The organism is Kitasatospora sp. NPDC058190 (genome assembly GCF_042883685.1).
Classification (GTDB): Bacteria; Actinomycetota; Actinomycetes; order Streptomycetales; family Streptomycetaceae; genus Kitasatospora.
Window position 1 is genome coordinate 1 of sequence record NZ_JBHVVI010000034.1, and the last position, 57671, is coordinate 57671.

47 protein-coding genes (1 of these 47 running past the window's edge) are annotated in these 57671 nt (G+C 72.6%); 23 read left to right on the forward strand and 24 right to left on the reverse strand.

Going from position 1 to position 57671, the window contains the following annotated elements; all coding sequences use genetic code 11:
* The 3 genes from ACFVWU_RS17655 to ACFVWU_RS17665 form a co-directional block, all read right to left on the reverse strand.
* Positions 1 to 303 (reverse strand): hypothetical protein (locus tag ACFVWU_RS17655; protein ID WP_387621356.1); only part of this gene is annotated, 303 nt, incomplete at its 3' end.
* A gap of 281 nt (positions 304 to 584) precedes the next feature.
* A complete protein-coding gene (locus ACFVWU_RS17660; protein WP_387621359.1) occupies positions 585 to 2117 on the reverse strand; it encodes a PTS transporter subunit EIIC in 1533 nt (510 codons plus the stop codon).
* Between the two features lie 93 nt (positions 2118 to 2210).
* Complete coding sequence (locus ACFVWU_RS17665) at positions 2211 to 2738, reverse strand: MarR family winged helix-turn-helix transcriptional regulator (RefSeq protein WP_387621362.1); 528 nt, start codon at positions 2736 to 2738, stop codon at positions 2211 to 2213.
* Positions 2739 to 2975: 237 nt separating this feature from the next.
* Between ACFVWU_RS17665 and ACFVWU_RS17670 the strand changes: the two genes are divergently transcribed.
* The 4 genes from ACFVWU_RS17670 to ACFVWU_RS17685 all read left to right on the forward strand — a co-directional run bounded on the left by ACFVWU_RS17670 (position 2976) and on the right by ACFVWU_RS17685 (position 6297).
* On the forward strand, positions 2976 to 4175 hold the full coding sequence (locus tag ACFVWU_RS17670; protein ID WP_387621365.1) for a cytochrome P450: 1200 nt from the start codon (positions 2976 to 2978) through the stop codon (positions 4173 to 4175).
* A gap of 187 nt (positions 4176 to 4362) precedes the next feature.
* Positions 4363 to 4560, forward strand: coding sequence for a ferredoxin (locus ACFVWU_RS17675; protein WP_380614001.1), 198 nt, complete (start codon positions 4363 to 4365; stop codon positions 4558 to 4560).
* The gene (locus tag ACFVWU_RS17680) at positions 4557 to 5756 is read left to right on the forward strand and encodes an NAD(P)/FAD-dependent oxidoreductase (RefSeq protein ID WP_387621367.1); all 1200 of its coding nucleotides are present in this window, start codon (positions 4557 to 4559) and stop codon (positions 5754 to 5756) included. The genes ACFVWU_RS17675 and ACFVWU_RS17680 overlap by 4 nt, the downstream gene beginning before the upstream one ends.
* Before the next feature lie 133 nt (positions 5757 to 5889).
* Positions 5890 to 6297 carry a nuclear transport factor 2 family protein gene (locus ACFVWU_RS17685; RefSeq protein ID WP_387621370.1) on the forward strand — a complete coding sequence of 136 codons (408 nt, stop codon included), beginning with the start codon at positions 5890 to 5892 and terminating at the stop codon, positions 6295 to 6297.
* Between the two features lie 44 nt (positions 6298 to 6341).
* Here the strand turns inward: ACFVWU_RS17685 and ACFVWU_RS17690 are convergent, their stop codons facing one another.
* The gene (locus ACFVWU_RS17690) at positions 6342 to 7385 is read right to left on the reverse strand and encodes a homoserine dehydrogenase (protein ID WP_387621373.1); all 1044 of its coding nucleotides are present in this window, start codon (positions 7383 to 7385) and stop codon (positions 6342 to 6344) included.
* A gap of 213 nt (positions 7386 to 7598) precedes the next feature.
* On the opposite strand from ACFVWU_RS17690, the gene ACFVWU_RS17695 reads away from it, so the two are divergent.
* The 8 genes from ACFVWU_RS17695 to ACFVWU_RS17730 all read left to right on the forward strand — a co-directional run bounded on the left by ACFVWU_RS17695 (position 7599) and on the right by ACFVWU_RS17730 (position 22247).
* Positions 7599 to 9089: a Dyp-type peroxidase gene (locus tag ACFVWU_RS17695; protein WP_387621376.1), complete on the forward strand. Its 1491-nt coding sequence runs from the start codon at positions 7599 to 7601 to the stop codon at positions 9087 to 9089.
* Positions 9090 to 9115: 26 nt separating this feature from the next.
* On the forward strand, positions 9116 to 11224 hold the full coding sequence (locus ACFVWU_RS17700) for a flavin monoamine oxidase family protein (protein WP_387621378.1): 2109 nt from the start codon (positions 9116 to 9118) through the stop codon (positions 11222 to 11224).
* Positions 11221 to 13053: an alpha-keto acid decarboxylase family protein gene (locus ACFVWU_RS17705; RefSeq protein WP_387621381.1), complete on the forward strand. Its 1833-nt coding sequence runs from the start codon at positions 11221 to 11223 to the stop codon at positions 13051 to 13053. Before ACFVWU_RS17700 ends, ACFVWU_RS17705 begins: the two co-directional genes overlap by 4 nt.
* 310 nt (positions 13054 to 13363) lie before the next feature.
* The gene (locus ACFVWU_RS17710; RefSeq protein WP_387621384.1) at positions 13364 to 13891 is read left to right on the forward strand and encodes a cupredoxin family copper-binding protein; all 528 of its coding nucleotides are present in this window, start codon (positions 13364 to 13366) and stop codon (positions 13889 to 13891) included.
* Positions 13888 to 14841, forward strand: a complete 954-nt coding sequence (locus ACFVWU_RS17715; RefSeq protein ID WP_387621387.1) for a metallophosphoesterase family protein — start codon at positions 13888 to 13890, stop codon at positions 14839 to 14841. The genes ACFVWU_RS17710 and ACFVWU_RS17715 overlap by 4 nt, the downstream gene beginning before the upstream one ends.
* Positions 14838 to 16325 (forward strand): DUF6529 family protein, encoded by a 1488-nt coding sequence (locus ACFVWU_RS17720; RefSeq protein WP_387621389.1) that lies wholly within the window; start codon positions 14838 to 14840, stop codon positions 16323 to 16325. The genes ACFVWU_RS17715 and ACFVWU_RS17720 overlap by 4 nt, the downstream gene beginning before the upstream one ends.
* Before the next feature lie 194 nt (positions 16326 to 16519).
* Positions 16520 to 20086 (forward strand): DNA polymerase III subunit alpha, encoded by a 3567-nt coding sequence (gene dnaE / locus ACFVWU_RS17725; protein WP_387621392.1) that lies wholly within the window; start codon positions 16520 to 16522, stop codon positions 20084 to 20086.
* A 214-nt stretch (positions 20087 to 20300) separates the two neighbouring features.
* The gene (locus tag ACFVWU_RS17730; protein ID WP_387621395.1) at positions 20301 to 22247 is read left to right on the forward strand and encodes a potassium transporter Kup; all 1947 of its coding nucleotides are present in this window, start codon (positions 20301 to 20303) and stop codon (positions 22245 to 22247) included.
* A gap of 183 nt (positions 22248 to 22430) precedes the next feature.
* Here ACFVWU_RS17730 and ACFVWU_RS17735 read toward each other — a convergent pair whose 3' ends face one another.
* The 3 genes from ACFVWU_RS17735 to ACFVWU_RS17745 all read right to left on the reverse strand — a co-directional run bounded on the left by ACFVWU_RS17735 (position 22431) and on the right by ACFVWU_RS17745 (position 27120).
* Positions 22431 to 23798 (reverse strand): hypothetical protein, encoded by a 1368-nt coding sequence (locus tag ACFVWU_RS17735; protein ID WP_387621398.1) that lies wholly within the window; start codon positions 23796 to 23798, stop codon positions 22431 to 22433.
* A gap of 727 nt (positions 23799 to 24525) precedes the next feature.
* Complete coding sequence (locus ACFVWU_RS17740; RefSeq protein WP_387621401.1) at positions 24526 to 25347, reverse strand: SDR family NAD(P)-dependent oxidoreductase; 822 nt, start codon at positions 25345 to 25347, stop codon at positions 24526 to 24528.
* Positions 25348 to 25842: 495 nt separating this feature from the next.
* Positions 25843 to 27120 (reverse strand): aspartate aminotransferase family protein, encoded by a 1278-nt coding sequence (locus ACFVWU_RS17745; protein WP_387621403.1) that lies wholly within the window; start codon positions 27118 to 27120, stop codon positions 25843 to 25845.
* 450 nt (positions 27121 to 27570) lie between these two features.
* Here ACFVWU_RS17745 and ACFVWU_RS17750 point away from each other — a divergent pair, with 450 nt between their 5' ends.
* On the forward strand, positions 27571 to 28104 hold the full coding sequence (locus ACFVWU_RS17750; RefSeq protein WP_387621405.1) for a flavodoxin family protein: 534 nt from the start codon (positions 27571 to 27573) through the stop codon (positions 28102 to 28104).
* A 72-nt stretch (positions 28105 to 28176) separates the two neighbouring features.
* On the opposite strand, the gene ACFVWU_RS17755 is transcribed toward ACFVWU_RS17750, so the two are convergent.
* The 7 genes from ACFVWU_RS17755 to ACFVWU_RS17785 all read right to left on the reverse strand — a co-directional run bounded on the left by ACFVWU_RS17755 (position 28177) and on the right by ACFVWU_RS17785 (position 34860).
* Positions 28177 to 28701, reverse strand: a complete 525-nt coding sequence (locus ACFVWU_RS17755; protein WP_387621409.1) for a hypothetical protein — start codon at positions 28699 to 28701, stop codon at positions 28177 to 28179.
* Positions 28702 to 28772: 71 nt separating this feature from the next.
* Entirely contained in the window at positions 28773 to 29447 is a 675-nt protein-coding gene (locus ACFVWU_RS17760; protein WP_387621411.1) for a hypothetical protein, read from the reverse strand.
* A 63-nt stretch (positions 29448 to 29510) separates the two neighbouring features.
* A complete protein-coding gene (locus ACFVWU_RS17765) occupies positions 29511 to 31409 on the reverse strand; it encodes a glycoside hydrolase family 15 protein (protein WP_387621414.1) in 1899 nt (632 codons plus the stop codon).
* 189 nt (positions 31410 to 31598) lie between these two features.
* Entirely contained in the window at positions 31599 to 32831 is a 1233-nt protein-coding gene (locus ACFVWU_RS17770; RefSeq protein ID WP_387621417.1) for a cytochrome P450, read from the reverse strand.
* Positions 32832 to 32860: 29 nt separating this feature from the next.
* Positions 32861 to 34261 (reverse strand): NAD(P)/FAD-dependent oxidoreductase, encoded by a 1401-nt coding sequence (locus ACFVWU_RS17775; protein ID WP_387621419.1) that lies wholly within the window; start codon positions 34259 to 34261, stop codon positions 32861 to 32863.
* Between the two features lies 1 nt (position 34262).
* Positions 34263 to 34481 (reverse strand): ferredoxin, encoded by a 219-nt coding sequence (locus ACFVWU_RS17780; RefSeq protein WP_387621422.1) that lies wholly within the window; start codon positions 34479 to 34481, stop codon positions 34263 to 34265.
* 202 nt (positions 34482 to 34683) lie between these two features.
* Complete coding sequence (locus ACFVWU_RS17785) at positions 34684 to 34860, reverse strand: LPXTG cell wall anchor domain-containing protein (protein ID WP_387621425.1); 177 nt, start codon at positions 34858 to 34860, stop codon at positions 34684 to 34686.
* A 305-nt stretch (positions 34861 to 35165) separates the two neighbouring features.
* On the opposite strand from ACFVWU_RS17785, the gene ACFVWU_RS17790 reads away from it, so the two are divergent.
* Together ACFVWU_RS17790 and ACFVWU_RS17795 are read left to right on the forward strand one after the other, a co-directional pair.
* Positions 35166 to 37886: a LuxR C-terminal-related transcriptional regulator gene (locus ACFVWU_RS17790; protein WP_387621428.1), complete on the forward strand. Its 2721-nt coding sequence runs from the start codon at positions 35166 to 35168 to the stop codon at positions 37884 to 37886.
* A gap of 149 nt (positions 37887 to 38035) precedes the next feature.
* The gene (locus tag ACFVWU_RS17795) at positions 38036 to 39076 is read left to right on the forward strand and encodes a zinc-dependent alcohol dehydrogenase family protein (protein WP_387621431.1); all 1041 of its coding nucleotides are present in this window, start codon (positions 38036 to 38038) and stop codon (positions 39074 to 39076) included.
* A gap of 87 nt (positions 39077 to 39163) precedes the next feature.
* On the opposite strand, the gene ACFVWU_RS17800 is transcribed toward ACFVWU_RS17795, so the two are convergent.
* Positions 39164 to 39817 (reverse strand): helix-turn-helix domain-containing protein, encoded by a 654-nt coding sequence (locus tag ACFVWU_RS17800; RefSeq protein ID WP_387621434.1) that lies wholly within the window; start codon positions 39815 to 39817, stop codon positions 39164 to 39166.
* A gap of 25 nt (positions 39818 to 39842) precedes the next feature.
* Positions 39843 to 40886: a zinc-dependent alcohol dehydrogenase family protein gene (locus tag ACFVWU_RS17805; RefSeq protein WP_387621437.1), complete on the reverse strand. Its 1044-nt coding sequence runs from the start codon at positions 40884 to 40886 to the stop codon at positions 39843 to 39845.
* A gap of 239 nt (positions 40887 to 41125) precedes the next feature.
* On the opposite strand from ACFVWU_RS17805, the gene ACFVWU_RS17810 reads away from it, so the two are divergent.
* Positions 41126 to 42811 (forward strand): GAF domain-containing protein, encoded by a 1686-nt coding sequence (locus tag ACFVWU_RS17810; RefSeq protein ID WP_387621523.1) that lies wholly within the window; start codon positions 41126 to 41128, stop codon positions 42809 to 42811.
* A 220-nt stretch (positions 42812 to 43031) separates the two neighbouring features.
* Here the strand turns inward: ACFVWU_RS17810 and ACFVWU_RS17815 are convergent, their stop codons facing one another.
* The 7 genes from ACFVWU_RS17815 to ACFVWU_RS17845 form a co-directional block, all read right to left on the reverse strand.
* Positions 43032 to 44015, reverse strand: coding sequence for an Acg family FMN-binding oxidoreductase (locus ACFVWU_RS17815; protein ID WP_387621440.1), 984 nt, complete (start codon positions 44013 to 44015; stop codon positions 43032 to 43034).
* Positions 44016 to 44240: 225 nt separating this feature from the next.
* Positions 44241 to 44915: a response regulator gene (locus tag ACFVWU_RS17820; RefSeq protein WP_387621443.1), complete on the reverse strand. Its 675-nt coding sequence runs from the start codon at positions 44913 to 44915 to the stop codon at positions 44241 to 44243.
* A gap of 72 nt (positions 44916 to 44987) precedes the next feature.
* On the reverse strand, positions 44988 to 45149 hold the full coding sequence (locus ACFVWU_RS17825; RefSeq protein WP_387621446.1) for a hypothetical protein: 162 nt from the start codon (positions 45147 to 45149) through the stop codon (positions 44988 to 44990).
* A 14-nt stretch (positions 45150 to 45163) separates the two neighbouring features.
* Entirely contained in the window at positions 45164 to 45766 is a 603-nt protein-coding gene (locus tag ACFVWU_RS17830) for a CBS domain-containing protein (RefSeq protein WP_387621449.1), read from the reverse strand.
* Between the two features lie 9 nt (positions 45767 to 45775).
* On the reverse strand, positions 45776 to 46471 hold the full coding sequence (locus tag ACFVWU_RS17835; RefSeq protein ID WP_387621452.1) for a CBS domain-containing protein: 696 nt from the start codon (positions 46469 to 46471) through the stop codon (positions 45776 to 45778).
* 313 nt (positions 46472 to 46784) lie between these two features.
* Entirely contained in the window at positions 46785 to 47498 is a 714-nt protein-coding gene (locus tag ACFVWU_RS17840; protein ID WP_387621455.1) for a CBS domain-containing protein, read from the reverse strand.
* Between the two features lie 5 nt (positions 47499 to 47503).
* Entirely contained in the window at positions 47504 to 50239 is a 2736-nt protein-coding gene (locus ACFVWU_RS17845; protein WP_387621459.1) for a GNAT family N-acetyltransferase, read from the reverse strand.
* 174 nt (positions 50240 to 50413) lie between these two features.
* Between ACFVWU_RS17845 and ACFVWU_RS17850 the strand changes: the two genes are divergently transcribed.
* The 4 genes from ACFVWU_RS17850 (at position 50414) to ACFVWU_RS17865 (ending at position 54510) form a co-directional block, all read left to right on the forward strand.
* Complete coding sequence (locus ACFVWU_RS17850) at positions 50414 to 50926, forward strand: nucleoside-triphosphatase (RefSeq protein ID WP_387621462.1); 513 nt, start codon at positions 50414 to 50416, stop codon at positions 50924 to 50926.
* A 27-nt stretch (positions 50927 to 50953) separates the two neighbouring features.
* On the forward strand, positions 50954 to 51259 hold the full coding sequence (locus ACFVWU_RS17855) for a hypothetical protein (RefSeq protein ID WP_387621465.1): 306 nt from the start codon (positions 50954 to 50956) through the stop codon (positions 51257 to 51259).
* 105 nt (positions 51260 to 51364) lie between these two features.
* Positions 51365 to 53725: a glycoside hydrolase family 65 protein gene (locus ACFVWU_RS17860; RefSeq protein WP_387621468.1), complete on the forward strand. Its 2361-nt coding sequence runs from the start codon at positions 51365 to 51367 to the stop codon at positions 53723 to 53725.
* A gap of 290 nt (positions 53726 to 54015) precedes the next feature.
* Positions 54016 to 54510: a universal stress protein gene (locus ACFVWU_RS17865; protein WP_387621470.1), complete on the forward strand. Its 495-nt coding sequence runs from the start codon at positions 54016 to 54018 to the stop codon at positions 54508 to 54510.
* 197 nt (positions 54511 to 54707) lie between these two features.
* Here the strand turns inward: ACFVWU_RS17865 and ACFVWU_RS17870 are convergent, their stop codons facing one another.
* On the reverse strand, positions 54708 to 55694 hold the full coding sequence (locus ACFVWU_RS17870; protein ID WP_387621473.1) for an Acg family FMN-binding oxidoreductase: 987 nt from the start codon (positions 55692 to 55694) through the stop codon (positions 54708 to 54710).
* Between the two features lie 269 nt (positions 55695 to 55963).
* Between ACFVWU_RS17870 and ACFVWU_RS17875 the strand changes: the two genes are divergently transcribed.
* The 3 genes from ACFVWU_RS17875 to ACFVWU_RS17885 all read left to right on the forward strand — a co-directional run.
* A complete protein-coding gene (locus ACFVWU_RS17875) occupies positions 55964 to 56626 on the forward strand; it encodes an OsmC family protein (protein ID WP_387621476.1) in 663 nt (220 codons plus the stop codon).
* Positions 56623 to 57048 (forward strand): CBS domain-containing protein, encoded by a 426-nt coding sequence (locus ACFVWU_RS17880; RefSeq protein ID WP_387621479.1) that lies wholly within the window; start codon positions 56623 to 56625, stop codon positions 57046 to 57048. The genes ACFVWU_RS17875 and ACFVWU_RS17880 overlap by 4 nt, the downstream gene beginning before the upstream one ends.
* 570 nt (positions 57049 to 57618) lie before the next feature.
* Positions 57619 to 57671, forward strand: the start of a protein-coding gene (locus ACFVWU_RS17885) for an AMP-binding protein (protein ID WP_387621482.1). It continues 1534 nt past the right edge of the window; 53 of the gene's 1587 nt are visible here — the first part of the coding sequence; the start codon lies at positions 57619 to 57621; the stop codon falls past the right edge of the window.

Consider the following 57671-nt stretch of genomic DNA (forward strand, 5'->3'; position numbering starts at 1 on the left):
GCCGGCGAGGATCGCGGCGGAGGTGCGCATGCGCAGCTTGAGAGTGGGCATAGAGACCTGGACCTCAATCGGGTTGGGCCGAGTCGCTCCCCGTTTCGGACCGTGGCCGGACAGGGGCCGAACGGTCGCGGGGGGCGGCTTGGCGATGAGCCGTTCACCGGAGGGACAGGTGCCGGTGTGGCTTGATGCGGCAATTGTTGCCAGGTGGGATCGGTTTTCGACAAGACCCCCTTGTGACGATCGGCTGTCGTAGACGACGGGTTCGCCGGGGTCGTTCGCGGGACGCGCGGCGTGGTCGGCCACGGGGCTGAGCTGGGCAGTTGTGGTCGCGAAAGGCCGCGGGTGGTGTCGGTGGCGGCTACGATCGCCAGTCGTAGAGCGTTTCGGGTGTGAGCGGGCTCACGGTTTATGTCGGGGTTTGCCCGATTTGTCTGTCACTGGCCGAGTCGCCGCCCGTGCTCTGAGTACAGGTGATCTTCCCGGGCCGAGGCCCCCGTCACACCCGGATGCACGCCCCGCACACTGCGCACCCTTCACCCCTGCCGCCGGGAGGGGCGACGCCGGCGGACCCTCTGACACCATGCCTATGCGGGCGCGGCGGGCTCCGAGGCGGGCGCGGCGGGCTCCGAGGCGGGCGCGGCGGGCTCCGAGGCGGGCTCAGCGGGCGCTGCGGTCTCAGCCGGCGCGCGGTCCGCAGCGGAGGCGTTGTACTCGGCGAGCGTCTCCCGGGTGAAACCGAAGAAGTACGTCGCCAGGAAGCCCACGACGTAACCGGTCAGCAGCCCACCGGCGTAGACGGCGGCGTTCGCCGCCATCCCGTGCGGGCCGGCCAGCAGGGGGAACAGCGCCCAGCCGGAGGGGCCGATGGCCGTCGAGCCGACCGCACCGCCGAGCTGGCCGGCCACGCCGACGAAGGCGCCCCCGGCCGCGCCGCCCACGCAGGCGGTGACGAACGGACGCCCCAACGGCAGGGTGACCCCGTGGACCAGGGGCTCGCCGACCCCCAGCAGGCCCGCCGGGAGCGCGGACCTGATGACGGCCCGGATGGAGGCGTTGTGGCGCAGCCTCAGGTAGACGGCCGCGGCGCAGCCGACCTGCCCGGCGCCGGCCATGGCGAGGATCGGCAGCAGGACGGTGGAGCCCTGCTGCTGGATCAGGGTGGTGTGGATCGGGATCAGCGCCTGGTGCAGGCCGAGCATGACCAGCGGCAGGAAGAGGCCGCCGAGCACGAGCCCGGCGAGCAGCCCGCCGTGGGCGAGCAGCCAGGTGGCGGCGTGACCGATGGCGGTGGACACCTCCCCCGCGACGAACATCAGGCCGAACAGGGCGGCCAGGCCACCGAACAGGACGGTGACCGTGGGGGTGACCAGGACGTCCAGGGCGGCGGGCAGGATCCGCCGGGTCCACCGTTCGATCTGGACCGCCAGCAGTGCGGCGAGCAGCGCCCCGACCACCCCGCCCTGCCCGGGGGTGAGGTGGTGGCCGAACGCCTCCACCTTGGCGACGCCCGCGTAGACGACCACACTGGCCACGGCCCCGCCCAGCACGGGCGTGCCGCCGAACTCCTTCGCGGTGTTGTAGCCGACGAAGACGGCGAGCAGGGACATGAACCCCGAGGAGACCGGCCCCAGGGCGGCGACCAGCGAGGGCGCCCAGCCGAGGTTGGCGAGGGCGCCGGAGAGGGCGGCGACGATGCCGCAGCCGATCAGGGCGGGGATCAGTGGGACGAAGACGTCGGCGATCCGGCGCAGTGCCCGTTTCACCGGGGTCGCGTTGCGCACCCGGGCCTGCGCCCGGATCCGGGCGCCGCGCCCGGCGAGGTCCTCGGCGGTGGGGGCGTTCCCGCCTCCGGGCGGGCTGCCGGATTCCAGGAGCCGGCGCAGCTGGGCGGTGACCCCGGCGACGGCGCCGGGGCCGAGGACGATCTGGTAGGTGTCGTCCTCGACCGTGCCCAGGACGGCCGGCAGCGCCCGGAGGGCGTCGTGGTCGACCGGAGAGCTGTCCGCGAGGCCCAGTCGCAGCCGGGTCATGCAGTGGGCGACCGAGCGGATGTTGGCGGCGCCGCCGACCAGCGGGAGGATCGCCTCGGCCACGGCGCGGTTCTTCTCGTCCGACATGCCGGGTCCGTACCCGGATCGTCCCGGGGCTCAACCGGCCTGGTACGCGGCGCGCCCGGGGTTCAACCTGCCTCGGTAAGCGGCGCCCGGGGCTCAACCGGCCTCGTGGGCGGCGGGCCCGGCCGGGAGCGGGTCGTCCTCGGACAGCATCGTGGTGCGCACCCGGTGCACGTACCGGTCGACCAGATGGCGCAGCACGCCGACCGTGGCGGCGACGTCCGGCTCCGGGACGCCGTCCAGGGCACTGGCCAGTCCGGCTATGTTGGCCTGTTTCAGGCGGTCGAGCATCTCCCGCCCGTCGACGGTGATCGCCACCTGGCGGGCCCGCCGGTCCAGCTCGTCCTGGGTGCGCTCCACCAGTTGCTGGCCCTGGAGGCGATCGATCTGCCGGGTGACGTGGGAGGGCTTGACCATCAGTCGGTCGGCCAGGTCGCTCACCCGGCTGGCTCCCTCGGCCTCGGCGAGCGCGCGCAGCAGGTAGACGTCCGAGCGGGCGGCGGTGATGCCGGCCCTGGCGGTACGGCGTTCGTGCTCCTGTGAACGCGTCAGCAGGTAGGCCAGCGAGGCCAGTACGGCTTCCAGGTCGGCGGTGGTGATCCGTTCGTCGTCGGCGTCCGGCATGGAGGAACTGTAGCGATCCGGCGGGGGCTGCGGCTGCGGCGGGCACCCGTGACCGGATTTCGGACAGATTCGGCCGTCCGCCGATGTGCCCTTTCCTCACCACGGACCGCGAGTTAGCGTGACGTTCAGTTAGTTGCTTTTGGCACGTAAATGGCCCGGGCCCTGCCCCACCACACCCGCGGGCCCGCCCCACCGGCACCGCCGGCCCCACCCAGCTCCGAGAAGGGGAACCCCCTGATGGCCACTGCCGCGCACACCCCGCGCTTCACCCACCCCGCCGCCCGCGGCGCCTGCCCGTTCGCCCCGCCACCCGCCTACCGGCAGGCCCAGCAGGAGGAGCCGATCAGCCGCATCTCCCTGTGGGACGGCTCGACCAGCTGGCTGGTCACCCGCCACGAGGACATCAAGGCGGTCCTCGCCGACTCCCGCTTCAGCGCCGACGCCACCCGGCCCGGCTTCCCCTCCATCAGCGCGGGCGCCCGGCAGCTGAGCTCCGGCCAGCCCACCTTCATCCGGATGGACGACCCGGAGCACTCCCGCCTGCGCCGGATGCTCACCGGCGAATTCATGATCAAGAAGGTCGAGGCGCTGCGCCCCGAGATCCAGCGCATCGCCGACGACCTGCTGGACCGCATGACCGACGGACGCTCCAGCGCCGACCTGGTCCGCGAGTTCGCCCTGCCCCTGCCGTCCCTGGTCATCTGTCTGCTGCTCGGCGTCCCCTACCAGGACCACGCCTTCTTCCAGGAGTGCAGCCGCGTCCTGCTGCGCCGCGACTCCTCCGCCGAGGACGTCAGCGCCGCCCAGGCCCGGCTGGCCGACTACCTGATCGAGCTCACCGACAGCAAGCGCACCCAGCCCGACGACGGCATCCTCAGCCGCCTGGTGGCCCGCGGCGAACTGAGCACCGAGGAGATCGGCGCGATGGGCCGGCTGCTGCTGGTCGCCGGACACGAGACCACGGCGAACATGACCGCGCTCTCCGTTCTCGCCCTGCTGCGCAACCCCGACCAGCTCGCCCACCTGCGCGAGCACCCCGAGTCCGTCCCCGGGGCGGTCGAGGAGCTGCTGCGCTACCTGACCATCGTGCACTCCGGCCTGACCCGGGTCGCCACCGAGGACGTCGAGCTGGGCGGCGCGCGGATCCGCGCCGGCGAGGGCGTCGTCTGCATGATCAGCACCGCGAACCGGGACGAGCAGGAGTTCCCCGACGGCGACGAGCTCGACCTGGCCCGCGACGCGCGCCGCCACCTGGCCTTCGGCTTCGGCGTCCACCAGTGCCTGGGACAGCCCCTCGCCCGGCTGGAACTGCAGATCGCCCTGAACACCGTCCTGCGGCGACTGCCCGAACTGCGGCTGGCCGTACCGTTCGAGGAGATCAGCTTCCGCGGCGAGATGCTCGTCTACGGCGTCCACGAGCTGCCGATCGCCTGGTGACCCGGCCCCACCGGGCCGCGACCGGTGGCCCGGCGACCGGGCCCCGCCCGGCCTGACCGACCGCCCGGCGACCGGGCCCCACCGGGCCGCGACCGGGCACCGAGTTCCGAGCGCTCCAACGCGCCTACCATCCACCGGAGTCAGCCCCCGCAAGGGCCCTGTCCGGCCATGTCCCGAAGGGAACACGATGCTCATCCACATCGACGAGGAGAAGTGCTGCGGCGCCGGGCACTGCGTACTCGCCGCGCCCGACGTCTTCGACCAGCGCGACGAGGACGGCATCGTCCTCCTGCTCGACGCCGAGCCGCCCGCCGAACTCCACCAGGCCGTCGAGGACGCCGCCGCCGTCTGCCCGGCCGCGGCGATCCGCCTGGAGCGGGTGTGACCGCTCTGCGGGAGGTGGCCGTCGTCGGCGCCGGCGCGGCCGGGCTGCACGCCGCGGAAGCGCTGCGCCGGGCCGGCTACGACGGCCGCCTCACCCTGATCGGGGCCGAGGACGAACCCCCGTACGACCGGCCGCCGTTGTCCAAGCATCTGCTGGGCGGGGAGTGGCAGCCCGACCGGCTGGCCCTGCGCGGCCCCCAGGCGCTGGAGGAGCTCCGGCTCGACCTGCGCCTGGGGGTGCGGGCCGAACGCCTGGACCGCCGGGAGCAGACCGTGCTGCTGTCCGACGGCCACCGGGTGCGTTGCGAGGCCGTCATCGTGGCGACCGGGGTCCGCCCGCGCCGGCTCCCCGGCGCCGACGCGCCGCTGCCGGGGGCCCACGTGCTGCGCACCCTCGCCGACGCCCTCGCGCTGCGCGAGGAACTGCGCGCGGGCGTACGGCTGTTGGTGGTCGGCGGCGGGCTGCTCGGCGCCGAGGCGGCGGCCACCGCCGTCGGGCTCGGCGCCGAGGTGACCTGGCTGGCCTCCACCGCCACTCCGCTGGCCGCCGTCCTCGGCACCGAGACGGCCGCGCTGCTGACGGACCTGCACCGCGAGCACGGGGTGCGGATCCACCAGGGCGTGGCCACGGCACTGCTCGAACGGCACGACCGGGCCGCCGGGGTGCGCCTGGCCGACGGCTCCGAACTGGCCGCCGACGCCGTACTGATGGCCATCGGCTCCGAGCCGGCCACCGAGTGGCTCGCCGACAGCGGCGTCCCGCTGGACGACGGCGTGGTCTGCGACGCCTACTGCGCCGCCGGTCCCGGCGTCTGGGCGGCCGGCGACGCCGCCTCCTGGCCCGACCCGCGCACCGGCCGCCACCGCCGCCTCGAACAGCGCACCAACGCCACCGAGCAGGCGATGCACGCCGCCCGGAACCTGCTGGCCGGCCCGGACGGCGCCCGGCAGGCGTACGAGCCGGTCCCGTACCTGTGGACCGATCAGTACGGGCTGCGCGTCCAGGTGTTCGGCCGGCCCGGCGTCGCCGACCGGTTCGAGGTGGTCGACGGCAGCCTCGCCGAACACCGCTTCGCCGCCGCCTGCGTACGGGACGGCCTGGTCACCGGCGCGGTCGGCATCGCCTCCGCCCGGGCCCTGCGCCAACTGCGCGCCCAGGTCGCGGCGCACAGCCCGTGGCCGCCCGAGGCGGTCTGAGCCGGACCGCATCGAAGTCCGCCGTCCCGCCTCCGACCTGGGCGGGGCGGCGGACGCCTCCGGCCTCCACCACCCCCGGAAGCCGCCGCCGTGATGGGATGGACTTCCGCTGTCCGAACCCGGGGAGGCCGTCGTGTCCCGAACCCCGCAGGAGATCTTCCAGCGCTACCTCCACGCCGGTCCGCTGACCCGCGACGCCGACGCCCTGGCCGAGACCTTCACCGAGGACGGCGCCTTCGAGGCGCCGTTCATGCCCGTCGGCGGCGCCCTCCCCCGGCGGATCGTGGGCCGCGCGGCGATCCGCGCCGCGATGGTGGCCTCCTGCCGGCAGCAGCTGAAGGACCACCGCAAGCCGAACCTCCAGAAGTCCGGTCACGTGCTGCACACCACGTCCGACCCCGAGGTGTTCATCGCGGAGATCGACACGGTCTTCGACGGTGACGACGAGGACATCGTGGTGTCGCCGGTCCAGATCTTCCGCACCCGCGACGGGAGGATCGCCCGGCTGCGCGACTACTTCGCGCCCGCGCTCCTGAGTTGACGGTCCGGCGTCCCGAGCCCCGCCGGCGCCCCGGCGCCCCCGGCTCAGCCGAAGCCGAAGCCGCGGGGCGCCAGCACGTCGAGGGTGTCCCGCAGCATCGCGAGCGCCGCGCCGAGCGGACTGGAACGGCCGCCACTCACGGTGATGTCCCCGGCATCGGGGCAGCCGTAGACGACCGCCTTCTCCGGACCGGTCAGCGCGTACAGCGGGTCGCCGGGGGCCGTCCGCTCCAGCCGGACCTCGACCACCAGCGGGTGGTCCGCGCTCGCCGTCGCCACGGCGCGCAGGCGGCGCCCGTCGGCCGCCGCGGCCAGGGCCTCCCGGCCGGCCCGCTCGTCCACCGGTTCGGTGCTGACGCGCACGGCCGCCGGATCCCAGCCCCAGAGCAGGGCCGCGAGCAGTCGGGCCTTCGTCGCCGCGTCGGCGCCGGAGAGGTCGGCCGACGGGTCGGCCTCCGCGATGCCGCGGCGCTGGGCCTCGCGGACCGCCCCCGCCAGGGAGTCGCCGGCCGCCAGGCGGTCGAGGACGAAGGTCGCGGTCCCGTTGGGGCAGGCCCGGAGCGACCGGCAGCCGAGACCGCGCACTCCCGTCCGGGCCAGATCGGCTGCCGGCAGGGCCGCCCCGGTGGCCCCGGAGATCCTGATCAGGCTGCCGCCCGCCCGTGCGGCGTCCGCGAGCTCCCGCCAGTGGCTCAGCAGGTGACTCTTGGTCGCGGTGACGACGTGGACGCCCCGGCGCAGCGCCGAGGCGGCTTCCTCGGCGGCCTGCCGCCGCGCCTGCGGCGACGAGGGAAGTGCCTGGACCAGCACCTGCGCGCCGGTCCGGTCGAGGGTGTGCTCCAGCGGCGCCGGCGGACCCCACGCCGATCGCGGCGGTACCGGCTCGCCGCCCTGGACCAGGACCTGCGCGGATCCGACGCGGACGGCCGCGAGCCTCGGCCGCACCGCGTGGTCGCGCGCGAGCTCGTCACCCCGCGTCAGCAGCCGCTCGGCGTAGGCCTGGCCCACGGGACCGAAGCCCGACAGCACGACCGTCGGATCATCCTCCGGTGCGGGCGGCACGCTGGTCCTACCGTGCGATGAAGGCATCCCGACAGAGTACCGCCGGGGCTGTCCGGCGCTTCGGCCGCGGGCGCCCGCGCGCACCTGCGCGGGGGCGCCGCATCCGGTGACGCTGTGCGACCCCGCCGAGGGGCCGACCTCCGGTTGACAGGACTCTCGACGACGAAGCTACGTTAAGTAGTAGACCAATCGCATTTTGTGATCACTTCGGTCCATTCCCCCCGCGCGAGGAGCCCGAGCATGACCGCGACCCCCACCCGTCCCACCGCCGTACCGTCCATCGAGCAGCTCCCCCAGCCGGAGCTGCGCACGAGCACCGACATCCAGGGCAACATCCTGGCGGCGTTCAACAAGGACTTCATGGACTTCCGCTATCTGCACTTCCCGGACGCCGCCAAGGGCCGCGGCTGGCTCTCCGCGATCCTCAACACCGTCGCGACGACCAGCGAGACCGAGGACTTCAACGAGCAGTTCTCGCTGGCCCGCCGGGCCTTCGGCCGCGACCCCGCCATCACGACCGTCCGCTGCGGGGTCTCCCTCACGTTCGACGGCCTCAAGACCGTCGCCAAGAACCCCCAGCAGGTCGAGACCGACCTGACGGGCTTCACCGCCCTGCGCGAAGGCAGCGCCAAGCGGGCCGCGCAGCTCGGGGACACCGACGAGAGCGACCCCAAGCAGTGGCTGTTCGGCGCGGGGACGGGCGACAAGGTCGTGCACGCCGTCCTCATCATCGCCGCGGACACCGAGGAACTGCTGAAGGAGAAGCTGAAGAACCTCGACGCGGTCGAGAAGACGCACCAGATCACGCGCGTCCACGTGGACGAGGGCCGTACCCTGACGGGCCCGCTGAAGGGGCACGAGCACTTCGGCTACAAGGACGGCATCTCCCAGCCCGGCGTGAAGGACTTCCACCGCGAGAGCCAGGACCGCAAGGGCTTCCGCGACAACCACGCCGGGACCGAGCTGATCGAGCCCGGCGAGTTCGTCTTCGGCCACAAGAGCGAGACGGGCGACCGGCAGGCGCCCGAATGGATGAAGAACGGCTCGATCCAGGTGGTGCGCCGACTGCGCCAGGACGTCGCGGGCTGGAACAAGGCCGTGGTGGACGGCGTCAAGAACTTCACCGGAACCATGGACGCCAACCGGCTCGGCGGCTGCCTGGTCGGCCGCATGAAGGACGGCACACCGCTCGCCCCGGCGTCCAACCCCGTGACCGGGCTGGGCTCGGACCGCAACGACTTCGACTACCAGGACGACCCCATCGGGCAGCACACCCCCTGGGTCGCCCACATCCGCCGCACCAACCCGCGCGCCTTCGCCGGCATCGTCGACCACAAGCCGAAGAGCCACCGCCTGATGCGCCGGGGCATCCCGTACGGCCCGGAGTTCAAGGGTGGCGCGGACGACGGCATGGACCGCGGGCTGATGTTCGTCTGCTACGGCACCTCGCTGGAGGAGCAGTTCGAACTGGTCCAGCAGCACTGGTCCAACTCCGACAGGTTCCCCCCGGGGAAGAGCGAGCCCGACCAGATGGTCGCCAACGGCTTCGACAAGGTCATCGGCCTCGCCGGCAAGGCCGAGATCGCGCTCGCGGACGGCACCCACGGCACGGTCGACATGAAGCGCTTCGTCCGCACCACGGGCGCGCTCTACGCCTTCACGCCCTCGATCAGCACGCTGCGGCTGCTCGCCGAGGGCAAGGACCTCCCCAACAAGCCGGTCGGCTCCTGACCGCCGAGCGCCCCCGAGGAGACACCATGGAGAACCCCGTCATCGAGGGCACGGCCAACGACCGCGCCCGCTGGCGGACCTGTCAGCAGCTGGCGCGCGAGCTGCTGCTGGTCGGTCCGGACGACAAGGACCTGAGGCTGCGCTACCTCGACGTCCTGATCAAGGACGGCATCCCGGAGACGGACCGGCCCAAGGACGTGCTGATCGTCGGCGCGGGCATCGCGGGTCTGGTCGCCGGGAAGCTGCTCAAGGACGCCGGGCACAACGTCACCATCCTGGAGGCCAACGCCAACCGGGTGGGCGGCCGGATCAAGACCTTCCGCTCCACCGGCGACGAGTCCGACGGACCGTTCTACGACCCGGACCAGTACGCGGAGGCCGGGGCGATGCGGCTGCCCAGCTTCCACCCGCTCACCCTGGCACTGGCCGACAGCCTCGGCCTGAACCGGCAGCTGTTCTTCAACGTCGACGTCGATCCGGACACCGGCAACCAGAACGCGCCCGTCCCGCCGGTGGTCTACGAGTCCTTCGAACCCGGCAAGGTCTGGAAGTACGGCGCGGACAGCCCGGACTTCCGCGAACCGGTCAAGCGCTTCAACTCCTGGATCCGCACCAACCGGATCCAGGCCCGCCGCAGCGAGTACGCCGCCGACCCCAGCTGTGTCAACGAGGGCTTCCACCTCACCGGCGACGAGGTGCGGATCACCGCCGCCGACATGGTCAACCAGGCACTGGAGCCGGTCCGCGACTACTACTCGGTGATCAAGGACGGCAAGCGGGTGAACAAGCCGTTCGCCGAGTGGCTGGACGGCTGGGCCCGGGTGATCCGCGACTTCGACGGCTACTCGATGGGCCGCTTCCTGCGCGAGTACGCGGGCTTCAGCGACGAGGCCGTCGAGGCGATCGGCACCATCGAGAACATGACCTCGCGGCTGCACCTGGCCTTCTTCCACACCTTCCTGGGCCGCAGCGACATCGACCCGAAAGCCACCTACTGGGAGATCGCGGGCGGCAGCTGGAAGCTGCCCCACGCGCTCGCCGAGGAGCTCCGGGCGGAGCTGCGGATGGGCGAGCGGATGATCCGGATGGAGTACTGGGACCCACGTCGGGACGGCGGGGCCGGCCGGAACGTCGGCCCGAACGGGCCGCAGGTCGCGGTCCACACCGTCCCCGAGGACGATCCGGAGGCCGAACCCCAGGTCTGGAAGGGCGACTTCGCGATCGTCACGGTCCCGTTCTCCGCCCTGCGGTTCGTCCAGGTGACGCCCGCGTTCTCGTACAAGAAGCGCCGGGCGATCATCGAGACCCACTACGACCAGGCCACCAAGGTGCTGCTGGAGTTCTCCCGCCGCTGGTGGGAGTTCACCGAGGCGGACTGGAAGACCGAACTCGACTCCATCTCACCCGGCCTGTACGAGTACTACCAGCGGGCCGGCGAGGAGGACGCCGAGGCGGCCGTCGCCGCCGCGCACAACGGCCACCGGCTCCCGCCCAACCTGCCCGAGGTGCTGCTCGGCGCGCACGCGAGCGTCGACGAGCGCCGGATCAGCCAGGCCCAGCGGGAGGTCTACCAGCACACCCCCCTGCTCCGGGCGAGCGTGCGCCCCGCCACCAACTGCTTCGGCGGCGGCTCGACCACCGACAACCCGAACCGCTTCATGTACTACCCCTCGCACGCGGTGCCCGACAGCGACGGCGGCGGCGTGGTGCTGGCCAGCTACAGCTGGTCGGACGACGCCGTGCGCTGGGACTCCATGGAGGACGACGAGCGGTACGTGTACGCGCTGCGCAACCTCCAGTCGGTGCACGGACGGCGGATCGAGGTGTTCTACACCGGCTACGGCCAGACCCAGAGCTGGCTGCGCGACCCGTACGCCTTCGGCGAGGCGGCGGTGTACACCCCGCACCAGATGACCAGTTTCCACCTCGACGTGGTCAAGCCGGAGGGCCCGGTGCACTTCGCCGGCGAGCACGTCTCGCTCAAGCACGCCTGGATCGAGGGCGCGGTGGAAACCGCCGTCCGGGCGGCCATCGCCGTACACGAGGCGCCACCTCCGCCGCCCCCGGCGGAACCGGAGATCCGGCCCGAGGCGCGGGCCCGCCGGGAACGCCGACAGGAGGCACTGAGCAGATGAGCGGCAACCACGACTGGACAGTGGCCCGATACCTGGCCACCAGGCTGGAACAGTTGGGCATCCGGTACCTGTTCGGGGTGCCGGGCGACTTCCTCGGCCCGTTCCTGACGATCATGCAGGACACCACCAGCGTGCGCTGGATCGGCACCCCGACCGAGATGGGCGGAGGCTACGCCGCGGACGCCTACGCCCGGGTGCGGACCGCCGACGCCGACCCGGCCAAGGGCGAGCAGGCCGTCGGCGCCGTCGCGGTGACCTACGGGGTGGGCGCGTTCAGCCTGCTCAACACGATCGGCGGCGCGTACGTCGAGGACGTGCCGCTGATCGCGATCAACGCGGCGCCCTCCTACGAGCAGTGGCTCAACCAGCAGGCGGTCGGCCTGCTCACCTCGCACATGAGCCCGCGCCGGGAGAGCAACCTGGACGTCTACCGGCAGGTCACGGTGGACGCGCAGGTGCTCTCCAACCCGGGGCTCGCGCCCTGGCAGATCGACAGCGCGATCACCGCGTGCCTGACCGAGCGCAAGCCGGTCTACCTGGAGGTGATGGAGGACCTCTGGCACGCGCCGTGCGATCCTCCGCAGGGTGAACTCCGGGCTCACGAGCGGACGTTCACCAAGCGGAACGAGGAGATGCTGGCCAACGCGGTCACGGCGGCGGTGGAGCTGATCGGGAAGTTCCGCACACCGATCGTCTGGGCCGGCGAGGAACTGGTCCGCCAGCGGCTGGAGGACGAGCTACTGGACTTCGTGCAGAGCACCAGGATGCAGTTCTGCACCACGGTCGGCGCGAAGTCCGTGGTCTCCGAACGGCATCCGCTGTTCGCCGGCGTCTACAACGGCAAGGCGAGCCTGCCGGAGATCCGGAAGACCTTCAAGAACGCCGGGTGCCGGATCGGCCTGGGCACCTGGTCCACGTCCAAGAACCTCGGCGGCGAGCAGTCGATCGGCGACGACTGGATCGTGGCGGCCCGCGACGGCGTCAGCGTCGGCGCCAAGTACTTCCCCGAGGTCCAACTCGGCCGGTTCATCCCGGCGTTGCGCGACGCGCTGAAGGGACAGACCTTCCCCGCCGACCACTTCGCGCTGGCGCACGCGGCGGGCCTGGACGTCCCGGCCAGCACGGCCGACTTCCTGGGCTCGCTGAGCACCACCGAGTACCCGGCGGAGCTGACGTACGACAGCTTCTTCCAGCACATGAACCACTTCCTGGAGCACCAGGCCACCGGCGGGGACCCGCAGGCCCCCTCGCCGTTCACCGTGGTCTCGGACGCGGCGTTCGCGCTGCTCGGCTCGATGAACCTGAGGATCACCGAGCGGGCCGGCTTCCTGGCACAGAACAGCTGGCTGTCCATCGGCTACTCGGTCGGCGCGGCCACCGGCGTGGCACTGGGCCGTCAGCAGCCGATGAAGCGGCCGCTGGTGTTCGTCGGGGACGGCTCGTTCCAGGAGATCTGCCAGGAGCTGTCCACCCAGGTGCGCCACCACCTGCGACCGGTGGTCTTCGTGCTGGACAACGAGGGCTTCTACGGCATCGAGCAGATGCTGGTCAGCCCCTGCTACTACAAGGAGAAGCCGTCCGACGGGGCCGACTTCTACAACGTGCTGCACCCGTGGCGGTACGAGAAGCTGGCCGAGGTCTTCGGCACGGAGAAGGACCGGATGCACGGGTACGAGCTCACCACCCACACCGAGCTCGACTCGCTCCTGCGGGACATCGCCGATGCCGGCAACGACATCAACCACGCGCCGATCCTGGCCCGCGTCCGGCTCAGCCGGCACGACTACCCGAAGGCGCTCCAGTACAAGATCGACGAGAAGTGCACGTAGCCGCCCCGAGTCCACCGGCCCCGTCTCCGACGGGGGCCGGTTCGCGCTGCGCCGGCCCGGACTCCCCTGACCCTCTCGACGTGGTCCGCTGTCCGCCGCCAGGGTGAACAACGCGATTCCGCTGGGGAATTCGTCCCGCTCCGGGGAATGTGTTGTCCGATCACCTGAAGTAACCCACCGGGTTGCACCCCTTCCAGCATCCCCCGGCGGGTGCGACGCGGTCGTCCGTCCGTCTGGGACGACCGATCCCGGACTGGTCCTGGATCGCACCCGCCCGTGCGGCTGGGGACGCACAGAAGGAACGATGGTCATGAATGCGGGCTCCTCTCCGCCGGTCCGGCGGTCACGTACGGTGCGTCTGGTCGCTGTCGCCGTCGCCGTCGCGGGAGCACTCGGACTGCTCAGCGCGTGCGGCGGATCGTCACACCCCGGACCCGCCGGCGCGCTGAGTCCCGGCCCCGGCCAGAGCCTGGCGGGGTTTCCCGGTGCCTCCGGAACGGGCGGTACGGTCGCCGTCAGCGCACCACCGAGCACGTCCTCGACCTCACCTGCCGGCGGCCAGCCCTCCGCTCCGGCGGCTGCCAACGCAGTGACGATCAAGAACTTCGCGTTCTCCCCGCCCACTCTGACGGTCAAGGCGGGGACGAAGGTGACCTGGACCAACACCGACCCCGACGCTCACACCGTCACCAGCAAACAGGGATCTGGCGGGCCCCTGCAGTCGGCGGCCCTGGCCAGCAACGACACCTACAGCTACACCTTCACCCAGCCCGGCACCTACCCCTACTACTGCACCATCCACCCCTACATGACCGCCACCGTGGAGGTGACGCCATGACCGAGGACACACCCGAGTCCGACGGCGGCGGCGAGCACGGCATGACCCGCCGGCAGCTCATGCGACACTCCGCCTGGTTCGGTGGCGCCGTCGTCCTGACGGTCGTCGCAGGAGAGGTGATCAGTCACATCCCCGGCTCGACGAACGCGGCCCCGGCAAGCAGCGCGGACCTGCACTTCGTGCAGATCTCCGACAGCCACATCGGCTTCCAGGGCCCGGCCAACATGGACGTCACCGGGACGTTCGGCGCAGCGATCAACCAGGTCAACTCCCTCGGGTTCCGACCCGACTTCGTCATGCACAGCGGCGACCTGACGCACCTCTCCACCCCCGCCCAGTTCGACCAGGTCAAGCAGATGCTGTCGCAACTGGACACGGACCGGGTCTTCACCGTTCCGGGCGAGCACGACTCGATCGGGGACAACGGACCACGCGCCTACCGACAGACCTTCGGTCAGAACACGGTCGGCGACGGCTGGTACAGCTTCGACACCCACGGTGTGCACTTCATCGCGCTGGTCAACACGCTGCACCTGGAGCAACTCGGCCATCTGGGCAACGACCAGATCGACTTCGTACGCAAGGACATCGCCGGTCTGTCGTCGGACACCCCCATCGTCATCTTCAGCCACATCCCCTTGTTCGCGATGTATCCGACGTGGGGCTGGGGCACCGACGACGCGGTGCAACTGCTGTCGATGTTCCGCCGCTTCTCCTCGGTGACGTGCCTCAACGGGCACGTCCACCAGCTGTTCAGCAAGACCGAGGGCAACATCACCTTCCACTCGGCCCGCCCCACCTGCTACCCGTTCCCCAAACCCGGCGAGGGCCCCGCCCCACTTCCAGTGGTGCTGCCCGCCGGACGCCTCAAGGACGCGATCGGCGTCCGCACCGTCAACTACTGGCAGGGCAGCCACACACTGGCCGTCAAGGACGAGAAGCTCGCATGAACACCCGGAGCCTGCCCGCCCTCGCCCTGCGCCTGGCGCTCGCCGTCGCCCTCGCGGCGAGCGGATACATCCACGCCCAGCTGTACATCGACGGATACCGCCTCGTCCACATCATCGGCCCGCTGTTCCTGCTCCAGGCCAGCACCGCCTTCGCGGTCGCCGCACTCCTCCCGCTCACGGCACACCCGCTCCTGCGGATCGCCGCCGCCGCGATCGCCGCCTGCACACTCGTCGCGTTCGCCGCATCCCGCACCACCGGACTGTTCGGCTTCTCCGAAAACGACCTGCACCCCACCCCGCAAGCCCCGCTCAGCCTCATCGCCGAGGCCCTCGCCCTGCTGATCCTCGCGGCCTGGCGGGCGTCCGGGGCCCGGCGACACCACCGCTCCCGGCCGACCGACGGTCAGGGCGGGCACGCAGGCGACCTGGACCCACAGCCGTCCGTTTCCCCAACCCGACCGGGGCCCCGGACCCAATCCGCAGGTACTGCCCGCCGGGCCCCTCGAGGACGCGTGGCCGCCCTGCCCGCCCTCGCACTGCGCCTGGCGCTCGTCGCCACTCTCGCGGCGAGCGGATACATCCACGCCCAGCTGTACATCGACGGATACCGCCTCGTCCACATCATCGGCCCGCTGTTCCTGCTGCAGGCCAGCACCGCTTTCGCGGTGGCCGCACTCCTCCTGCTCGCGGCGCCCCTGCTCCTGCGGATCGCCGCCGCCGCGATCGCCGCCTGCACGCTCATCGGGTTCACCGTGTCCCGCACCACCGGACTGTTCGGGTTCTCCGAAAACGGCCTGCACCCCACCCCGCAGGCCCCGCTCAGCCTCATCGCCGAGGCACTCACCCTGCTGATCGTCGCGGCCTGGCAGCCGGCGCTGGCGGCGGCGGTGAAATCGAGAGCGGCGGCGGCCGAGCCCGGAGAGGGCCCCGCTTCACCCACCGGCCGCCGACGGCTCTACGACGTCCTGTGGCTTCTCCTGCCCGTAGCGGTGGTGGCCGGCCTCCTCTGGTACGGCCGGGTACACACCCCCGACTACGAGACCAGCCTCTTCGGCAATCGCGGCGATGACGCACAACGCCTGAAAGCCCAACTGGGATCGGCGCTCCTGGGCCTGGCGCTGATTCAGCTGCTGCTCGCCCTGTGGATCTACGGCCGCCTGCCCGCACTGCGAGCCGCACCGCACCCGGTCCACACCACGCACCGCCTCATCGGCCTGATCGCCTTCCTCCTCTCCCTGCCCATCGCTCGGCACTGCATCACCGCCTACGGCGTCCAGTTCACCGACGCCCGTGTGGCGCTGCACTCGCTCACCGGATGCTTCCTCTACGGGGCCTTCGTCGCCAAGGTCATCGTGGTCCGGCACCGCCGCTGGCCCGGCTGGGCACTCCCACTGGCCGGCGGTGTCCTCGTCACCTCGATCGCCCTGATCTGGTACGCCGCCCCCCTCTGGTACCTGAACGGCTTCCACGCACCCGGCCTGTGAGGAGGGTCGCCCGCCCGGCCATGGCGTCGATGACCGTGTCGGCGTGAGCCGGCCCGCGGGTCAACACCCCGCCAAGGAGACGGGAAGGATGCGTCAAGGTCGCCGCCACGGCGTCCGACACGGCGCGTCGTCCGCGCCGACCCGCTAACGTGGGCGGCTTCCTTTCCCGAGATCCGCCCGAGGAGCACAGCGCCGTGTCCGACAGCTTCGCGCACCTGCACGTCCACACCGAGTACTCGATGCTGGACGGGGCGGCGAAGAACGGCAAGCTGTTCGCCGAGGCGGAGAGACAGGGCATGCCCGCCATCGCGATGAGCGACCACGGCAACATGTTCGGCGCGTACGAGTTCTTCCACGCGGCCGCGAAGACCGGCGTGAAGCCGATCATCGGCATCGAGGCGTACGTCGCGCCGGGCTCGCGCTTCGAGAAGAAGCAGGTGTTCTGGTCGCCCGGCGGCCAGCGCCCGACCGGCGCCGACGGCGAGGGCGGCAAGGACGTCTCCGGCGGCGGCCGCTACACCCACATGACGATGTGGGCGCAGAACGCGACCGGTCTGCGGAACCTCTTCAAGCTCTCCTCGCTCGCGTCGATGGAGGGCTACTACATGAAGCCCCGCATGGACCGCGAGCTGATCGCCGCGAACGCGGGCGGCATCATCGCCACCACCGGCTGCCCGTCCGGCGAGGTGCAGACCCGGCTACGGCTCGGCCAGTACGACGAGGCGGTCAAGGCGGCGGGCGCCTACCAGGACATCTTCGGCAAGGAGAACTACTTCCTGGAGCTGATGGACCACGGCCTCGACATCGAGAGGGACGTCCGCGAGGACCTCCTGCGCCTGGCCAAGCAGCTGAACATCCCGCTGCTGGCCACCAACGACTCGCACTACGTCACCGCCGACCAGGCCGACGCCCACGACAGCCTGCTCTGCGTCGGCGTGGGCAAGAACAAGGACGACCCGAACCGGTTCAAGTTCCAGGGCACCGGCTACTACGTCAAGACCGCCGAGGAGATGCGCGAGCTCTTCCGCGAGCTACCGGAGGCGTGCGACAACACCCTCGCGATCGCCGAGCGGGTCGAGTCGTACGAGGAGGTCTTCACCTACGTCGACCGGATGCCCCAGTTCGACGTGCCGGAGGGCGAGACCCAGGCCTCCTACCTGCGCAAGAAGATCGAGATCGGGCTCAAGCACCGGTACGGCGACAGCCCGAGCCAGGAGGTGCTGGACCGGATCGAGCTGGAGATGGGCGTGATCACCCCGATGGGGTTCGACGCCTACTTCCTCGTGGTCGCCGACATCTGCCAGTACGGACGGGACAACGGCATCCCGGTCGGCCCGGGCCGCGGTTCGGCGGCCGGCTCGATGGTCGCCTACCTGACCGGGATCACCCAGCTGGACCCGCTGGAGCACGACCTGCTGTTCGAGCGCTTCCTCAACCCCGAGCGGATCAACCCCCCGGACGTCGACATCGACTTCGACGACCGCCAGCGCGACCAGATGGTCCGCTACGTGACCGAGAAGTACGGCGCCGCCTACACGGCCCAGGTGAACACCTTCGGCACGATCAAGGCCAAGGCCGCCGTGAAGGACGCCAACCGCATCCTCGGCTACCCGTTCTCGATGGGCGACCGGATCACCAAGGCGATGCCCCCGGACGTCATGGGCAAGGGTGTGCCGCTGGCCGACCTGTTCGACGAGAAGCACCCCCGGTACAACGAGGGCACCGAGATCCGGGCGCTGTACGAGAACGAGTCGGACGTCAGGAAGATCATCGACACCGGGCGGGGCATCGAGGGCCTCATCCGCGGCACCGGTGTGCACGCCGCCGCCGTCATCCTGTCCTCCACCCCGCTGCTCGACCTGATCCCGCTGCACATGCGGGACAAGGACGGCGTGATCATCACCGGCTTCGACTACCCGTCCTGCGAAGCCATGGGCCTGATCAAGATGGACTTCCTGGGTCTGCGGAACCTGGGCATCATCGATCACTGCATCAAGATCATCAAGGCCAACCGGGGCATCGACGTCGACATCGAGAAGATCCCGATCGACGACCCCACCACCTACCAGCTGCTCGCCCGCGGCGACACCCTCGGCGTCTTCCAGCTCGACGGCGGGCCCATGCGCGCCCTGCTGCGCCTGATGAAGCCCACCGAGTTCGCCGACATCTCCGCCGTCTCGGCGCTGTACCGGCCCGGACCGATGGGCATGAACTCCCACACCAACTACGCCCTGCGCAAGAACGCCCAGCAGGAGATCGTCCCGATCCACCCCGAGCTGGAGGCCCCGCTCGCCGAGGTCCTCGGCCCCACCTACGGCCTGATCGTCTACCAGGAGCAGGTCCAGCGCGCCGCCCAGGTGCTCGCCGGCTACTCGCTCGGCCAGGCCGACCTGCTGCGCCGGGCCATGGGCAAGAAGAAGAAGGAGGTGCTGGAGAAGGAGTTCGTCCCCTTCCACGCCGGCTGCAAGGAGCGCGGCTACTCCGACGAGGCCATCCAGGCCGTCTGGGACGTCCTGGTCCCCTTCGCCGGCTACGCGTTCAACAAGTCGCACTCCGCCGCCTACGGCCTGGTCTCGTACCAGACCGCCTACCTCAAGGCCAACTACCCCGCCGAGTACATGGCCGCACTGCTCACTTCGGTCGCCGACGACAAGGACAAGATGGCGGTCTACCTGGCCGAGTGCCGGCAGATGGGCATCAAGATCCTCTCCCCCGACGTCAACGAGTCGGTGGTCGACTTCACCGCCGTCGGCAGCGACGTCCGCTTCGGCCTCAAGGCGGTGCGCAACGTCGGCGTGCCGGTGATCGAGTCCCTGGTGCGCACCCGCGACGAGAAGGGCAAGTACACCTCCTTCGCCGACTTCCTGGACAAGGTCGAGCTGGTGGTCTGCAACAAGCGCACCGTCGACTCCCTGGTCAAGGCGGGCGCCTTCGACTCGCTCGGCCACACCCGGCTCTCGCTCAGCACCGTCCACGAGAGCGCGATCGACGCCGTCACCGGGGTGAAGAAGCAGCAGGCCATCGGGCAGGACGACCTGTTCGGCGCGCTCGACACCGGCGACGACGGCGGGCCCGGCATCGGGCTGGACTTCCAGCTCACCGAGAACGAATGGCCCCGCCGTCAACTCCTGTCCCTGGAACGCGAGATGCTCGGCCTCTACGTCTCCAGCCACCCGCTCGACGGCGCCGAGCACATCCTCTCCCAGAACCGCGACACCTCGATCGCCGAGCTGCTCGGCTCCGGCCGCTCCGAGGGCGAGGTCCGGCTGTCCGGCCTGATCACCGGCGTCGACCGGCGGATCAACAAGGCCGGCAACGCATGGGCGATCATCACCGTCGCCGACCGCGACGGCTCGGTCGAGGTGCTGTTCTTCCCGGCGACCTACAACCTGATGGCCGAGCAGATGGTCGAGGACAACGTGATCTCGGTCCGCGGCCGCCTCAACGAGCGCGACGGGTCGCTGAGCGTCTTCGGGCAGGAGATCACCACCCTCGACGTCTCCTCCGCCGAACTCGGCACCAAGCCACCGGTCCAGATCACCGTCCCGGCCGCTCGGATCACCCCCGAGACGGTCACCGAACTCAAACTCGCCCTCCAGGCCCACCCCGGCGACGTCCCGGTGCGGCTGCTCACCACCAACTGGGACAAGAACACCCTCTACGAGCTCGGCTTCCGGGTGAACCCCGACAACGGGCTCGCCTCGGACATCAAGACCCTGCTCGGCAACCGCGCCTGGGCGGGCACGGCCGTCCGGTCCTGACAGTGGACCGGGCCGCCTCGTCGAGGGTGTGCAGCCCGCACGCCCTCGACCTGATCTCTCCGCCCGGGCCGCGCAAGCGCGTGCGCCCCAGTGCAATCGCCGCCCTGTCGAGACGAAACGTCGCACGCCTCGGCCGCTTGGCGGTGCGGGATCGGTATCGTCCGCCCCAACACCGCAGGACTGCGCCGGGCGCCCCGCACGGAGGAGGATCACCATGGCCGATCGCGGCTCCGCATCGCGACCGCCGCAGGCACACCGTCCGGTTGCGCAGGGGACGGCGGGCCTCACGCTCGTGGTCGGGGCTCTCGGCGTGGTCTTCGGGGACATCGGAACCAGCCCGATCTACACCCTCCAGACCGTGTTCAACCCGCATGACCCGCACCCCGTCCCGGTCACCACGCAGAACGTGTACGGGGTGGTGTCGCTCGTGTTCTGGTCGGTGGTGGTCATCGTCCTGGTCACCTACGTGCTGCTGGCGATGCGCGCCGACAACGACGGCGAGGGCGGCATCATGGCGCTGATCACCCTGCTACGGCGATCGGGCGCGCAGCGGGGCCGCCGGACCACCGCCGTCCTGGCCGCGCTCGGCATCTTCGGCGCCTCGTTGTTCTTCGGCGACAGCATGATCACCCCGGCGATCTCGGTGCTGTCCGCGGTCGAGGGGCTCAAGGTCGTCGAGCCGTCCCTGGAGAGCGCCGTGGTACCGCTCACCGCGGCGATCATCGTGGTGCTGTTCCTGGTGCAACGCCGAGGAACCGCGGCAGTAGGCCAGGTGTTCGGACCCGTGATGATCGCCTGGTTCGTCGCCATCGGCGCGTGCGGCGCAGCCGGCATCGCCGACCACCCGCAGATCCTCCGGGCGCTCTCGCCGAGCTACGCCCTGACCTTTCTGACCGGCCATTTCGGCACCGCCTTCTTCGCCCTGGCCGCGGTCGTCCTCGCGGTCACCGGCGCCGAGGCGCTCTACGCCGACATGGGCCACTTCGGCCGCCGGTCGATCACCCGCGGCTGGCTCTTCCTCGTCTTCCCCGCCTGTGTCCTGAGCTACCTCGGTCAGGGCGCGCTGATCCTCGCCGATCCAGCCAACACCAGTAGCCCGTTCTTCCTGCTCGCACCCGCCTGGGGACGCTGGCCGATGGTCCTGCTCGCCACGGCGGCGACCGTGATCGCCTCCCAGGCGGTGATCACCGGCGCGTACTCCGTCACCTCCCAGGCCGCCCAGCTCGGCTACCTGCCGCGCATGCGGATCGCCCACACCTCCGAGTCCACCATCGGCCAGATCTACGTTCCCTGGATCAACTGGCTGCTGATGGTCTCGGTCCTCACCCTGGTCTTCGCCTTCCGCAGTTCCACCGCCCTGGCCTTCGCCTTCGGCATGGCGGTCACCGGGACCATCACCATCTCCACCCTGCTGTTCTTCTACGTCGCCCGGGCCCGCTGGCACACGCCGGTGTGGCTGATCGCCGTCGGAGCGACCGTGCTGCTCACGGTGGACCTGCTGTTCGTGGCGGCCAACGCGACCAAGCTCCTGCACGGCGCTTGGCTGCCGCTGCTGATCGGCCTCACCGTGTTCACCGTCATGACCACCTGGCAGCGCGGCCGGGAGATCGTCACCGCGGAGCGGGAGCGGCACGAAGGCCCGCTGCGCGAGTTCGTCGACCAGCTCCACAGCGGGCAGGTGCCGGCGGTCCGGGTCCCCGGCACCGCCGTCTTCCTCAACCGGGGCAAGCGGTCCACCCCACTGGCCATGCGTGCCAACGTCGAGCACAACCACGTCCGGCACGACCACGTGGTGATCTTGTCCATCGAGACCGAGCCCGTGCCGCGGGTCCCGGTGAACCAGCGGACCGTGGTCGACGACCTCGGGTACGCCGAGGACGGGATCATCCACGTCACCGCCCGATTCGGCTACATGGAGACACCGGACGTGCCCAGCACGCTGGCAACGCTCGACCCGGCCGAGACCGAGGGCCGACTCCGGCCCGACCAGACCTCCTACTTCCTGTCGAAGATCGAAATCCGTCGCGGGAAGACGCCGACCATGGCGCCCTGGCGCAAGCGACTGTTCGTCGCCACCTCCTACGTCACCGCCGACGCCGCCGAGTACTTCGGCCTCCCCCGCGACCGCACGGTGATCATGGGCTCGCACATCGAGGTGTAGTCGCGCCGGCCGACGAGGCGGCAGCGTCGCAGGGTCATTGCGGTGTCGTGCACGGATGGACGGGACGACCCGGGTCGAACGGCGAGAGCCGGTCGTCGGAGGCCACCGACGACCCGGCAACCAGGACACCGACTGCGGCGGTGCCCACGGGCTGCCCCGGTCCGCGGGTCGCCGCCGACCGGCTCAGGCGAACTCGCGCAGGCGGGGCCGGACTCCCAGCGCGGTCAGGGCCGGCGCCGCCGCCAGGGCTGCCGCACCGAGGCCTGCCGTGGTGGCACCGAGGTCGTCGTCGGTGGTGGCGACCGCGGTCTCGAAGGCCCGCTGGTTGATCGCCTGGGTGTCGTCGAGGGCGGCGCTGAGCGCGTCGAAGTCGGCGTTGGACTGGCCCGGGGTGAGGCCGGTGTCGAAGGTGACGGCCTCCTTGAGCTTGCCCTGGGCGTTCAGCTCGCGGATCCTCCGGTCGTCGCGCTGGTACTGCTGGAAGGCGGCGAGCACCCGCTCCGCCGCGTCCTGTTCGCCGGGGAAGGTGATGTTGCGCAGTTCGTCGCCGAGGTACCCGCCGAAGCCCACCTGGCCGTGGTCGACCCGGTGCCGGTCGGCCGGCGCGGCGAGCCTGTCGTTGTACGTGGCGAGGGTGGCGCCGTCGACCCTGGCGAAGAGCTGGGTCTTGTCGAGGTAGCTCTGCTCGTAGGCGGCCGCCCGGGCGGGGTCGGTGAGGTAGCGGCTCTCGTCGGCGTTGAGGTCGTAGGCCACGGCGCGGGCCCGGCTGAGGGCGATCACCGAGTCGAAGGAGTTGCTCTTCGCGACCACCAGGTGGTGGTCCGCCCGGGAGGCCAGCGTCAGCGCGGTGATCAGCCCGGCGAGGGCGAGCAGGGTGGCGGCGGCCAGCGGCACGTTCACCAGCCGCCGGAAGCGCACCGCGAGCAGTCGCTGCAGCAGCCCGAGCGCGGCCAGCGCGAGCAGCCCGAAGACCAGGATCGTCCACCACCCGCCGGCCAGGGCGTCGCGCTGGTCGCTGTAGTTGTGTTCGACGACGGACGCGTTGGCCTTGGTCACCTCGTCGACGGCCGGCAGCAACCGCTGACGCAGCAGGTCGGTGGCCTGCCGGTAGGCCGCGAGAGCGTCCGCCGAGGGCCGGCCGGCCTGAGCGTGGGCCTGCTCCTCCAGCAACTGGGCACGGGCCACCTGGGCCTCGTACTGGCCGAGCTCACCGATGACGGTCTGCACGGCCCGCTGCCCGGCGGCATCACCGGCTACCGCCTCCGCGACACGCTGAAGGTCGTTGTCGGCCTGGGTGCGGCGCTGCTCGTAGGTGTCCAGGGTCTGTTTGCGCAGCGCCGTGTAGTCCGGGTCGGCGCCGAACAGCAGCAGGTTGGCCGCTTGGGCGTCCATGTCGTTGAGCGCGAAGTAGAGGTCGGCCGAGCGCACCACCTGGGGGGCGGCCTGGTGTCCGATCACGTCCGTGCCGTCCCGGGCACCACCCAGCACGCTGCCGGTCGCCGCGCCGGCGGCGAGCAGCGCCGCCAGGCAGACCCCGGTGAGCGCGCGCACCAGATGCGGGGTGTTCCACCAGGCCCGACTGCGCCAGGAGCGCGCGGGCCGGTGATGGGGAGCGCGCGGTGCGGGGAGTGGTGCGACTGTCTCCGGTCGCGCCTTCTCCGACACGACCGTCTTCTCTTCGACACTCGTACCACCCGACGTACCCGCTGGCATCGCCGCGCGCCCCCTCCCCCTGTTTCACTGGCCGCCGAACCTTCCCCGGAGGAACCCGCCGGGGTCGGGATTCGGCAAACGGTTCGCCGTCAGGCCCCACGCCCGGGCGGCGAACCGTTTCCTCGCAGATCACACTAGGTTCGGTCGAGGATCCATCCGTCCGCCCTGACGCTCCCTTGACGTGCCCGGCGGTCGTATTGACGCGGTATTGGCGCCGGGGCATGGCTGGAATCGACAGCCGATCCCGGGCTCGGTGATCAGTCGGCGCGGCCGGGCGGGTCCCCGAACGTCTCGGTCCGCGCGGAAACCGCCCCCGGCCCTCGTCCACCGGTCGACGTCGGACATGCCTCGGCCCCCGAGGCCCACCCGTCCGCACAGCCGGACGGCGGGCCTCAGGGGCCGAGGGGTGCACCTGGTGCCGGTGGCACGCGGCACCAGGTGGGTCCACGGGGTCAGCTCTGCCCGGCCTTGCGGCCGTGGTTCGCCTTCTTCTTCCGCCGGGCCTTCTTCTTGCGGGCGCGCTTGGACATCGTGCTCTTTCTCGTGATCGTCGGATTGGTGGGGTTCAGACGGCCTGGCCGACCAGCTGGTCGGCGAGCTTGGCCAGCCGCTTCACCGAGCGCACTTCCTGGACCGCCGCCGCGGTCGGCGCGACGACGGCACCGTCGAAGTAGGCGCCGTTGGCGACGACCGTCTCAGGCAGGCAGAGGCGGACGACCGCCGCCGCGCCCTCCGCCGCCGGCGCGCCGACCCGCCCGTAGAGCGGCAGCAGCGCGGTGTCGCACAGGCCCGGGTTGAGGCTGACGGCGGTGATGCCGGAGCCGCCCGGGGCCATCTCCGCGGTCGCCATGGTCAGCGCCAGCTGCGACTGGGCGTACGCGGCGACCCGCGAGTACTTCTTCACCCGGTGCGGATCCGACCAGTTCATCGAGGCGGTGCGGTGCAGGGACGACGACACGTTCACGATCCGGGCGTCGCCCGCCGCCGAGAGCGGGGCGCGCAGCAGCTTCGCCAGCAGGTGCGCGGCCAGGAAGTTGACCTGCAGGGAGACCTCGTTGCCGTCGTCGGTGAGGGTGCAGCGCTCGGGCGCCATCACGGCGGCGTTGTTCACCAGCAGGTCCAGCGCCGGGTAGTGCTTGACCACCGTGCCGGCCAGCACCGTGACCTCCGAGATCTTGGTGAAGTCGGCTGCCAGCTCCACGAGTTGGTCCCGCCGGGCACCCGCGTCGACCAGTCGGGCGACGGCCGCCTCGGCCTCGGCGGTGGTCCGGGCGTGCACCAGCACGGTGGCACCGTGCCCGGCGAGCAGCCGGGCGGTCTCCCAGCCGATGCCGGAGGAGGCGCCGGTGACGAGGGCGGTACGGGCGGACAGAACAGCGTCGGACATGACCCATCCAAGGGTGGTGGAAGGCGCCGGCGGGGTGCGGAGGCAGCGCGGCGCGAAGCCGCTCATCTCCGGGGCCGCCGGCGCGAGAAAGGTGTGAGCCGATGAGAGCCCTCGCCCGTCCCCTGCCCTCGGAGCCGGTTGGGGCGGGGGACGGGCGAGCGGTGATCAGCGCGGGCACGACGAACGGAGCCGGGCACGCGCACACGGCCGGTGACCGGCGGGAAGGAGCTCGGTCCTACCGGACGGCAGTGGCGACCGCGACAGCGACGATCCGCGGCCGACTATGCGGCGGGCGGTCGTGGTGGCGTGTCGAGCGGTGCATGTCCCTCATCAAAGCCTGTCCGGATGTCCGGGGCAAGCTCGTTCACCCTCCCTGACGAACCCCTGACGCACAGTCGACGCATCGTTGCTGTTCCGCCCCCGACAACCCTTGGGTGGACCCGGAGTCGGGAGAACCGCTCGTTCGGAGGACGTCCGGGTCCGCACAACGTGATGTCAGCAGGCGGCAGCAAGCGAGTCGACGAGGATGCCGAGTCCTTCCCTGGCCTCAGCCTCGGTCAGGGTGAGCGGAGGAGCCATCCGTAGGGTGTGGCCGTAGAGGCCGCCCTTGCCGATGAGCAGGCCCCGCTCCTTCGCGTGCTCCAACACCCTGGCGGCCAGCGACGCGCTCGGCGCTCCCGTGCCGGGGTCGATCAGGTCGACGGCGAACATCAGGCCCTTGCCCCGGACGTCTCGCACGACCGGAAGCCGATCCGCCGCGGTCCGCAGGCCGTCGATCAGCAGGCGGCCGAGCCGGTGTGCGTTGGCCTGGAGGTCGTGGGCGAGGAGGTAGTCGAGTGTGGCCTTGGCGGCCGCCGTCGCGATCGGGTTGCCACCGAACGTGGAGATGCCGTTGGCCGGAAGCGCGTCCATCAGCGTGCCGTCCGCGACGACACCGCCGATCGCGAAGCCGTTTCCCAGGCCCTTCGCGAAGGTCATGATGTGGGGTGTCACGCCATGGGCCTGGACACCCCAGAAGTGCTCTCCGGTACGGCCCCAGCCCGTCTGCACCTCGTCCGAGACCAGCAGGATCCCGTACCGGTCCAGGGTCTCCCGGTATCGCGCGAGGAGTCCGTCCGGTGCGGCGGTGAAGCCTCCGACGCCCTGGACGGGCTCCACGATCAGGCAGGCGACGTCGGTGGCGGTGGCCGTGTCGAGGACGTGCTGCAGGTCGTCCACGCAGAAGGCCTGGAACTCCTCGTCCGACAGGTGCGGGAAGCGTGCGCGGTCGGCGCCGTGCAGGTAGTGCACGTTGACGGGCGAGAGCGAGGAGTTCTTCCAGCTCCGGTTGCCCGTGACGGCCGTGGCCGCGTACGAGCGTCCGTGGTAGCTGTTGCGCAGGGCGAGCACCTGGTCGGACCGGCGGGCATTGGTGGCGAGCAGCAGCGCCGTCTCGTTGGCCTCGGTGCCGGAGTTGGTGAAGAACACCTTGGCGTTCGCGATGCCCGACAGCTCCGCGATCTTCTCGGCCAACTCCACCTGGGTACGGATGAGGTACAGCGTCGAGGTGTGCGCGACCCCGGTGCGCAGCTGCCGCTCGACGGCCTCCCGTACCTCGGGCACGTCGTACCCGAGCATGTTGGTGAGGATGCCGCCGAAGAAGTCGAGATAGCTGCGCCCGTCGGAGTCGGTGACGCGGCGCCCCTTGCCGCTCACGATCTCGATCGGGTCGTCGTAGTAGAGCGACACCCACCTCGGCATGACGGCGCGATGGCGGCCGAGCAGGTTCGACATGCGAGGCTCACTTTCCTTGCGACACCATCGACTTCGCGTCGATCGGGCAGCCGGGCCGCACAAACGGCTTTCAGGCAAGCTACCCTGCGCCCGGCCCGTAGGACGGTCAATCGGGGACGACACGGGCCGCGACTCCACGGCTGCGGCCCTCGGCTGCTCTTCCTCGTGGTGCCGGCCCGCCACACCCTCGATGCGCCCGAATCCGGCGCTCCCGAGACACCCGTCCAGGCCGGTCGGCGTTGCGACCCGGACGCGCGGAGGGACACGCTGGTTACGAGGGCCAGACCGTGGAGCCGGAGACCCGGCGCTTCCACCTCTGACGCGCACGGCGACGGTGTCCAGGTCCGGGAGGTCCTCGCCCATGACAAGGCCCGGCCCGGCTCGGCCCGAACGGCCCACGTCCGGGCCACCCCCGTCGTGCGAGCCTGGTGGTGACGAAAGGCGGACACCATGCACACCGTGATCGTGTACGAGAGCATGTACGGCAACACCCGCGAGATCGCCGAAGCCATCGCCGAGGGAGTCCACGAGGCGGCCCCCTCCGCGTCCGTCGAGTGCCTCCCGCTGACCCAGGCCGACAACGACGTGACCCGGTCCGCGGACCTGCTGGTGGTCGGCGGACCGACCCACATGCACGGTATGTCCTCCGGGCTCAGCCGCCTGGTGGCCGTCGCGGCCGAGAACCACAGGGAAGGCCACGAGGACGCCACCGCCGAGGCCCAGGCGGCCGCCGAGGGGCCGGGCCTGCGCTCCTGGTTCCACAGCCTCCCGAAGACCGAACCCGGCACCTACGCCGCCGCGTTCGACACCCGGGGCGCGGCACCCGGATCCGGCGGCGCCGCCAAGGGCATCGCCCAGCGGCTGTCCCGCCACAACTACGACGTGGTCGCCGAGCCCGAGGGCTTCATCGTCGAGGGCACCGACGGCCCGCTGCGCGCCGGGGAGCTCGACCGCGCCCGCGCCTGGGGCGCCGCCCTGGTCTGACCCGCCGCGTTCGACGACCGACCCGGCCGGCCCGGCCGAGCGCCGGAACCTGCTGTACGGCCGGGGCGGCTGTCAGTGCTGGAGCATGGCCTTGACCACCACGATGACCAGCCCGAGCAGCAGGTTGACGACACCGGCGGCCACCACCCGATGCAACGGGGTGCCGGCCCGGACCAGCCCGGCACTGGCCCAGCCGACCTGCTCGGCCACGGCGACACCGAGGGCCAGCCATGCCGTGCCCGGGAACCCCAGCCCCAGAAGCGGACTGATCGCCACGGCAGCGGCCGGAGGCACCGCGGCCCCCAGGATCGGCCGCTCGGCGGCACAGACCCGCGAGATCTCCGCCCGGGTCAGGGCCCGGTGGACCATCGACTCCCCCACCAGGTGGGCGTAGACGTGCGCGGCCCAGAAGACCACGCCGGTGGCGAGGAGCAGCACCACGAGCTGGATCCGCGGAAACGGGCTGCCGATCGTCCCGGCTCCGGCCACCACCGAAGCCGCCAGCAGCGAGCCGTAGACGGCGCCGACATAGTTGGTCCGAACCGGTTCCGGCGGCCGCCGGGCGTCTGGTTCCCCTTCGGGGGTGCGGCGTGTCACGGATCACCCCCGACAGTTCCGGGAACCGGTGGTATCCGCGGGCTGCCGCTCGGCCGCTGGTTTCCCGCCTGTCACGACGTGTGGGTTTCCGCTCGTCGCGGACGGAGGTTGACCGCCAGGATGTAGCAGCTGAGGGCCAGGATCCAGAGCGGGAAGGCGAGCACGAACCAGGCGGCACTGCTGACGACGAAGAACAGCCCCAGGGCGACGAGGTACCCGAGCCAGACGAGCCAGCGCGGGAAGATGCCGAGGTGTTGCCCGATCGTCGTGGTGGACATGGTGAAGACGGCGGCCATCCGTGTGGCGTAGCTGGAGAGCAGGCTGAGGACGGCGCGGCGGTCGTGCTCCCACAGCTCGGGCTGCACGGCCGAATGGGGGTTGTAGACCGCGGTCAGGGTGCCGAACGCGGTCGCGGCGATCACGAACAGCACGACGACGAACAGGAACCCGCCGCCCAGGAAGAGCGTCGCGAAGAACCTGTCCTCGGCCGGTCCGATGTAGTCCCGCGTCGCCCCCATGAACCACAGGAAGAAGATTCCGGCGAACGGCAGCATGTCCAGGGCCGCCTGCAGGGAGTCCCGGTGGGAGGAGTCGCCGAACCAGGCCGTCGCATCGGCGGCGTCGGTCGGAAGCGCGCTGCGGAACAGGAGGATGGCCGCGGCCAGCAGCAGGGCGGAGAGGACGCCCGCCGCCCCGGCGGCACGGGGTGTCCGCAGGGCGGCGCCCGGCGGTCCGTCAGGTTGCATGATCCTCATGCTGCGGCGCGGTAGGACGACGGGGGTGCTCCGCCACGTCGGCACCACCGACGATCACCCCGATGGCTGCCCGGTCAACGTGGCGAGAAGCTTTCCGACCTCGCCCCCGGATTTCGCGTATGCCAGGTTCAGCGCTGCGCCGATCACGCCGAGGTGACTGAAGCCCTGCGGGAAGTTGCCGAGTTGCTCGCCGGTCGCGGGGTCGATCTCCTCGGCCAGCAGCCCGAGGTCGTTCGCGCAGCCGAGGACGCGGTTGAGGTACTGCTCGGCCGCCTCGGTGCGTCCGGCCCGGGCGAGGGCGCTGGCCAGCCAGAGCGTGCAGAACACGAACGAGCCCTCCTCGCCCGACAGACCGTCCTCGGCGAGGTAGCGGTGGACATGGCCGTTGCGTGTCAGTTCGGCTTCGACCCGGTCGATGGTGGCGAGGACGCGGGGGTCGTCGGGGGGCAGGAATCCGCGCAGGCTCACCTGGAGCGCCGCCGCATCGAGCTCCGGATGGTCGAATGCCTGGACGAACGCGCCGGTCTCGGGATCCACCCCGCGCGTCTCCAGGGCGGTACGCATCTCCGCGCGAGCGCGCACCCAGCGTTCTCGCAGGTCCCCGTCCGGGGCCAGGCCGGGGAACAGGTCGAGCAGGCGGATGCCGCAGTCGACAGCGGCCCACGCCATGAGTTTGGAGAAGACGAAGTGCCGCCGCCCGCCGCGGATCTCCCAGATGCCCTCGTCCGGTTCCTGCCAGCGCCGGATGTTCAGCTCCACCACGTTGCGGAGGAAACGGAGGAAGGGGCCGCTCTCGTGCGCGACCGCCGACACGCCGCGCAGCCGCACGATGAGGTACGTCGCCGTGAGCAGTTCGCCGTAGGTGTCGAGCTGCACCTGGTTCCAGGCTCCGTTCCCGATCCGCACCGGGCGCGAGCCCCGGTAGCCCTCCAGGTGGTCGAGCGTGACCTCGTGCAGCAGCCGCTCCCCGTGGATGCCGTACATGATCTGCAGGTCCTCGGCCCGGCCGGAGGTGGAGCGCAGCAGCCATTCACCGAAGTGCAGGGCGTCCTCCGAGTACCCGATGCCGCCGAGGCTCGCCAGCATCGCGACCGAGTCGCGCAGCCAGGCGTAGCGGTAGTCCCAGTTGCGTTCACCGCCGATCCCCTCGGGGAGTGAGGTGGTGGGTGCGGCGATCAGCGCACCGGTCTCGTCGTAGATGAGGCCCTTGAGGACCAGCGCGCTGCGCACCACGGCCTCCCGGTACGGCCCCTGGTAGGTGCAGCGGGCGGCCCAGTGGGTCCAGAAGGCGATCGTCTCCTCCAGCCGTCCGGTCAGCTCGGCTTCCGAGAACCGCCGGACGGTCAGCCCTCCGGCCTGCGCGTAGGTGAGTGCGACATGGCGCACCTGGCCCTCGGTCACCGTCGCCCGGGCCGTGCATTCCCCGGTCGGCGTGAGGTGCAGAGGCGCCAACCCGCTCTGCAGCAGGAGCGAGTCCGGGCCGCCGGTGACCACGACCAGGTCCTCGCCGGACGCGTCCATGTACGGGGTGGTCATCCCGTACTCGAGCCTCGGCGCGAACTCCAGGCCGAGCTCGACGGTGCCGGCTTCGCCGCGCACCCGGCGCAGCAGCAGGTTGCCCGGGGGACGGCGCTCCGGGTGGCCGGGGCGGGTGAGGTCCTCCCGCACCGGCAGGCAGTCCGTCACCGTGACGACACCGGTGGCGGTCTCGAAGCGGGTCTCCAGCACGTTGGTGTCCGGCAGGTAGCGCCGGGTGGTGGTGAAATCCGCGACCGGGGCGATGCGGAAGTACCCGCCCCGGTCCCGGTCCAGGATCCGGGCGAACACCGAACGCCCGTCGAACCGGTGGAAGCACGCCCACTCCACGGACGCGTCCCGGCTCACCAGCGCCACCGAGTGGCAGTCACTCAGGAACGCGTAGTCGGAGATCGGCGGGTACCTCGTCTCGCCCATGTCGCTCAGCTCCCTCAGGGCACGAGGTCGAGGACCGCTTGGAGCGGCACCGACCCGCTCTTCCCGGGTTCCATCCTCACGGCCTTCATGACCGCCTCGCAACCGACCACCGGACGAGCCGCCCCGTCCGGTACGTCCGATGGTCAGCAGGCTGCCCGGCTCCGGTATCACCCCTGCCGGGTGATGCGGTCAGCTCCGAACACCGTCGAAGGCGACCTCGAGATGGCGGGGCCCGCGCAGCAGCGGGTTCGGCCGGTAGGGAGGCGGGTCTGCGACGAGCCGGGGGTTGGTCAGCCTGCGGGCCAGCTCGGTCAGCGCGAGCTGGGCCTCCAGGCGGGCGAGCGGGGCTCCGAAGCAGCTGTGGATGCCGCTGCCGAAGGCGAGGTGCTGGATGTCCCGGCGGTCGGGGTCGAAGCGGTCGGGGTCGTCGAACCGCCGGGGATCCCGGTTGCCCGACGCCAGGCCGAGCCAGAGAGTCGAGTTCTTGGGGACGACGGTCCCGGCGATGTCGATGTCGGCCAGCGTGACCCGCGGGGGCGCCAGGTGGACGGGGGGCTCGTAGCGCAGCAGTTCCTCGATCATCGGGACGGCGATGTCCGGTTCCTTCACCAGCCGTTCGAGGTGCTCCGGGTACCGGAGCAGGGTGAGCATCCCGTTGGTGATCAGGTTGACCGTGGTCTCGTGGCCGGCGATCAGGAGCACGATGCTGGTGCTCATGAGCTCGATCGTGGACATCTGCCCGTCCGGGCCGTGGTCGGTGACGAGCCCGGAGAGCAGGTCGTCGCCGGGGCTGTGGCGATGGTCCTCGGCGAGTCCGGCCAGGTACCGGCCGAGCTCGATCCTGGCCTGATGCATGGCGCGCTGCCGCTCCGCATAGTCCTCGCCCGCAGTGGGGTCGGCGCCGGCGACGATGGTGTCGGCCCAGACGTGGAAGCGGGGCTCGTCCTCGCGGGGGACGCCCAGCAGCCGGCAGATCACGGTGACCGGGAAGGGGTAGGCGAAGTGGTCGACGAGGTCGACCTGGTCCTTGCCCTGGAAGTCGTCGATCATCCCGGAGACGATCTGGGCCAGCTCACCGCGCATCTCGTGCACCCGCCTCGGGGTGTGCGGCGGGCCGAACGGGCGCATGGCCATGCGTCGCAGCCGGTCGTGCTCGGGCGGGTCGAGCCGGAGCATGGAGGGCGGCACGCCGGCCTCCTCCTCCACCTGGAGGCCCCTGCCGTCCTGCCCGACCAGGTTGCGGGCGTCCGAGCTGATCCGCGGGTCGTGCAACAGGCTGCGGACCTGGTAGTAGCCGCCGACCAGGTACGACCCGTCGTCCTGACGGGCCACGGGCGTCTTGCGGAGTTCGGCGTAGAACGGGTAGGGGTTCGCGCGGTTGGCGTAGTCGGTGATCTGCTGGAGCAAGGTGCCCGGCGTCATGGAACGGTCTCCTGAGGGGTGGGCGGCGGTCAGGCGCGTGCGGGGGTGAACTGGACGCGGCGTTCGCTGGGATCGTGGCCGGTGAGGGTCACGGTCGCGCCGTGGCTGGGCAGGGAGGGGTCCGGGAACTCGGCCGGGACCGTCCGCATCCCGCCCGGCTGGCGGTCGACGGTGGCGTAGTCCGGTGGGAAGGGTGCGCGGACCTCGATCTGCTCCCGGTAGAACTCCAACCACTTGGCCTGGTCGAAGGCGACCGCGGCGATGATCCGGCCCCGGTACCCGTAGACCGCGACGAACCGGCGCTCGGCGAGCGAGCCCTGCGTGATGACGATCTCGTCGCCCATGTTGGGCACGCCCACGGACTTGATGTTGACGCCGAACTGGGAGGACCAGAAGGTCGGCACCCACAGGTGGGCCCGCCGGTCCGGGCCGATACTGATCATGTTGTGCGCGGCGGTCCCGGCCTGCTCGACCGCGTTGCCCCAGTGCTCCAGCGAGAGGAACTGGTAGTCGAAGAGCGGGTGGGGCGAGCGCGCGACGTCTCCGGCGACGAACACGTCATCGGTGACGATGCCCTGGACGTCGAAGGCCCGGCAGCCCGCGTCACAGGCGATCCCCCGAGGCCCGGCGGCCAGGCCCGATCCGGCCAGCCACTCGGTGTTCCGGGTGGCACCGAGTGCGATCACCGCGACCTCGACGTCCAGCGAGGTCCCGTCGGACAGATGGGCGCGCCGGAGCCGGCCGCCGGAGTCGCCCTCCAGCGCCGTCACCATGATGCCGGTGCGCAGGTCCACGCCGTGCTCGCGCTGCAGGTCGGCGGCGACCGCACCGACCACCCCGCCGAGGGCCCCCACCAGCGGCGCCCCGGCACGCTCGGCGACCGTGACCTCCAGGCCCCGCTCGCGGCAGGCCGAGGCGATCTCGGAGCCGGTGAACCCGGCACCGACCACCAGCACCCGGCGCGGCCTCGCCGCCAGCCGCCGCTCCAGGCGGGCCGCGTCCGCGCTGGTGCGCACCGTGAAGACCCCGTCGAGGGCCGCTTCCGCCGCGTTGAACCAGGGCCGGGCGCGGACGCCGGTCGTGATCAGCAGGCGGTCGTACTCGAGCTCCTCGCCGTCCGCCAGGCGTACCCGCTTCGCCGTCGGATCCAGCCCGGTGGCGGCCGTACCGAGCCGCCACTGCGCGTCGACGCTGTTGCGCTGCGGCAGGGTGGTGCCGTCGGCGCGCGCCCGGCCGAGCAGGACCTGCTTGGACAGCGGTGGCCGGTCGTACGGGAGGTCGGGCTCGTCCCCGACCAGCGTGAGCGACCCGGTGAACCCGCCCGTGCGCAGTGCCTCGGCGGCCCGCAGACCGGCCAGCGAGGCGCCGACGACGACGATCCGCCCGTCGCGCCGGAACTCCTGTACCGCTTCACGCAAGGAGACCGGCATCTCAGGCCCCCACGCGTGTGACGCGCGCCTGGTCCGCCTCGACCAGGATCGCCTGGACGGGACAGGCGGCCGCGGCCCGGCGCACCTGATCGCGCTGCGCATCGGTGAAGGCGGGGTCGTACAGGAGTGCTTCCTCGCCATGCATCTCGAACACGTCCGGCGCCAGGAACGCGCACTGCGCGTAGCCCTGGCACCGGTTGAGATCGACGACAATTCTCATCCGCAGACCCTGCCCTTCGAACCGTCCGTGGCGAACTGCTGGCGCATCGCTACCAACAGTTGTGGCGCATGAGTCCCCCGGGTGCATCGCGAGCTGACCAGATGGGGGACGGCTGCCACTCTCCGGGGCCGTTTCAGGCGGCGGGCAGGACGGGGGGCACGACACCGGCGCACCACACGCGGTGGGCGAGCGGCCGGGCGGGTCACCGCCTGCGTCGACGGGAGAGGAACAGCCCGGCGACCACACCGACCAGCCAGATGCCCAGCAGGGCCGCCCACAACGGCATCGTGACGATCGGGATCAGCACCCTGATGGACGTCTCCGCCCTGTTCTCGAAGATGAAGACGAGGGCGAGGGCCGACAACACGAGCGGTGCCACCCACCACGCCTTCGCGCGTTCGCTCTCTGAGCCACGCTTCGCCATCACCGGTCCCCTTCCGCGTCGGCAGCCAGGTGCCCTCCCGCTCCATTCGAGCGAACTCGAAGGGCCACGGCCTCACCCGCTGGGGGTGATAGGCCGCCTTGCCGCCGGGGTTCGTCATCGGCTCGCGCGGGTGACCGCGGCGGGTGACCATGGAGCTGTCAGACGAAGAGAGGCCGAGGCCCTCACGCAAGGCCTGCTCGCGATGGGCGGCGGCCCCATCGGAAGTGCCCTGGTGCACCCGGCCACGCCTGGTGATCCCCATGCGCGATCGCGCGGCCCCCGCGTCAACACCGTCCAAGGCCGCGGCTGCCACCCGCAGCCCGCCGGGACCTCCGCCGCGCCTCGCACCGACCGGCGATCCCCTGCTCGTGGCCCGCTTCGCCGTCCCGGGTCCCCCGCGGGTCCTCATCCGCCGGCAGTCCCTCCTCGACCGGGTCTCCGAAGGCGTCGAGGGACCGATCACGCTCCTCAACGGCCCGGCCGGCGCCGGCAAGACGGTGCTGGCGGCCCACTGGGCGACCGAGGCCCCGGCGCCCGGCCCGATCGTCTGGCTGACCGTGGAGCCCGATGATCTGCCGGGCACCTTCTGGGCCTATGTCCTGGAGGCCTTCCGGTACCACGGGATGCCGCCGCCCGAGGACATCGGCAGGCCCGCGAGAGCCGGAGAGGTGGACCGGTCCGTCCTGATCCGGCTGGCGGCCTGGCTCGCCGGATCGCCTCGGCCGGCCGTCCTGGTACTGGACCAGCTCGACACGGTCTCCTCACCCGAGATCACCGCCGGCGTCCTGTTCGTCCTCCGGCACGCGTTTCCGGGCTTGCGTCTCATCGCCACGAGCAGGAGCGAGCCGCTGCCGGGGCTGCACCGATTCCGCACGGCCGGAAGGCTCGCCGAGATCCGCAATGCGGACCTCAGGTTCACGCTTCCGGAGACATCGGACCTGCTGCAACGGCACGGCCTGGCGCTGTCCGCCGCGGACCTGCGGACACTCGACCGGCGCACCGAGGGCTGGGCGGCGGGCCTGAGGCTGTGTGCGATGGCGATGCAGCGGGCCGCCGACCCCGCGGCGTTCGTCCGCGAGTTCGCCGCCGACCAGACCTCCATCCCGGACCTCCTCCTCACCGAGGTGCTCGACGCCCTGCCGGAGGCCACACAGGATCTGCTGCTGCGTGCCGCCGTCAGCGAGCGCCTCCACCCCGACCTGGCGAACGCCCTCACCGAACGCGATGACGCCGCACGGCTGTTGGTCCAGCTCAATGACGCGAATGCCTTCGTGGAGCGGATCGACGGAGCCGGCTGGTACCACCTGCACCCCCTGTTCGCCGAAGTCCTCAGGTCCCAACTTCCGGTTCGCCACCCGGGCCTGGAGCAGCAACTGCACCGGCGGGCCGCCCGGTGGTTCGCCGAGTCCGGTGAGCTCGTCGACGCGCTGGCGCAGGCGACCACGGCCGGAGACTGGCGGTTCGCCTCCGAGCAGGTCGTGGACAACCTGGAGATCGGCCGCCTGGCCACGGGCTCGGACGGCGGCCGGCTGGCCGGCCTGTTCGCCGCCATGCCGCCGGACCTCCCGGATCCGGCCCGGACACTGGTCGCCGCGGCCTGCGCCCTGGCCCGGGGCGACCGCACAGCCGGCCGCGACGGTCTGCGACGCGCCGACGAGCACCTGGGCCGGCAGGAGGGGGCGAGCAGCCCGATGGCGCGGTTCAGCCGGGTCCTCCTGGAACTGCTCGTCAACCGGCTGACCGGTGACGCCGCGGCGGCGGAGACCGCTGCGCGAGAGGCCCTGTCACGGCTGGACCTGGTACCACCGCGGCTGCTCGGCGAGCATCCGGAGATCCCCGCACTGCTGCTCACCAGCCTCGGCTCCGCCCAACTGAGTGCCGGACACCTCGATGCCGCCGAGAGCACGCTCGCCCAGGCCGTGGAGATGTGCGGCAGGCCTGGCACCGAGCAGCCGCAGGCGGACTCCCTGGTCCGTCTCGCCCTGATCGACCTCTACCGGGGACACCTCCGGCGAGCCGAGCAGCGCGCCCGCCGGGCACTCGCCGTCGCGGAGCGCGCCGGCCCGCCGCCCGCCCGCCGAACCGCGCTGGCGCGCCTGGTGGTGGCGGCCATCGGCAACGAGCGAAACGTCCCGACGGTCACTCAGCCCCCGCGCGACCTCGCGACCGCCTCGCTGGAGCCGGGTGAAGACCTCGTCGCGAAGGTGGCGGCCGCCGTCATCCGGTCCCGGCTCGCGGCGGCCCAAGGGGACTGGAAGACCGCGGTCACGGTGCTCCACACGGTCCGCCCTCCGACGGACGCACCAGGCCCGTCCGGCTGGCCCGCTGACCAGTTGGCCATCGCGGAGTCCGTCGCGGACCTGGCTCACGGCGACGCGGCGGCAGCCGTGGCCGTGCTCGACGCAGCCGACTCGAACCGCCCGGAGCACCGGGAGGCCCTGGCCCACGCGCTCCTCGCGACGGACCAGGAACAGCGCGCGGCAGACCTGCTCGCGGCCCTGCCGATGCCGTCGCGCGGTGCTCCCCGAAGCCGGGCGCACATCTGCCTGCTGCGAGCACAGGCCAAGGCCAGGGCCGGCGACACGGCCGCGGAGCGGCGCCTCCTGGCACAGGCGCTGGAGCTCGCGCGGCCGGAACAGCTGAGGCGGCTCTTCGTCGAAGCGGGCCCCTGGGTCCGCCGCTCGCTGCGCCGTGATCCCGAACTCGCCCTGGCCCATGGCTGGTTGACCGACCTGCCGACCTGCGCCGCCGATGCCGCCGCCGACCCGGCGGACCAGGCTCCGCCTCGTGTGGCGCTGAGTGCGCGCGAACGCGACGTCCTGCTCCAGGCGGCGCAGTGGCTGTCCACCGAGGAGATCGCGACCGAACTGCACATATCCGCCAATACGGTCAAGACGCACTTGAAGAGCATCTACCGCAAGCTCTCCGCGAGCCGAAGGGCCGAAGCAGTGCGCCGGGCACAGCAGCTGCACCTGCTCTGACCCGCCGGTCGACACCGCTCGTCCCTCCCGTCGTGTCCACGGGACCGTGACTCCCGCCCGGTGGACCCGCGCTCGGCCTCGCACCGCGCCCGCCCCGGGCGCAGGCTGGGAGGAGCAGCCTTGGGTCCGGCGGACGGCGGGAGTCGGCGATGGACACGACGCGACTGGCAGCCGGCGAGACCGGCGCGTGGGTGGTGACGCACCCGGGTCCGATGGGCGCGGCGGGCCCGGGGCCCTTGGCATGGGAACGGCGCCCGGTCCCCGAGCCGGCGCCCGGGGAGATCCTGGTCGAGGTGGAGGCGTGCGGGGTGTGCCGCACGGACCTGCACCTGGCGGAGGGGGACCTCGCCCCCAGGCTGCCGAGGTGCACGCCCGGGCACGAAGTGGTCGGACGGGTACGGGCGGCCGGCTCCGGGGCCGAGGGGTTCGCGGTCGGGGACCGGGCCGGGGTGGCCTGGCTGGCCCGGACCTGCGGAAGCTGCGCGTACTGCCGCACCGGGCGGGAGAACCTCTGCCCCGACTCCCGCTACACCGGCTGGGACCGGCACGGCGGCTACGCCGGCCACCTGACCGCCGACGCCCGGTTCGCCTACCGGCTGCCCGAGGGCCCGCCCGCCGAGGAGCTCGCCCCGCTGCTGTGCGCCGGGATCATCGGCTACCGGGCCCTGCAACGGGCCGACCTGCCGCCCGGCGGGCTCCTGGGGATCTACGGCTTCGGCGCGTCCGCCCACCTCACCGCCCAGATCGCCCTCGCCCGGGGCGCCCGGGTAGCCGTGTTCACCCGGGGTGCGGCGGCCCGGCGGCTGGCGCTGGAACTCGGCGCCCGGTTCGCCGGCGACTCGTACGACCCCGCCCCGGAACCGCTGGACGCCGCCATCCTCTTCGCCCCGGCCGGCGAACTCGTGCCGGTCGCCCTGGCCGCGCTGGACCGCGGCGGCACCCTCGCGGTCGCCGGCATCCACCTCAGCGACATCCCCGCGCTCGACTACCAGCGCCACCTCTTCCAGGAACGCACCCTGCGCAGCGTCACCGCCAACACCCGGGCCGACGGCCGGGCGTTCCTGGCGGAGGCCGCCCGGACCCGCCCGGTGGTCCGCGTCAACCGCTACCCGCTGCGGCAGGCGGACACCGCGCTCGCGGACCTCGCCGCGGACCGGGTGACCGGGGTCGCGGTGCTGCTGCCGCAGTAGGCGACCCGCGAATCCGGCCGGCCGGAGGCCTCGAACCCGTCCTGCGGGTACGCGTCGGCGCCACAGCGGCCCGAACGCGCCGACCGTTCACCCCGTGCCGATCCGGCGGCCGGTGACCTCGCTCGGGCTGATGCGCACCCACAGCGGGCGGGCGCCGCCCGCCCAGGGTGTGGCGCCCGGCAGGGCGGAGAGCCGCTGCTCCTCCTCCGGGTCGTCGACGCGGTGGGCCTCGCCGAGGAGGAGGACGCTCCAGCCGAGGCTGCGGTGGTCGTCGATGTGGTCGACCTGGAAAGAGGCGGGCGAGCCCTCGGCCGGGGCCGCAGTACCCCTGGGGGACGTGCGGTAGACGATGGTCCGGGCGTCGACCGCGTAGTTCACCGGGAGCACCACGGGCGCCGGCCCGACGGGCAGACCGACCCGGCCGACGCCGTGGGTGCCGAGCAGTTCCCAGCACTGCGCCTCGGTCAGGTGGAGCAGCAGTGGACGCGGGTCGGCGTCGGCCTGTCCCGGTGGTGCGTCCGGGCGGTGGCCGGACAGCAGCTCCGGCCAGGCCGTCCCGAGGGCGGTGGCGATCCGGACGAAGGCCGGTGGGTCGAACTCGGGCCCGGTCTGCAGGAGTTGGCGCAGGTAGGCCGGTGTCATGTTCGCCCGGTAGGCCAGCGTCCCTTCACTCAGGCCGAGTTGGTCGCGACGCTGGACGATCCGGCGGGCGATGGCAACGGGGTCGGGGCGTTCGCTCATGGTTGCGACTCCTCTGCGGACAGGGTCACGTCTTGAAGAGCGCGACCTTGAGGGCTCCGCTGTCGGCCGCATCGGCGAAGACGTCGTACGCGTCCTGCATCTCGTCGAGCCCGAAGCGGTGGGTGACCAGTCCGGCGACGTCCAGCCGGCCGGCGGCCAGCAGGTCGAGCAGCAGCGGGGTGCTGTCGGTGTCGACCAGCCCGGTGGTGATGGTGACGTCGCGGATCCAGAGGTCCTCCAGGTGGAGCACCGCGGGCTCGCCGTGCACGCCCACGTTGGCGACCCGGCCGCCGGGGCGCACCAGGCGGGTGCAGAGTTCGAAGGACTCGGGCACCCCGACCGCCTCGACCGCGACGTCCACGCCGAGCCCGTCCCGGCTCAGCTCGCGGACGGCCTCCGGGGTGGCCTCGGCCACCGTCAGCGTCGTGTCGGCGCCGAAGCGCTTGGCGGCGTCGAGGCGGCTCCGGGCGAGGTCGACGGCGATGATCCGGGAGGGGCTGTACAGGCGGGCGGTGAGGATCGCGGCGAGCCCGATCGGCCCGGCGCCGACGATCGCGACGGTGTCGCCCGGGCCGACCCGGCCGTTGCGCACCCCGACCTCGTACGAGGTGGGCAGGATGTCGGCGAGCAACAGGGCGTCCTCGTCACTGACACCGTCGGGCAGCTTGTACAGGGAGGTGTCCGCGAAGGGGGTGCGGACGTACTCGGCCTGGCAGCCGTCGATCAGGTGGCCGAGGATCCAGCCGCCACCGCCGGTGCACTGGCCGTAGGTCGCACCGCGACAGTAGACGCAGCGACCGCAGGCGGAGATGCAGGAGACCAGCACGCGGTCGCCGGCGGTGACCGTGCGCACGCCCGGTCCGGTCCGGGTGACGGTGCCGACGGCCTCGTGGCCGAGGACACGGCCCTGCTCGACCTCGGGGATGTCGCCCTTGAGGATGTGCAGGTCGGTGCCGCAGATGGTGACCGCGTCCACCCGGACGACGGCGTCCTCCGGGGCGCGGACGACCGGGTCGGGGACGTCGCCCCAGGTACGACGGCCGGGGCCGTGGTAGGTGAGCGCCTTCATGCCCTGATCACTTCTCTCGGGGTGGCGGGGCCGGGCCGGTTCCGCTCGCCCTTCCAGGTTCCGACGCCGCCGGGCCCGCCGCCAGAGCCCGCCGGGGTCCTTCCGCTGGGCCGATGGGCCCCTTCGGTGTCCGGCAGGGCACGGCTCGCGCGCCTACGCTGGTCAGTGGCATCGGGCGAGCCGTGGAGGACTCCTTGGGCAGCTCATCGGAGACCAGCGCCTCGGAGACGGGCGTTCCCATGCCGAAGCTGCGGCTGGACGAGCTCCTGGAGGAGCTCCAGGCCCGGCTGGACGCCGCCCGGGGCACGCGCGACCGTGTCCACAGCCTGCTGGAGGCGGTGCTGGCGGTCGGGCGTGACCTCGAGCTGTCCCAGGCCCTGCAGCACATCGTGGAGGCGGCGGTCACCCTGGTGGACGCCGAGTACGGCGCCCTGGGCGTGATCGGCGAGGACCAGCGGCTGTCCCAGTTCATCCCGGTCGGTGTCACCGACGAGCAGGTCGAGCGGATCGGCGACCTGCCGTCCGGTCACGGCATCCTCGGCGAGCTGATCCGCCGCCCCGAGCCGCTGCGCCTCGCCCGCATCTCGGACCACCCGGCCTCCTACGGCTTCCCGGCGAACCACCCTCCGATGAACAGCTTCCTGGGGGTGCCGATCCGGATCCGGGACAAGGTGTTCGGCAACCTCTACCTGACCGAGAAGCGCGGCGGCGGCGACTTCGACGAGGAGGACGAGTCGGTGCTCGCCACCCTCGCCGTCGCCGCCGGGGTCGCGATCGACAACGCCCGGCTCTACGACCGGGCCCGGCAGCGGCAGCGCTGGCTGGAGGCGAGCGCCGAGGTCACCAGCAGCCTGCTGTCGGGAAGCGCCGAGCAGGAGGTGCTGGACCTGCTGCTCGCCCGGGCCACCGAGATCGCCGGCGCGGACCTGGCCGTCGTCGCGGTCCCGCTGCCGGACGCCGGGGAACTGGAGGTGCGGATCGCCGCCGGGCTCGGTGCGGAGCAGCACCGCGGTCTGCTGTTGCCGGTCGAGGGCTCGTTCATGGGTGCGGCCTTCCGTACCGGTGGCCTCGTGGTGAGTCCGGAGGTCCGGAAGGACCCTCGGATCACGGCCGGCCCGCCCCGTTGGAAGGGCCTGGGCCCGGCGGTCGCGGTGCCCGTCGGCACCGCTGAGCGCGGGATCCGCGGTGTGCTGATGCTGGCCCGGGCGGCCGGCGCGCCACTGTTCGAGGAGGGCGAGTCGGGGCCGCTGCTGGGCTTCGCGGGACAGGCGGCGGTGGCGATGGAGCTCGCGGAGCGCCGGCGTGACTCCGAGCAGGTGGCGCTGCTGAAGGAGCGCGACCGGATCGCCCGCGACCTGCACGACCTGGCCATCCAGCGGCTCTTCGCCACCGGCATGACCCTCCAGGGCGCGACCCGTTTCATCGAGCACCCGGAGGCGGCCGACCGCGTCCTGCGGGCCATCGACGACCTGGACGAGACCGCCAGGACCATCCGCGCCACCATCTTCGGCCTGCGCCTGCGCGAGTCCGGACCGGCAGCGAGCGGCCTGCGCGCCCGGCTCGTCGACGTCGTGGACCGGGCCGCCCGCTCCCTCGGCTTCACCCCCGCCCTGCGGATGACCGGCCTACTCGACGCCACCGTGCCCACCGAGATCGCGGACGCGGCCGTCGCGGTCCTGGAGGAGGCCCTGTCCAACGCCGCCCGGCACGCGAAGGCCACCACTGTCGAGGCCTCGGTCTCCGCCGCCGAGGAGCTTGCTGTCAGCGTCACCGACAACGGCATCGGCCTCCCCGAGGGTGGCCACCGCAGCGGCCTTGCCAACCTCGCCGACCGGGCCGCCGCCCTGGGCGGCACCTTCGCCGCCCGCACCCGCCCCGAGGGCGGCACCGAGCTGCTGTGGCGAGTCCCCCTGCCGGGGTCCTGAGGACGGGCCCTGGCCAGGGCTGGGCACGGAGTGATCGTCAGTTCCGGGGAGGGTGACGCCATGTGGGCGGACGGGCCGGCGGAAGTGACCGCTGAGGCGGAGCTGCGGGAGCTGCTCGGGGCCCTGGAGGATCTGGAGCACTTCTACGGACCGCGCTACGGCGACCGGCTCTACGGCTGAGCGTCATCGCGATGGGCGATCCTCCCGTCGCGATCGGCCGCTACAGCTCCGGGCCCAGCACGTCCCTGACCGCCAGCCGGGGCGTCGGCGCGCCCTCGGGGCCGTAGCCGAGGCGGATCAGGATCTGGACGTAACCGGGGCCCCGGTGCGGGTCGCGGGCCTCCCGGCGCAGGTGGGGCCACTCCATGGCCTGGTGCAGCAGGGAGGCGCGGACGCCGTGGACGGTGGCGGCGAGCAGGACGTGTTCCAGGGCGAGTCCGGCGCGCAGCCAGTCCTCGGGGGTGTCGTGCTCGGTGGCGAGGACGGCGATGAGGGGCTCGTGCTCGAAGAGCGCGGGGGCCTGGTGCTCGGCGGCGTGGATGGCCGTGAAGTCCCGCACGGGCAGGTGGCCGGCCAGGTCCTGGGGTCCGAGCGCGGCGAGCGGGACGCCGTAGGGCGGGGCGTCGCCGGTGCGGATCCAGCTGCGGCTCTCGGTGCGCTGGGCCTCGTCGGTGGTGTTGCGGCGCTCGGCTTCGGCGGTGAGGTGGAGCAGGCGGGCGGTCTCGGCGTGGTCGGGCAGGTGGAGGGCGGCGTCCTCGGCCCCGGCCGCCCCGACCAGTTCGTCGAGGACGGTCGGCGGGACCGGCTCGCCGGTGAACGGCGTGCGGATGGAGTGCCGGCGCCAGATCGCCTCGTACAGCCACTCGGAGCCCGGTACGGGCGCGGCGGCCGCGCCGTCGAGCCGGACGGCGGCGAGGAGGTCCGGTTCGGCCGGGTCGGGCAGCAGGCGCACCTCGGGCGCCCAGCCGAGGTGGCGGGCGGCGACCCGCAGGTTGAGGACGGCCGCGCCGACGGAGATGTGCAGGGCCCGCCCCCGGGGGTCGGCGGCCGGGACGGCGCGGCCGCGGTCGGCCCGGACCTCCAGGGTGGAGGTGTCCGGCTGGAGGTGGAAGCGCCAGGGCTGGCTGTTGTGGATCGAGGGTGCGGCGACCGCGGCGGAAACGAGTTTCTCCAGGGCCGCGGCGTCGAGGGCGAGGGTGGGCATGGCGGTCTCCCCAGGACGGTCGGCCGGAGGCGGACGGCTTGGCGCCGTCGCGCAGGGTGTCCAGCGGGTGCGGTACTCGTCGGGCTCGATCTCGCCGCGGGCGGGGCGCTCGGCGGGCACGTCGTCCGTGGCGGGAGGGTGGGGCACTTCCACCGTGCGGCCGGGGTGCGGCGTCGCGCTTGGGCCGTTCGGCTCAATCCCCGGGCCCACCCGGGCCACGGTTCCTCAGTGCGGGCGCTGATGCGGCCGGTCGGGTTCGGCGTGGGCGGCGATCACGGCGGCCTGGAGGCGGCGTTCGACGCCCAGCTTGGCGAGCAGGCGCGAGACGTGGTTCTTCACGGTCTTCTCGGCGAGGTAGAGCTCCTGGCCGATCTGCCGGTTGGTCTTGCCCTCCCCCACCAGGGCGAGGATCTCCCGTTCGCGCGGGGTGAGCCCGGCGAGCGCGGCGTCCGTCTCGCTCTCCTCGTGGTGGCGCAGGCTCTCCATCAGCTTGTGGGTGGTGGCCGGGTCGAGCATGGACTGGCCCGAGGCCACCGTCCGGACGGCGCTGACCAGTTCGGCGCCCTTGACCTGCTTCAGGACGTAGCCGGCCGCCCCGGCCATGATCGCGTCGAGCAGGGCGTCGTCGTCGTCGAAGGAGGTCAGCATCAGGCAGGCCAGCTCGGGCATCTTGTCGCGCAGGTCCCGGCAGACGCTCACACCGTCGCCGTCCGGGAGCCGCACGTCCAGCACGGCGACGTCCGGACGCAGCGCGGGCACCCGGGCGAGGGCCTGGGCACAGCTGGCGGCCTCACCGACGACCTCGATGTCCTCCTCGGCCTCCAGGAGGTCGCGGACGCCGCGCCGGACCACCTCGTGGTCGTCCAGCAGGAACACCCGTACGGGCTGGGGCGTGTCCATGGCCTGCTCCCTGGAGGTGCGCGGTCGGTGGCACCACCGATTCTGCGCGTCCGCGCCGTGGGGCGCACCGCTTCAGCCACGCAGGACGACGGCGATCGGGCAGCAGGCCCGGTGGACGACCGCCCGGGTGCCCCGGACCAGGCGGTGCCCGGTGCGGCCGGGCACGAGCAGGTCGGCCCAGCGGGCGGCGGCGAGGCTTTCCGGGGAACCGTCGACCCCGGCGGGCGCCAGCATGGCCCAGACCCCCCTCAGGCCGGGGCGGCGAGCCGGAGCTCGACGCCGACCACGCCGGGCACGGAGCGCACCAGGCGCTCCAGGATGCCGGCGGAAACGGCGTCCGGCAGGTCGCCGGTCAGGGTGATCCGGCCGTTCTCGGAACGGACGTCCGTGTCCACCGCGGCGCCCGGGCCGAGGATGGCGACGAGCTCGAAGCGGACCCGGTCGGCGAGTTCGCGGTCGTCACCGAGGTAGACCTTCAGCAGGTCGCCCCGGCTGACGATGCCGACCAGGTAGTCCTCACCGTCCACGACCGGGAGGCGCTTGAGGTGGCCGCGGGCCATCGCCCGGGCGGCCTCGCCCAGCGGGCTGCCGGGGTGCACGGTGACCGCCGGGACGGACATCATCCGCCCGGCCGTCAGCGCGTCGGCGCGCTCGCCGTCGCGGTCCCGGGCGTTGAGCAGGTCGGCCTCGGAGACCACCCCGATCACCCGGCCGTCGCCGGTCAGCACCGGGACGGCGCTGACCTGCCAGCGCTGCAGGGTCTCGGCGACCTCGCGGAAGTCCGCGTCACGGCCGACGGCGACCACGGCGTGGGTCATCACGTCGGCGACCGTGCTCGGTGTGCTGGTCATGGCGGCCTCCTAGGAAGCGGCGTGGTGGGCGCGAGGGTGTTCCAGCCGGGGGCTGGTGTCGTCCTCGGTCCAGTCGAGCGTCTGGTGGACGGCGACGACGCCGTCCACGGCACGGCAGAGCTGCTCGGTGATCGGGACCAGGCTGCGACGCGGGAGCCGCCCCTTCAGCGTGACCACTCCGTCGTGCACCGCCACCTGGACGTCGCCGGGGGCGAGCCAGAGGGTCTGGCCGAGCACGTCGTGGTTGATCTCGTCCCGGATGGCCGCGTCGTGACGCAGGAAGACCTGCAGCAGGTCCCGGCGGCTGACGATGCCGACCAGACGGCCGATCTCGTCCACCACGGGCAGCCGCTTGACCTTGTGCTTGTCCATCGCGCGGGCGGCCTCCGCCACCGACCAGCCCGGACGGGCGGTGACGGCGGGACTGGTCATCAGCCCGCCGGCGGTCTCGGCCTCGGCGCGGGCCCGGTCCTTGGCATCCAGCCAGCGGCCCGGGTAACGGCCCTCCGGATCAGGCAGCACGGCTTCCTTGCGGATCAGGTCCGCCTCCGACACCATGCCGAGCGGGCGGCCCTGGTCGTCGGTCACCGGGATCGCGGTGATGTCGTTGCGGTGGAACAGCGCCGCAACCTCCTTGAACGGCGTGTCGGGCCGGGCGGTGACGACCTCACGGGTCATCACGTCGTCGACGCTGCGGTGCTGCATCGTCCTCACTCCTCCTCGGGTGGTCCCGCCTTCACTGTCCGCCTGCCGCGGGCCCCCGCACAGGGCCGGACGGTCCCTGCCGCCAGGGCCGGTTCGACCCAGGACGACGCGCCGGGGGCGGGACGACGGCGCACGGACGCTGAAGATGTACTGCTCGGGCGGGCGGGTGCTGATCCCCTGACCGGCCCCGACGTCAGGCAGCGGCACGAGCTTGCGGTGGCCCTGTCCCGCCGGCCGATGCCGGACGGACCCACCCTCGGGGCGGCCGGACTGCGGGCCTGAGCGTCCGACGGCTCGCCCGACCGGCGCACCATCAGTGCGACCGGGTCTCCTTGCTGTCGTCGAGCTCCCAAGTGAGGTGGTCGGCGAGGGCGTTGAGGCCGTCGATACGGGCGATCTGCAGGCAGAGGGCGGCGGCATCGCTGCGGGTGCGAATGCGGCCGCCGACCGAGAGTAGGCCGCGTTCGCAGCGGATGTGCAGCGAGCCGGGAACGACTCCGCTGCCGGGGGTGAGGGCGAGGGCGAGCGCCTCGGTGCGGATGGCCTCGTCGTCGCGGCGCAGGACGTCGAGCAGGTCGTGGGCGGAGAGCAGGCCGATGAGACGGCCGTCGGCGTCCACGACGGGCAGGTGGCGCAGGGAGTGCTCGGCCATCAGGGCCACCGCGTCGGTGACGCTCGTGCCCTCGGTCACGGTGACGACCGGGGCGGTCATGAGGTCGCGGGCGAGGAGTTCCTGCTGCGGGCCCTCCTCGGCGTAGGCGGCCAGCAGGTCGGAGACGGCGACCACGCCGGTGACCGTGCCGTCGGTGGTCACCACGGGCACGATGCCGCGCCGGGAGGCGCTCAGCAGCGCGGCGACGGTCGCGAAGTCGGTGCCGGGGGTGACGGCGACGGCGATGGGGGTCCCCCCGGCCGAAGGCTGGGGGAGGCTCATACAGTCGCCGATCCGGGTGCGGCCGGGCGGACGTGTGGGCTCTACGGTCGGGAAGGTGTCGGCCGGTGTTCCGTCGAGAATGCTGTGCTTCACGGTGTTCACTCCCCCTCGGCGGCCGCCGGGCGCCGCAGCCGTCTCAGGTAGGGGTCGAAGGACGGCCGGCGTTCGAGGCGGACCCGGGCGTCCACGCAGACCGCGCCGTCGGGGCGGAGGATGACGGGGTTGAGGTCGGCCTCGACGAGTTCGGGGAAGTCGTCGGCGAGCCGGGACAGCCGGGTGAGGACGGACCGCAGCGCGGCGAGGTCCACGGGAGGCGCCCCGCCGTCGCCCACCAGCAGTGGCGCGCTGCGCAGTTCGGTGATCATCGTGCTCAGGTCGCGCTCGCTCAGCGGGGCGAGCCGGGCCACCCGGTCGGCCAGCACGTCGGCGGCGGTGCCGCCCAGGCCGAGGACGATCAGCGGGCCGAAGACCTGGTCCTGGACCACGCCTGCGAGCAGCTCGACGCCGGGTGCGGCCATCGGCTGGACCACGGCTCCGGCCAGCCCGGCGCCGAACCGATGCGTGAACTCCCGGTAGGTGTCACGCACTTCGGCGTCGGTGGCCAGGCCGGTGCGGACGGCGCCCGCGGCGCTCTTGTGCACCTGCCCGGGCCAGTACGCCTTCAGAGCCACCTTCCCCTCGTGCCCGAGCCGACGCAGGCTGGCGGCGCTGATGGACGCCGTGTGCTCGTCGCGGGCCCACACCGAGGTGGTCAGCGGCAGCCCGTACGCCTCCAGCAGGTCGGCGGTGGACAGCGGGTCGAGCCAGCCGCCCTCGGGGTGGGCGGTGAGGTGGCCGTCGACCAGGCTGCGGGCGGTGCGCCGGTCACAGTCCGGGGCGCCGGCGGACAGGGCGGCGGGTTCGGGCGGCGGCTCGGCGAGCCAGCGGGCGCGGTCCCGGGCATGGGCGAGGGCGCGGGCGGCGGAGAGGGTGTCGGAGTAGGCCGGGATGCTGCCGCCGTCGGCGCAGCCGCGGTAGCGGACGGGCACCTGTTGGTCGAGCAGTACGGCCGCGATCGGCACGCGGCGCCGGGCCGGGCCCTCCAGCAGGGCGCGCACCGGTCCCTGGACCGGGGTGTCGCACAGCGCCGTCGGCACCAGGCAGACCAGAATGGCGTCGACGACTTCCTCGTACTCCAACGCCCGGAGGAACAGGGCGAGTTCGGTGGGGCGAACCGCCGCCGTGGTGTCCACCGGATTCTGGACGCAGGCGCCGGGCGGGAGCAACTTCCCCAGCTTCGCGGGGAGTTCCGGCAGATCAAGTCCGGCCTCGGCGCAGGCGTCCGCGGCCAGGATGCCGATGCCGCCCGCGTTGGACACCACGGCGACCGCACCGCGCGGGGCCGGCAGCGGCTGGGCGTGCAACAGGGCGGCGGCCTCGACGAGTTCCTCGATGCTGCGGGTCGCGGTGATCCCGGCCTGCCGGAACAGCGCCTCGCGGGTGACGGTGGGGGTGGCGGCGGCCGCGGTGTGCGAGGCGGCGCCCCGGCGGCCGGCGGTGGACCGCCCCGCGTCCACGGTCAGCACCGGGATCGTCCGGGTGACCCGGCGGGCGGTACGGGCGAAGGCGCGCGGGCTGCCGAAGGACTCCACGTGGAGCAGCGCGAGGTCGGTGCGGCCGTCCGCCTCCCACCACTGGAGCAGGTCGTTGCCGCTGACGTCGTACTTGTCACCGAGCGAGACGAAGCTCGACACCCCGATGCCCAGCCAGGCCAGCCGCTGCAGCAGCGCGATCCCGACGCCGCCGCTCTGCACCGCGACTCCGGCACTGCCGGGCCTCGGGAAGGCGCCGCCGAACTCGGCGTCCAGCCGGACGGCGGGGTCGGTCTGGGCCATGCCGAGGCTGTTCGGCCCGACCAGGCGCATGCTGTGCCGGCGGCAGGCCCACATCAGCCCGCGGGCCTCCTCCGCCCCGAGGCCGGAGGTGAGCACCACCAGCGCCCGGACCCCGGCGAGGCCGCACTCCTCGGCCACTCCGGGGACGGCGCCGGCGGGGACGGCCAGCACCGCGAGGTCGGGTACGGCGGGCAGCGCCCGGACGGACGGGTAGGCGGGCCGGCCGTCGATCTCCCGGGCGTGCGGGTTGACCGCCCAGACCTCGCCCGCGAAGCCGCCCCGCCGGATCTTCCCGAGGACGGTCCGCCCGACCGAGCCCGCCTGCCGGGACACCCCGACCACCGCGACCGAGGCCGGGCGCAGCAGCGCCGCCAGGCTCGCGACGTCGGCGCGCCGGCCGCGCTCGTCCACGGCCGAGCGGTAGCGCTCGTCGCTCTCCTCCAGCGGCACCCGGATCCTGACCTCACCCTGCCCGTAGCGGCGCTGGACGGGCAGCCCGAGGTGGGCGAAGACCTGGTGGACGGCCCGGTTGCCGAACAGGGTGTCGGCCTCGAAGAAGCGGATTCCGGCGGCTCGGGCGGCGTGCACCAGGTGCTCCAGCAGCAGGGTGGCCACGCCCCGGTGGTGCCAGCGGTCGGCCACCGCGAGCGCCAGCTCGGCGGTCTCCGGCGGCTCGTCCAGCGGCTCGCAGTCCGCCTCGCCGACCAGTTCCTCCCCCGCCCAGGCGCCGAGCGCCAGCAGACCGGTCCGCGGCGGACCGCACAGCCGGTCGGCGGCCTGCTGCGGCGCGTTACGGCTCACCCCGAAGAACCGCAGGCGTCGGCTCTCCTGCGACATCCCCTCGGTGTGCAGGTCGAGCACCGCCCGGTGGTCGTCCGGGCCCAGCGGCCGGAGTTCGACGGTGGTGCCGTCGGCCAGCAGGGCCTCGGCGGTGGTGTGCGGCGGGTGGACGGTGGACATGGCGCCTCCTCGGCAGTCGCCCTGCTCCCCCTCCAGCCTCCGCCCCCGCCGTCCACGACGGGAGGGCCTACCGGCCCAGCCGATCCACCGATCGGCGTTGCGCCCCGAACGCGCGGGGGGAGACGCTGGTGACGGGGACCGGCCACCACTCGACCGCCCGATGCGGAGTCCGCGATGCCGACCAGGATCCTGCTGGAGGGACGCCCCGGCAGCGGCAAGACCACCGCGATCCGCCGACTGGCGGCACTGCTGCGAGCCCGGGAGACCGCCGGCTTCACCACGGAGGAGATCCGTACGGGCGGGGCCCGGGTCGGCTTCGCCCTGGAGACGCTGTCGGGCCGGCGGGCCGTGCTCGCCCATGTCGACCTTCCCGGACCGCCCCGAGTCGGACGGTACGGCGTCGACCTGGGGGTCATGGAGCGCCTGGCCCTGCCCGCCCTGGCATGGTCGGCGAGGACGCTCGTGCTCGTCGACGAGCTCGGACGGATGGAGCTGGCCCACCGTCCGTTCGAGGAGGCCGTCCGGGCACTGTTCGCCGCCGACGTCGACGTGGTGGCCACCGTGCAGGCGCAGCACGGCCCGTTCACCGACGCCCTCAAGCGCCGCGCCGACGTCGAGGTCATCCACCTCACCCGGGCGAACCGGGACACCCTCCCCGGACAGCTGGCGACACGCCTGGGGCACTGACCGGACCGAACGGGAGGAGGCATGACGATGGCGGGCCGCCGTGACCGCTGGAACACCGCGCTGTCGCGCGCCTCGGCCCGTTGGTCCGGGCGCGCCGAACGCTGCGCCGCCTGGACCCGCCGGGGCGTCGAACGGTGCCGCCGCTGGGCGCGCGAGGGTGCCCGGCGGCCCGGTGAGCTGGCGCCCCCGTCCTGGTTCGCCATCGCGCTCCCGTTCGGCATCGCGTGGTACCGGGCCCTCGGCGGCACGGCGCGCGCGTGGTGCGGAGTGAGCAGCCGGTCGTGCCGCCTCCTCGCCCGCGCGCTGGGCGGCCCGGCGCGGACCGGTGGCTGAGCCGGGCGGCGAGCGGCGCGGCGCCGCGCTGCGCAGACTGGAGGCAGGCCAGTCGGCACGGGAGGTCACCTCGTGGCACCAGTCCCGCCCGCGGGGTACCCCGACATGCCGGACCCGTGGACGCTCCGCTACCAGGGCTTCGACCCGGACGAGGAGGGGCTGCGCGAGGCACTGTGTGCGGTCGGCAACGGGTACCTGGTCAGCCGGGGCGCCGCACCGGAGTGCGTCGCGGACGGCATCCACTACCCGGGGACGTACCTGGCGGGCTGCTACGACCGGGCGGAGTCGACGGTCGCGGGGCAGGTGGTCACCAACGAGGACCTGGTCAACTGCCCGAACTGGCTGCCGCTGACGTTCCGCCCGGCCGGCGGCGCGTGGTTCGCCGGACCGCCCGCCGAGCAGACCGTGGAGCTGGACCTGCGCCGGGGTGTGCTGACACGCCGCGCGCTGGTGGTCGACGGGCTGGGGCGGCGGACCCGCCTGCTGCAGCGCCGCCTCGCCAGCCTGGCCCGGCCGCACCTGCTCGCGCTGGAGAGCACCTTCCTGCCGGAGAACTGGTCCGGGCCGCTGGAGGTCCGCTCGGGCCTGGACGGCGACGTCGCCAACACCGGCGTCGCCCGCTACCGGGGGCTCACCGAGCGCCACCTCCTCCCGGCCGGTCAGGGGGTGGACGCGGCAGGGCTGGTCTGGCTGGCGGCCGACGCGGCCAACTCGCCCTTGCAGATCGCCCTTTGCGCACGGACGGACACCGAGCGCTCGGAGGTCTTCACCGAGTGCCGCGAGGGCTGGGCCGCCCACCTCCTCACCCTGACCGCAGAACGGGGCCGGCCCGTCACCGTGACGAAGACGGTCGCGGTGCACACCTCCCGCGACCGGGCGGTCGAGACCCCGCTACGCGCTTCCCGCCAACTCGCCGCCGAGGCCGGCAGCTTCGACGAGCTGTTGGCCGAGCATGCCCTGCGCTGGACCGAGTTGTGGCGCCGCTGCCGGATCGAGGCGGACTTCGACGGCACCGGCCCGCTGCACCTGAACCTGTTCCACCTGCTCCAGACCTACTCCGAGCACTCGGTCGACCTGGACGTCGGCATCCCGGCCCGCGGGCTGCACGGCGAGGCGTACCGGGGGCACGTCTTCTGGGACGAACTGTTCGTGCTGCGGCTGCTCGACCTGCGCTTCCCGGAGCTGGCCCGCGCCGTCCTCCGCCACCGCCACCGCCGCCTCGACGCCGCCCGCCACCAGGCCCGTGAGCTCGGGCTGCGCGGGGCGGTGTACCCGTGGCAGAGCGCCGCCGACGGGCGGGAGGAGTCCCAGCAGCTGCACCTCAACCCGCTGTCCGGCCGCTGGCTGCCCGACCACAGCCACCTCCAGCGGCACGTCGGCTCGGCAGTCGCGTACAACATCTGGCAGTACTACCAGGCCACCGGGGACCGGGACTTCCTCGCCACGGCCGGCGCCGAGATGCTGCTGGAGATCGCCCGCTTCTGGTCCTCCTCCGCCATCCACGACCGCGGCCGGGGACGCTGGTCCATCCGCGGTGTGCTCGGTCCCGACGAGTACCACGACGCCTACCCCTGGGCGGGCCGACCGGGCCTGGACGACAACGCGTACACCAACGTGCTGGCCTCCTGGGTGCTCGCCCGCGCCCAGGACGCCCTGGCCGCCCTGCCCGGCTACCGCCGCGACGAGCTGCGCGAACGCCTCGCCCTGGACGACGTGGAACTGGACCGCTGGCGGGAGGTCGGCCGACACCTTCACGTCCCCTTCCACGACGGCGTGTTGAGCCAGTTCGACGGCTACGAGCGGCTGGCCGAACTCGACTGGGAGAGCTACCGGCGCCGCTACCCCGACCTGCGCCGGCTCGACCGGATCCTGGAGGCCGAGGGTGACACCGTCAACCGCTACAAGGCCTCCAAGCAGGCCGACGCGCTGATGCTCTGGTACCTGTTCTCCGCCCGCGAGGTCCGCGACCTGCTGCGGCGCCTCGGCCACCCGGCCGGCCACGAACTGCTGCGCCGCAGCACCGACTACTACCTGCGGCGCACCGTCCACGGATCGACGCTCAGCTCCGTGGTGCACGCCTGGGTGCTGACCCGCTGCGACCGCCGCGCCTCCTGGCGGTACTTCCGCGACACCCTGGTCGCGGACCTCCGGGACAGTCAGCACGGCACCACGGCGGAGGGCGTCCACCTCGGCGCCATGGCGGGCGCGGTCGACCTGCTGCAACGCTGCTACACCGGCCTGGAGGTCCGCGAGGGCGCCCTCTGGCTCGACCCCCACCTGCCGTCCGCCCTCGGCCGCCTGGAACTCGACCTGCGCTACCGGGGCCACTGGGGCCTGACGATCGCGGTCGACCGCCGGACGGTCACGGTGAGCCTGCGCGAGGACCGCCAGGAGCCGGCCCGGATCCGCCTGCGCGGCAGCGAGGCGACGATCCGGCCGGGCGAGACCCGCCGCTTCCACCTCTGACGCTCCGACGCGAGACCGCGTCGCTCCGATACCCACCGCCGAGCGGCACGCCGCCCTCCGCGTCCTCCGGGTCCGGCACCGCCCGCCGGCCGGCGCGCCGTTCCTCCACGCCGGGCACGTGTCCCGATCCGGGCAGCCGTCCCCTCTCCTGGCGGGCCGGGACGAGGACGGAGGTGCCACCATTCGGTTGCCGGAGGATCATGAAGTTCAGCGGACCGGCCCGCACCGCGCCTCTCCCTGGCCGCCGAGCCGGTCGGACCGCAGTCAGGTCGCACGTCCTGGAGGTCCCTATGAACACCACTCCCGCGCCAGGTCCCGTCGGGCCGATCGTGGTCGGTACGGACGGCTCGGAGTCCGCCCGCCGGGCTGTGCTCTTCGCCCTTCGCGAGGCCCAGCTGCGCGGGGCCGGTGTACGGGCCGTCTGCGCCTACGGCGGCGGACGCACCGAGCCGTCGGACCGGGCCATGACGGGCTGGCGCGACGCGGGCAGCGAAGCGTCGCCGCACCTGCACGATGCCGTCGCCCGCGAGGTGACGGACTCGGTCGAGGAGCTGCGGCAGCAGGTGGGCGAGCCGTACGTGGAGGTCGAGATTCGCTGCGAGCGCGGCCGCCCCACCCAGGTCCTGCTGGAGGCGAGCCAGGACGCCACCCTGCTGGTGGTCGGTAGCCGCGGCGCCGGCCTCTGGGGCCGACTCGCGCTCGGCTCGACCAGCACCGAGGTCGTCCACCACGCCCACCTCCCCGTCGTCGTCGTGCCGCCCGAACCCGAGCACGCGACCGGGTGAACCGGTGCCTCACCCGGCGGGGCGATCTCCCGGGTGGAGCCGTACGCGCTCGCGCGGCCGACCCAGGTCGGTCATCGTGCCTCCTCGCGGCGCCCGCCCCGGCCGACCGGTACGACGGACTTCCAGGTCGGGATCCTGGCAGATCCCGACCTGGCGGACACCGACTCTTCCCGGGGCGAGGCCCTGGGACACGGCCGCTACCCCTCCGGCGGGTCGAGGACGTCCTCCACCCGGCATCGCGGGCTGGCGGTTCCGGGCGGACCGTAGCCGAGGCGCAGGACGAGCTGGACGTGGGCCGGCCCCTCGGCGGGGTCGCGCAGGCGCCAGCGGGTGTCGGGGATCTCGACGGCCTGGTGCAGGACGGAGGCGCGCAGGCCGTGGACGGTGGCGAGCAGCCAGACCCGTTCCATCGCCTGTCCGGTGCGCAGCCAGTCGGCCTGTCGGTCGAGGTGGGTGGTGAGGGTGAGGATCTGTGGCAGGGCTTCGAAGCGTGCGGCCGGAGTGGTGTGGCGCGGCGGGTGGCCGGCGAAGCCGCGCATCGGGACGCGGGCGTCGCGGTCGTGCGAGCCGAGGGCGGCGAGCGGGATACCGTCGCAGGAGGGTTCGAGGCGCAGCCAGCGGCGCGTCTCGGCCTCACGCGTGACATCAGCGGCGATCCGGGCCTCGGCCTCGAAGGTCAGCGCCAGCACCCGGCGTACGCCGTGCTCCTCCAGCACGGTCAGGGTGACGCCCTCGTCCCGGGCGGCCGTGATGAGGTCGGCGACGAGCGCCTCGGGAACGTCCCGGTTGGTGAACGGCTGTCGGCTGGAGTGGCGCCCCGCGATGGCCGGGTAGAGGTCGGCGCCGAACGGCCGCGACGTCCGGGCCGGTGCGGAGAGGTCGAGCACGGCGCACGGCTGCGTGCCTTCACCGGCGGGGAGGAGCCGGACCGCAGCCTCGCGGCCGAGGTGGGCAGCGGCCACCCGCAGGTTGAACAGGGCGGCGCCGATCGAGATGTGCAGCGCCCGCCCGTCGGGGTCGGCGGCCGGGACGGCCCGGGTCAGGTCGGCGTGGACCTCCAGTCCCAACAGGTCGGGGGTCGGACGGAAGTGCCAGGGCTGGCTGTTGTGCAGCGACGGCGCCATACCTCCGGCCTCGGCCAGCAGGTACAGATCGGCGGTGGTGAGGGCGGTTTCGGTGGACATGGTGGTTCACTCCCTGCTCCCGGCGGGGAGCGCCGGTGATTCGAGCATCCGCCGCGTCGGCGGTGTCCTGCGAGGGCCCAACGGCCCTGGGCCCACGGGCCGAGCGGCCGGTCCGGCCTCGCCGAACCCACCCCGGACGCCCCCCGTCGGCCCGGCCGATGGGGCCCAGTGGAGGGCCGAACGACCCTGCCGCCCCGCGCCCGACGGCGGTCTGCTGGGGGTGGCGGCCCCGATCACGGGGCCGAGCCCTGAACACCGGAGGCACGGCCGTGCTGACCGACGACTCCCGCACCACCACCCAACAGCTGATGCGCACCGCCTCCGGGCGGACCCTCGCGGTGTCCCGCTACGCCCCGGCAGTCCTGCCGGACACCGGCCGCATCGTGCTCGACGCGGCCCGCGCGCCGTACGAAGCCGACCAGGTCTGGATCTCGCTCACCGCGGCCGAGGCCCGGCAGCTGGCCGGGATGCTGCTGCGCCAGGCCGCGCGCCTTGAGCGCCCGCAGGCTCCACGACCCGGGCGGATCGAGGTCGACCCGGTGGCGGGAGACCTGTACGCCATCGGCGTCCGCTCGCACGCCCTGGCCGTCGACCAGCCCCTCGACGCGGGTGGCGCAGACACCGCGCCGACCCCGGTCGAGCTGTGCGCCTGCGCCCTGGCCTCCTGCACCGCCCATGACGCCGGCGGCTACCTCGACCGGCACGGCCTCAGCCGCGACGGCCTCCACGTCACCGCCGACTACACCATGGCCCAGGACCGACCGGCCCGGATCGCCTCGGTCTCCATCGAGGTCACCGCCCCCGGCCTGCCGCCCGATCGGGAGGCCGGCCTGCTCGCGGTCGTCCACCACTGCACGGTGAAGAACACGCTCGACGACCCGCCCGGCGTCACGGTCTCGCTGAACGGCACCCGAAGGACGGACCCGTCATGAAGGCCGAGGACCTGATGACCTCGCCGCCGGTCACCGTCGGCCCCACCACGACGGCCTTCCAGGCCGCTCTGGTCATGGAGCAGGAGGCGGTCGGCTGTGTACTCGTCACCGACCACGGCCGGCTTCGGGGCATCCTGACGGACCGCGACCTCACCGTACGCGGGCTCGCCCACGCCACCCGCCCCGCGCGGCCGGTCCGGGACCTCATGACAACCTCCGTCGTCACCGTGAACGCCGACGACGATCTCGACACCGCGTACCGCACTTTTCGCAGAGCCGGCGTCCGGCGGCTCCCCGTCCTCGACGACGGCCGCCCGGTCGGCATGTTGACCGTCGACGACCTGCTGCGCGACGTCGTGGAGCGGCTCGTCGACCTCCTGGTCCCGGTCTCCCGCAGCGCCCTGCGCGAGACCGCCGTCTGACCGCGTCACGCACGACCGCACGACCCGAACCACTGGAGCACATCATGGCCGGCGACCTGCTCCGAAGGTTCCCCTTCGCGTACCGGTGGCCGTCCCTGCCGGACCTCTTCGAAGACTTCCCCATCGATCTCCGCGAGATCACCCGGGGCAGCTGACCCCGATCTCCGGGCCCGGGCGCTGTCCCGGGCCCGGCGGACCCAGGAGGCTCCGCGATGAGCACGAAGACCGCAACACCGATGCGCACCAAGCAGTGGAGTCTGCCGATGCCGCGCAGGATGCGGTCGAAGGCGGGGCGGCCGGACCGGTCTACGCGGCGCTCGTTGAGTGCACGTGGGCCGTCGATACTGACTCCGATGCGCACACCGTAGGCGGTGAACAGGTCGCACCAGCGGTCATTGATGAGGGTGGCGTTGGATCCACGCCCCGACGACCACCCCCGGACGTACCCTGCCGGCCGGTACGACCCGCCCGGGCCTGGGTAGTTGATGGAGGGCAAACGGCCCTCCGTGCACGAGTCGCCCCGGTCCCGGGACGTCGGCGTGCGTCCTCTTCACAAGGAGACCAGCAGCGATGAACACGTCCGAGGCACGCCCGGCGGACCCCACCGGTGACGGCGGCGACGG

Coding starts and splice junctions, on each gene's coding strand:
- ACFVWU_RS17660 (WP_387621359.1), bottom strand. CDS start 2,117: ATGTCGGACGAGAAGAACCGCGCCGTGGCCGAGGCGATCCTCCCGCTG.
- ACFVWU_RS17665 (WP_387621362.1), bottom strand. CDS start 2,738: ATGCCGGACGCCGACGACGAACGGATCACCACCGCCGACCTGGAAGCC.
- ACFVWU_RS17670 (WP_387621365.1), top strand. CDS start 2,976: ATGGCCACTGCCGCGCACACCCCGCGCTTCACCCACCCCGCCGCCCGC.
- ACFVWU_RS17675 (WP_380614001.1), top strand. CDS start 4,363: ATGCTCATCCACATCGACGAGGAGAAGTGCTGCGGCGCCGGGCACTGC.
- ACFVWU_RS17690 (WP_387621373.1), bottom strand. CDS start 7,385: ATGCCTTCATCGCACGGTAGGACCAGCGTGCCGCCCGCACCGGAGGAT.
- ACFVWU_RS17695 (WP_387621376.1), top strand. CDS start 7,599: ATGACCGCGACCCCCACCCGTCCCACCGCCGTACCGTCCATCGAGCAG.
- ACFVWU_RS17700 (WP_387621378.1), top strand. CDS start 9,116: ATGGAGAACCCCGTCATCGAGGGCACGGCCAACGACCGCGCCCGCTGG.
- ACFVWU_RS17705 (WP_387621381.1), top strand. CDS start 11,221: ATGAGCGGCAACCACGACTGGACAGTGGCCCGATACCTGGCCACCAGG.
- ACFVWU_RS17710 (WP_387621384.1), top strand. CDS start 13,364: ATGAATGCGGGCTCCTCTCCGCCGGTCCGGCGGTCACGTACGGTGCGT.
- ACFVWU_RS17715 (WP_387621387.1), top strand. CDS start 13,888: ATGACCGAGGACACACCCGAGTCCGACGGCGGCGGCGAGCACGGCATG.
- ACFVWU_RS17720 (WP_387621389.1), top strand. CDS start 14,838: ATGAACACCCGGAGCCTGCCCGCCCTCGCCCTGCGCCTGGCGCTCGCC.
- ACFVWU_RS17730 (WP_387621395.1), top strand. CDS start 20,301: ATGGCCGATCGCGGCTCCGCATCGCGACCGCCGCAGGCACACCGTCCG.
- ACFVWU_RS17740 (WP_387621401.1), bottom strand. CDS start 25,347: ATGTCCGACGCTGTTCTGTCCGCCCGTACCGCCCTCGTCACCGGCGCC.
- ACFVWU_RS17745 (WP_387621403.1), bottom strand. CDS start 27,120: ATGTCGAACCTGCTCGGCCGCCATCGCGCCGTCATGCCGAGGTGGGTG.
- ACFVWU_RS17750 (WP_387621405.1), top strand. CDS start 27,571: ATGCACACCGTGATCGTGTACGAGAGCATGTACGGCAACACCCGCGAG.
- ACFVWU_RS17760 (WP_387621411.1), bottom strand. CDS start 29,447: ATGCAACCTGACGGACCGCCGGGCGCCGCCCTGCGGACACCCCGTGCC.
- ACFVWU_RS17765 (WP_387621414.1), bottom strand. CDS start 31,409: ATGGGCGAGACGAGGTACCCGCCGATCTCCGACTACGCGTTCCTGAGT.
- ACFVWU_RS17770 (WP_387621417.1), bottom strand. CDS start 32,831: ATGACGCCGGGCACCTTGCTCCAGCAGATCACCGACTACGCCAACCGC.
- ACFVWU_RS17775 (WP_387621419.1), bottom strand. CDS start 34,261: ATGCCGGTCTCCTTGCGTGAAGCGGTACAGGAGTTCCGGCGCGACGGG.
- ACFVWU_RS17780 (WP_387621422.1), bottom strand. CDS start 34,481: ATGAGAATTGTCGTCGATCTCAACCGGTGCCAGGGCTACGCGCAGTGC.
- ACFVWU_RS17790 (WP_387621428.1), top strand. CDS start 35,166: ATGCGCGATCGCGCGGCCCCCGCGTCAACACCGTCCAAGGCCGCGGCT.
- ACFVWU_RS17795 (WP_387621431.1), top strand. CDS start 38,036: ATGGACACGACGCGACTGGCAGCCGGCGAGACCGGCGCGTGGGTGGTG.
- ACFVWU_RS17800 (WP_387621434.1), bottom strand. CDS start 39,817: ATGAGCGAACGCCCCGACCCCGTTGCCATCGCCCGCCGGATCGTCCAG.
- ACFVWU_RS17805 (WP_387621437.1), bottom strand. CDS start 40,886: ATGAAGGCGCTCACCTACCACGGCCCCGGCCGTCGTACCTGGGGCGAC.
- ACFVWU_RS17810 (WP_387621523.1), top strand. CDS start 41,126: ATGCCGAAGCTGCGGCTGGACGAGCTCCTGGAGGAGCTCCAGGCCCGG.
- ACFVWU_RS17815 (WP_387621440.1), bottom strand. CDS start 44,015: ATGCCCACCCTCGCCCTCGACGCCGCGGCCCTGGAGAAACTCGTTTCC.
- ACFVWU_RS17820 (WP_387621443.1), bottom strand. CDS start 44,915: ATGGACACGCCCCAGCCCGTACGGGTGTTCCTGCTGGACGACCACGAG.
- ACFVWU_RS17825 (WP_387621446.1), bottom strand. CDS start 45,149: ATGCTGGCGCCCGCCGGGGTCGACGGTTCCCCGGAAAGCCTCGCCGCC.
- ACFVWU_RS17830 (WP_387621449.1), bottom strand. CDS start 45,766: ATGACCAGCACACCGAGCACGGTCGCCGACGTGATGACCCACGCCGTG.
- ACFVWU_RS17835 (WP_387621452.1), bottom strand. CDS start 46,471: ATGCAGCACCGCAGCGTCGACGACGTGATGACCCGTGAGGTCGTCACC.
- ACFVWU_RS17845 (WP_387621459.1), bottom strand. CDS start 50,239: ATGTCCACCGTCCACCCGCCGCACACCACCGCCGAGGCCCTGCTGGCC.
- ACFVWU_RS17850 (WP_387621462.1), top strand. CDS start 50,414: ATGCCGACCAGGATCCTGCTGGAGGGACGCCCCGGCAGCGGCAAGACC.
- ACFVWU_RS17855 (WP_387621465.1), top strand. CDS start 50,954: ATGGCGGGCCGCCGTGACCGCTGGAACACCGCGCTGTCGCGCGCCTCG.
- ACFVWU_RS17860 (WP_387621468.1), top strand. CDS start 51,365: ATGCCGGACCCGTGGACGCTCCGCTACCAGGGCTTCGACCCGGACGAG.
- ACFVWU_RS17865 (WP_387621470.1), top strand. CDS start 54,016: ATGAACACCACTCCCGCGCCAGGTCCCGTCGGGCCGATCGTGGTCGGT.
- ACFVWU_RS17870 (WP_387621473.1), bottom strand. CDS start 55,694: ATGTCCACCGAAACCGCCCTCACCACCGCCGATCTGTACCTGCTGGCC.
- ACFVWU_RS17880 (WP_387621479.1), top strand. CDS start 56,623: ATGAAGGCCGAGGACCTGATGACCTCGCCGCCGGTCACCGTCGGCCCC.